General features: G+C 48.1%; 40 protein-coding genes (1 of these 40 running past the window's edge). 22 read left to right on the top strand and 18 right to left on the bottom strand.

Annotated elements, in window-relative coordinates; translation table 11 throughout:
* The 4 genes from QUB14_RS28740 to tilS form a co-directional block, all read left to right on the top strand.
* A protein-coding gene (locus QUB14_RS28740) for a CHAT domain-containing protein (RefSeq protein ID WP_445251830.1) crosses the window boundary here: on the top strand, positions 1 to 2,876 show its 3' portion. Its footprint begins 1,303 nt before the window's first position; only the last 2,876 of its 4,179 coding nucleotides appear in the window; the start codon falls outside the window, past its left edge; its stop codon occupies positions 2,874 to 2,876.
* Positions 2,877 to 3,020: 144 nt separating this feature from the next.
* Positions 3,021 to 4,091, top strand: coding sequence for a c-type cytochrome biogenesis protein CcsB (ccsB, locus tag QUB14_RS10335; protein ID WP_333216780.1), 1,071 nt, complete (start codon positions 3,021 to 3,023; stop codon positions 4,089 to 4,091).
* Positions 4,092 to 4,380: 289 nt separating this feature from the next.
* A complete protein-coding gene (locus QUB14_RS10330) occupies positions 4,381 to 4,806 on the top strand; it encodes a KGK domain-containing protein (protein WP_333216778.1) in 426 nt (141 codons plus the stop codon).
* 127 nt (positions 4,807 to 4,933) lie between these two features.
* Positions 4,934 to 6,079 (top strand): tRNA lysidine(34) synthetase TilS, encoded by a 1,146-nt coding sequence (gene tilS, locus QUB14_RS10325; RefSeq protein WP_333216776.1) that lies wholly within the window; start codon positions 4,934 to 4,936, stop codon positions 6,077 to 6,079.
* On the opposite strand, the gene hmpF is transcribed toward tilS, so the two are convergent.
* Entirely contained in the window at positions 6,076 to 7,821 is a 1,746-nt protein-coding gene (gene hmpF, locus QUB14_RS10320) for a pilus motility taxis protein HmpF (RefSeq protein ID WP_333216774.1), read from the bottom strand. The genes tilS and hmpF overlap by 4 nt on opposite strands.
* A 986-nt stretch (positions 7,822 to 8,807) precedes the next feature.
* Between hmpF and QUB14_RS10315 the strand changes: the two genes are divergently transcribed.
* From QUB14_RS10315 to QUB14_RS10280, 8 genes are all read left to right on the top strand, one after another.
* The gene (locus tag QUB14_RS10315) at positions 8,808 to 9,233 is read left to right on the top strand and encodes a hypothetical protein (protein ID WP_333216772.1); all 426 of its coding nucleotides are present in this window, start codon (positions 8,808 to 8,810) and stop codon (positions 9,231 to 9,233) included.
* Between the two features lie 220 nt (positions 9,234 to 9,453).
* Positions 9,454 to 10,692 (top strand): response regulator, encoded by a 1,239-nt coding sequence (locus QUB14_RS10310; RefSeq protein WP_190661814.1) that lies wholly within the window; start codon positions 9,454 to 9,456, stop codon positions 10,690 to 10,692.
* Between the two features lie 534 nt (positions 10,693 to 11,226).
* Positions 11,227 to 11,391, top strand: a complete 165-nt coding sequence (locus QUB14_RS10305) for a hypothetical protein (RefSeq protein ID WP_333216770.1) — start codon at positions 11,227 to 11,229, stop codon at positions 11,389 to 11,391.
* A complete protein-coding gene (locus QUB14_RS10300) occupies positions 11,391 to 11,924 on the top strand; it encodes a chemotaxis protein CheW (protein ID WP_190661936.1) in 534 nt (177 codons plus the stop codon). Before QUB14_RS10305 ends, QUB14_RS10300 begins: the two co-directional genes overlap by 1 nt.
* 150 nt (positions 11,925 to 12,074) lie before the next feature.
* Positions 12,075 to 15,167, top strand: coding sequence for a methyl-accepting chemotaxis protein (locus QUB14_RS10295; RefSeq protein WP_333216768.1), 3,093 nt, complete (start codon positions 12,075 to 12,077; stop codon positions 15,165 to 15,167).
* A 57-nt stretch (positions 15,168 to 15,224) separates the two neighbouring features.
* Positions 15,225 to 16,127, top strand: a complete 903-nt coding sequence (locus tag QUB14_RS10290; protein WP_333216766.1) for an HNH endonuclease — start codon at positions 15,225 to 15,227, stop codon at positions 16,125 to 16,127.
* 51 nt (positions 16,128 to 16,178) lie between these two features.
* Positions 16,179 to 21,485, top strand: coding sequence for a response regulator (locus QUB14_RS10285; protein WP_333216764.1), 5,307 nt, complete (start codon positions 16,179 to 16,181; stop codon positions 21,483 to 21,485).
* Between the two features lie 266 nt (positions 21,486 to 21,751).
* Positions 21,752 to 23,125 carry a Rid family detoxifying hydrolase gene (locus QUB14_RS10280; RefSeq protein ID WP_333216762.1) on the top strand — a complete coding sequence of 458 codons (1,374 nt, stop codon included), beginning with the start codon at positions 21,752 to 21,754 and terminating at the stop codon, positions 23,123 to 23,125.
* Between the two features lie 358 nt (positions 23,126 to 23,483).
* Here the strand turns inward: QUB14_RS10280 and QUB14_RS10275 are convergent, their stop codons facing one another.
* Positions 23,484 to 25,637 carry a polyribonucleotide nucleotidyltransferase gene (locus QUB14_RS10275; RefSeq protein WP_333216760.1) on the bottom strand — a complete coding sequence of 718 codons (2,154 nt, stop codon included), beginning with the start codon at positions 25,635 to 25,637 and terminating at the stop codon, positions 23,484 to 23,486.
* 448 nt (positions 25,638 to 26,085) lie between these two features.
* On the opposite strand from QUB14_RS10275, the gene QUB14_RS10270 reads away from it, so the two are divergent.
* Together QUB14_RS10270 and QUB14_RS10265 are read left to right on the top strand one after the other, a co-directional pair.
* Positions 26,086 to 29,466, top strand: a complete 3,381-nt coding sequence (locus QUB14_RS10270) for a DEAD/DEAH box helicase (RefSeq protein WP_333216758.1) — start codon at positions 26,086 to 26,088, stop codon at positions 29,464 to 29,466.
* A 300-nt stretch (positions 29,467 to 29,766) separates the two neighbouring features.
* Positions 29,767 to 30,594 carry an SWIM zinc finger family protein gene (locus tag QUB14_RS10265; RefSeq protein ID WP_333216756.1) on the top strand — a complete coding sequence of 276 codons (828 nt, stop codon included), beginning with the start codon at positions 29,767 to 29,769 and terminating at the stop codon, positions 30,592 to 30,594.
* Positions 30,595 to 30,745: 151 nt separating this feature from the next.
* On the opposite strand, the gene QUB14_RS10260 is transcribed toward QUB14_RS10265, so the two are convergent.
* Together QUB14_RS10260 and queG are read right to left on the bottom strand one after the other, a co-directional pair.
* Positions 30,746 to 31,384 carry an HAD-IA family hydrolase gene (locus tag QUB14_RS10260; RefSeq protein ID WP_333216754.1) on the bottom strand — a complete coding sequence of 213 codons (639 nt, stop codon included), beginning with the start codon at positions 31,382 to 31,384 and terminating at the stop codon, positions 30,746 to 30,748.
* A gap of 176 nt (positions 31,385 to 31,560) precedes the next feature.
* Entirely contained in the window at positions 31,561 to 32,526 is a 966-nt protein-coding gene (queG, locus tag QUB14_RS10255) for a tRNA epoxyqueuosine(34) reductase QueG (RefSeq protein ID WP_333216751.1), read from the bottom strand.
* 278 nt (positions 32,527 to 32,804) lie between these two features.
* Between queG and QUB14_RS10250 the strand changes: the two genes are divergently transcribed.
* Positions 32,805 to 33,767, top strand: coding sequence for an orange carotenoid protein N-terminal domain-containing protein (locus QUB14_RS10250; RefSeq protein ID WP_190661835.1), 963 nt, complete (start codon positions 32,805 to 32,807; stop codon positions 33,765 to 33,767).
* A 347-nt stretch (positions 33,768 to 34,114) separates the two neighbouring features.
* On the top strand, positions 34,115 to 34,540 hold the full coding sequence (locus QUB14_RS10245; RefSeq protein ID WP_333216749.1) for a nuclear transport factor 2 family protein: 426 nt from the start codon (positions 34,115 to 34,117) through the stop codon (positions 34,538 to 34,540).
* Positions 34,541 to 35,021: 481 nt separating this feature from the next.
* Here QUB14_RS10245 and QUB14_RS10240 read toward each other — a convergent pair whose 3' ends face one another.
* From QUB14_RS10240 to rsmH, 3 genes are all read right to left on the bottom strand, one after another.
* Positions 35,022 to 35,444, bottom strand: coding sequence for an ATP-binding protein (locus QUB14_RS10240; protein ID WP_006633914.1), 423 nt, complete (start codon positions 35,442 to 35,444; stop codon positions 35,022 to 35,024).
* 496 nt (positions 35,445 to 35,940) lie between these two features.
* Positions 35,941 to 37,614: a SpoIIE family protein phosphatase gene (locus tag QUB14_RS10235; protein WP_333216746.1), complete on the bottom strand. Its 1,674-nt coding sequence runs from the start codon at positions 37,612 to 37,614 to the stop codon at positions 35,941 to 35,943.
* A gap of 568 nt (positions 37,615 to 38,182) precedes the next feature.
* Complete coding sequence (gene rsmH, locus QUB14_RS10230) at positions 38,183 to 39,085, bottom strand: 16S rRNA (cytosine(1402)-N(4))-methyltransferase RsmH (RefSeq protein WP_333216744.1); 903 nt, start codon at positions 39,083 to 39,085, stop codon at positions 38,183 to 38,185.
* A gap of 58 nt (positions 39,086 to 39,143) precedes the next feature.
* Here rsmH and QUB14_RS10225 point away from each other — a divergent pair, with 58 nt between their 5' ends.
* On the top strand, positions 39,144 to 40,328 hold the full coding sequence (locus tag QUB14_RS10225) for an NAD(P)H-quinone oxidoreductase subunit H (RefSeq protein WP_006633911.1): 1,185 nt from the start codon (positions 39,144 to 39,146) through the stop codon (positions 40,326 to 40,328).
* Positions 40,329 to 40,561: 233 nt separating this feature from the next.
* Positions 40,562 to 41,773 (top strand): class I SAM-dependent methyltransferase, encoded by a 1,212-nt coding sequence (locus QUB14_RS10220; RefSeq protein ID WP_333216741.1) that lies wholly within the window; start codon positions 40,562 to 40,564, stop codon positions 41,771 to 41,773.
* Positions 41,774 to 41,824: 51 nt separating this feature from the next.
* Here QUB14_RS10220 and QUB14_RS10215 read toward each other — a convergent pair whose 3' ends face one another.
* The 6 genes from QUB14_RS10215 to QUB14_RS10190 all read right to left on the bottom strand — a co-directional run bounded on the left by QUB14_RS10215 (position 41,825) and on the right by QUB14_RS10190 (position 46,660).
* A complete protein-coding gene (locus tag QUB14_RS10215; RefSeq protein ID WP_333216739.1) occupies positions 41,825 to 42,472 on the bottom strand; it encodes a hypothetical protein in 648 nt (215 codons plus the stop codon).
* Between the two features lie 80 nt (positions 42,473 to 42,552).
* The gene (locus QUB14_RS10210; protein WP_333216737.1) at positions 42,553 to 43,686 is read right to left on the bottom strand and encodes a DNA cytosine methyltransferase; all 1,134 of its coding nucleotides are present in this window, start codon (positions 43,684 to 43,686) and stop codon (positions 42,553 to 42,555) included.
* A 96-nt stretch (positions 43,687 to 43,782) separates the two neighbouring features.
* Entirely contained in the window at positions 43,783 to 44,553 is a 771-nt protein-coding gene (locus QUB14_RS10205; protein ID WP_333216735.1) for a Uma2 family endonuclease, read from the bottom strand.
* 138 nt (positions 44,554 to 44,691) lie between these two features.
* Positions 44,692 to 45,966 (bottom strand): histidine--tRNA ligase, encoded by a 1,275-nt coding sequence (gene hisS, locus QUB14_RS10200; protein WP_333216733.1) that lies wholly within the window; start codon positions 45,964 to 45,966, stop codon positions 44,692 to 44,694.
* Positions 45,967 to 46,068: 102 nt separating this feature from the next.
* On the bottom strand, positions 46,069 to 46,350 hold the full coding sequence (locus tag QUB14_RS10195; protein ID WP_190661939.1) for a hypothetical protein: 282 nt from the start codon (positions 46,348 to 46,350) through the stop codon (positions 46,069 to 46,071).
* Between the two features lie 34 nt (positions 46,351 to 46,384).
* Positions 46,385 to 46,660, bottom strand: a complete 276-nt coding sequence (locus QUB14_RS10190) for a photosynthetic electron transport-dependent transcriptional regulator PedR (RefSeq protein ID WP_006633901.1) — start codon at positions 46,658 to 46,660, stop codon at positions 46,385 to 46,387.
* Positions 46,661 to 46,720: 60 nt separating this feature from the next.
* On the opposite strand from QUB14_RS10190, the gene QUB14_RS10185 reads away from it, so the two are divergent.
* Entirely contained in the window at positions 46,721 to 46,888 is a 168-nt protein-coding gene (locus QUB14_RS10185; protein ID WP_190661857.1) for a hypothetical protein, read from the top strand.
* Positions 46,889 to 47,103: 215 nt separating this feature from the next.
* Positions 47,104 to 48,081 carry a carbohydrate kinase family protein gene (locus tag QUB14_RS10180; RefSeq protein WP_190661858.1) on the top strand — a complete coding sequence of 326 codons (978 nt, stop codon included), beginning with the start codon at positions 47,104 to 47,106 and terminating at the stop codon, positions 48,079 to 48,081.
* A gap of 222 nt (positions 48,082 to 48,303) precedes the next feature.
* Here the strand turns inward: QUB14_RS10180 and QUB14_RS10175 are convergent, their stop codons facing one another.
* The 4 genes from QUB14_RS10175 to QUB14_RS10160 form a co-directional block, all read right to left on the bottom strand.
* A complete protein-coding gene (locus QUB14_RS10175; RefSeq protein ID WP_333216812.1) occupies positions 48,304 to 48,792 on the bottom strand; it encodes a gluconokinase in 489 nt (162 codons plus the stop codon).
* Positions 48,793 to 49,014: 222 nt separating this feature from the next.
* Complete coding sequence (locus QUB14_RS10170) at positions 49,015 to 49,773, bottom strand: DNA-binding protein (RefSeq protein WP_333216730.1); 759 nt, start codon at positions 49,771 to 49,773, stop codon at positions 49,015 to 49,017.
* A gap of 1,361 nt (positions 49,774 to 51,134) precedes the next feature.
* Positions 51,135 to 52,457, bottom strand: a complete 1,323-nt coding sequence (locus QUB14_RS10165) for a 3-isopropylmalate dehydratase large subunit (RefSeq protein WP_333077709.1) — start codon at positions 52,455 to 52,457, stop codon at positions 51,135 to 51,137.
* 588 nt (positions 52,458 to 53,045) lie between these two features.
* Complete coding sequence (locus QUB14_RS10160) at positions 53,046 to 55,190, bottom strand: peptidase domain-containing ABC transporter (protein ID WP_333216727.1); 2,145 nt, start codon at positions 55,188 to 55,190, stop codon at positions 53,046 to 53,048.
* 361 nt (positions 55,191 to 55,551) lie between these two features.
* Between QUB14_RS10160 and QUB14_RS10155 the strand changes: the two genes are divergently transcribed.
* Both QUB14_RS10155 and QUB14_RS10150 read left to right on the top strand, forming a co-directional pair.
* On the top strand, positions 55,552 to 56,445 hold the full coding sequence (locus QUB14_RS10155) for an AraC family transcriptional regulator (RefSeq protein WP_333216725.1): 894 nt from the start codon (positions 55,552 to 55,554) through the stop codon (positions 56,443 to 56,445).
* A 96-nt stretch (positions 56,446 to 56,541) separates the two neighbouring features.
* Positions 56,542 to 56,751 carry a hypothetical protein gene (locus tag QUB14_RS10150; RefSeq protein ID WP_333297177.1) on the top strand — a complete coding sequence of 70 codons (210 nt, stop codon included), beginning with the start codon at positions 56,542 to 56,544 and terminating at the stop codon, positions 56,749 to 56,751.
* 380 nt (positions 56,752 to 57,131) lie between these two features.
* On the opposite strand, the gene QUB14_RS10145 is transcribed toward QUB14_RS10150, so the two are convergent.
* Positions 57,132 to 57,671: IS630 family transposase (locus tag QUB14_RS10145; RefSeq protein ID WP_333297175.1), on the bottom strand; the 540-nt coding region annotated here is incomplete at its 5' end.

The following is a 57,671-nucleotide window of genomic DNA, read 5'->3' as shown; positions in this document are numbered from 1 at the left end:
GCAACGACATCGAAGTAACCCATATCAACACCGAAGGCCGAACAGGCGGAGGAGATATTGACATTACAGCCGGCGGTAATTTCCGAGCTACAGGCACTTTCACAAACGATAACCACTGCTTGTCGCAAGCTTGCAGCATTTCCGCCTCCACGACTGGTAGCGCTAATGGTGGAGATATCACCATTCGCCACGGTGGCAAAGCCTCGAACACTTCTTTCGGCGTCGGGCCAGACTATAACAGACTCAACGGTACTGCTGGCAGCATTGCCACTGGGGGTCCAAAGAAGGAAAATGTGATTACACAGGGAAGTTATTTCAGCCCCGACCCTCAGAGAGTACAGCCGACGCAAATTAGCATTACGGCTTCTTCAGTATCGCCAGCACCGACACCAGCACCAACACCAGCACCAGCACCAGCACCGACACCAGCACCGACACCAGCACCAACACCAGCACCGACACCAGCACCGACACCAGCACCAGCACCAGCACCCGCGCCAGCACCCGCACCAGCGCCAGCACCAGCGCCAGCACCAGCGCCAGCACCAGCACCAGCACCAGCCCCCGCACCCGCGCCAGCACCCGCACCAGCACCAGCACCAGTACCCGCACCCGCGCCAGCGCCAGCGCCAGCACCAGCGCCAGCACCCGCACCCGCACCAGTACCCGCACCAGCGCCAGCACCAGCGCCAGCACCCGCACCCGCACCAGCACCCGCACCAGCACCAGCACCAGTACCCGCACCAGCGCCAGCACCAGCGCCAGCACCTATATTTGCACCTGTACCCCCGCCGACACCAGCACCAGCACCAGCACCAGCACCAGCACCAGCACCAGCACCGGCACCCGCACCAGCACCAGCACCAGCACCCGCACCCGCACCAGCGCCAGCACCCGCACCAGCACCCGCACCTTTACAAACACTAACGCCAGCACCAGCGCCAGCACCAGCGCCAGCACCAGCACCAGCACCAGCGCCAGCACCAGCACCAGCGCCTGCACCAGCGCCAGCACCAGCACCAGCACCAGCACCGGCACCCGCACCAGCGCCAGCACCAGCACCAGCGCCAGCACCAGCGCCAGCACCAGCACCAGCACCAGCGCCGGCACCAGCACCAGCACCAGCGCCTTTACAAACACTAACGCCAGCACCAGCACCAGCACCAGCGCCAGCACCAGCGCCAGCGCCAGCACCAGCGCCTTTACAAACACTAACGCCGGCACCAGCACCAGCACCAGCGCCAGCACCAGCACCAGCGCCAGCACCAGCACCAGCGCCAGCACCAGCGCCAGCACCAGCACCAGCACCAGCGCCAGCACCAGCGCCGGCACCAGCACCAGCGCCAGCACCAGCGCCGGTATCAAATTTGCCGATCGCACCTACAATTTCTCAAAATCCAGCGGTTGCGCCTGCTGCTGCGCCAATAAATCTCGCACCGATACCGACACCGGAGATCGCAGCCAACCAGCCGCCCAGCACAAATCCTTTATTTTCCCCCAGCTTGCAGCAGCAAAACCAGATATCTAATTCCTTGCAACAGCGCATTTCACCTCCCGCGTCCCGGGATATTGAGGCTTCCAATTTGCCCACCAACGTCGGCGCCGTTATTTTTCCCGTCGAGGAGAGATTTACCAGTGAGTTTGTCGATTACCTAAATTTGCCATCAACAACTGCGCTCGCCACCCTAGAAGATGCCCAAGATACCCTTCGCAGTGTCCAACAAGCCACAGGCATCAAACCAGCTCTCATTTATATCAGCTTTGTACCCAGGGGTTCTACAGTCGCTCGGCCTTACAGCAGTTCGTCCATCTTGCGGGTAGAACCGCAAATTCAAGCCTCTGACGAACTGGAAATGATGGTTATTACCCCGGAAGGTGCGCCCGTTCGCCAGCGCATCCCTGGAACCTCTCGCGCCCAGGTAATGGAAGCTGTTCGGAAATTTCGCGATGAACTGACTAATCCGGTAAAGCGCAACACTAAAAGTTATTTGCCCTTGGCTCAGCAGCTCTATCAGTGGATGGTAGCGCCGCTCGAAGCAGAACTGCAAGCCAAAGGCATTGAGAATTTATCTTTTATCTCAGATACGGGGTTGCGATCGATACCGATGGGCGCCCTGCACGACGGCAAAGGCTTTCTGGTAGAGCGTTACAGTGTTGGCTCGATGCCGAGTCTGAGTTTGACAGATACCAGCCCCGCCAATTTCAAAAATACCCAAGTTCTGGCCATGGGGGCGTCGCAATTTCCAAATATGAGTCCTTTACCTGCGGTGGAAATAGAAGTATCGACAATCACGCCACAGCAGTGGCCGGGTAAGTCTTTCTTGAATGAAGCTTTCACCCTGGCCAATTTGAAATCGCAGCGCCAGCAGCAGCCTTTTGGGATGATTCACTTGGCTACTCACGCCGAATTTCGATCGGGAGATCCCAGCGAATCCTTTATTCAGTTGTGGGATACTAAATTGCGTTTGGATCAGTTGCGGCAAATGAATTGGCACAACCCGCAAGTTGAAATGTTAGTTTTGAGCGCTTGCAGAACTGCTGTGGGCGATCGAGAAGCCGAGTTGGGCTTTGGCGGGTTAGCCGTGCAAGCCGGGGTTAAATCGGCTATGGCGACTCTCTGGTATGTCAGCGACGAGGGCAGTTTGGGGTTGATGTCGGAGTTTTACGCGCAGTTAAAAACTGCTCCGATTAAAGCAGAAGCGCTGCGGCAAGCGCAATTAGCGATGTTGCGCCAAGAAGTGCGAATTGAAGGGGGGATGCTGCACACTTCTGGTGGCAATCTGCGGGTACCTCCGGAATTGGCAAACGTGCGGAGTCAGAATTTCTCTCATCCTTATTATTGGTCTGCTTTTAGAATGATTGGCAATCCTTGGTGAGTCGATCGCCCACTCGCACCTCAACAACCGCCAACCACTCATAATTGCCACAAAAATTCAAAATCCCAAACCCAAAACTGCCCAACCCCAGTACGATCGATCTAGTTAGCAAAAATAAGTAAAAACACTACCGGAGTAATTTTTATGGATCTGGTCGTACTCCAGAACTGGCTGGACAACATCTCCTTCGCCGTTTTGTTCTCCACAATGCTCATTTACTGGGTTGGCGCAGCTTTCCCCGGCATTCCCTACATGGGGGCCCTAGGCACCGCAGGAATGGCCGTCGCCAACCTATCCATCGCCGCTTTACTCGGTTCTCGATGGATAGAAGCCGGCTACTTCCCCTTAAGCAATCTCTACGAATCCCTATTTTTCCTCGTGTGGGGAATCACCGCCATCCACCTAGTTGCGGAAAACATGAGCCGTTCCCGCTTAGTTGGAGTAGCCACCTCCCCCGTAGCAATGGCAATATCCGCCTTTGCAGCCCTGACTCTGCCGGAAACCATGCAATCTGCAGAGCCCCTAGTACCCGCCCTCAAATCAAACTGGCTGATGATGCACGTTAGCGTCATGATGCTCAGTTACTCAACTTTAATGGTAGGAGCGCTACTGGCGATCGCCTTTTTAATCGTCACCCGCGGCCAAAAAATCGAACTCACCGGTAGTTCCTTCGGCACCAACAGCAACCGCAACAGCAACTACCGCCTCCAACGCCCTCAAAACCCCGAACCTCAAATTGCAGAAACCAGCGCCGACAGCGCATTAGTTTTCAGCGAACCGTCTTTCAACTCCAACAATAACGGTTTGGGCACCACCGCAGTGCTCGAATTAGCAACCGTTCAAACCCCATCAACCGCCCCAACTCAAACCGCAGAACTTCTCTCGCCCCAGCGATTGAATCTAGCAGAAACTCTTGATAACATTAGCTATCGCATCATCGGTTTAGGATTCCCCTTACTGACAGTTGGCATTATTGCCGGTGCGGTTTGGGCTAACGAAGCTTGGGGATCATACTGGAGTTGGGACCCGAAAGAAACTTGGGCGCTAATTACTTGGTTGGTATTTGCTGCCTACCTGCACGCCCGCATTACTCGTGGCTGGCAGGGAAGACGCCCAGCAATTTTAGCAGCCACAGGTTTTGTGGTAGTTTGGATTTGCTATTTAGGCGTTAATCTGTTAGGCAAAGGTTTACATTCTTACGGTTGGTTTTTCTAATTCCTGATCCACCAATGGGCCACAGAAGAACAGGATAAGTCAAAGAATCGGGATTAATATCATCTCCGGTTGTAGGGTGGGCAATTCCCACCTTACTCAACCAGCGAGATTCTAATAATTAACTCCCTCTTCCTTCTTCCCTTTTTTTACCCGATCGCGAAGTCGAAGGGTCTTATTCCTTCTTATAACTTCGGTCTTCCTCATATCCGTTACATCCGTTACATCCGTTACATCCGTTACAAAATCCGTTGCCGAACTTCCTTCATTCATTAAAATAAGGACAATTAATATGGACGAATCGAAAATATTTCCCCAAGAAAACGATGTTGTGTCTGCCCCTACCAGCGCTTTGATGTATCAATGTACATTCAAAGTCAGCGAATTTATGGCCATTATGCAGTCAAAATTGGTAGACGAAAAATTATTTTCAGACGGTCTGGATTGCGAGCTATTAAGTGCTGGCAAAGACTGGACTAAAGGAAAACTTAGAATGCGTCTGGAGTTTATTCCGCTGGAACCTGAAATCAAAGAACAAAAAGCCCTTCCTGCCGCTGCCGAAAGATCGGACACCGTGCAAAACTACGCCGTAGATAGCTCACCTCAAACCGATATAGATGAGTCATTAAATCAATGTGACTCAACAGAAATAAGTAATCAATTTCCTATTTCTAGGTATCCCGACCGCGACCCCCAAAGTATAGGAATGTGGAGCTAGGAAGGCAAAGACTGAGAGATGGGGAGAGGGGGATGCTTCCCCTTCTTTGCTCAAAATCCATCGGTTAAATCCCGTACACTGCTCGTGGTCTAACTTCCTTATTTTTGCTTAATGAAAAATTGCTCTCATGGCTGAATCTTCCAATTGGACGCACCTGCACGCTCAAGTTCACAGGACGCTGCTGTACAGACAAATATTGCCATCAACTCAGCGCTTGCTAGTAGCAGTATCCGGCGGACAAGATTCTCTGTGTTTAATTAAATTACTGCTAGATTTGCAGCCCAAATGGGGGTGGAACCTAGGGATTGTTCACTGCGATCATCGTTGGCGTTCTGACTCGCAAGCGTCGGCCAATCATGTAGAACAATTAGCTAAAAACTGGGGAATATCCTACTATTTGGAAACAGCCTCGGACATCCCCAAAACAGAAGCTGCCGCCAGAAAGTGGCGATATCAAGCTTTAACCGAAATTGCGATCGCCCACAACTACCCCTACATTGTTACAGGCCACACAGCCAGCGATCGCGCCGAAACACTCCTCTACAACCTGATTCGCGGCAGCGGCGCCGACGGACTTTCCGCCCTCACCTGGACACGGCCCCTTCTCGATTTTCGATTGCCGATTTTAGATTTTAGATTAGGGAATTCCGGCGAAAATCCCAACTCCCAAATATCTGCCGATTTTAGATTGGAAAATCAGGATGAAACTTCCCAATCGAAAATCCAAAATCTAAAATCTAAAATCTATTTAGTTCGTCCCTTGCTCGAAATAACTCGATTGCAAACAGGTCAATTTTGTCAAGAGCAAGAACTACCAATTTGGGAAGATTCTACAAATCAAGACTTACAATATACGCGCAACCGGATTCGATCGGAATTATTGCCTTATTTGGAAACTCATTTCAACCCAAAAGCCCAACAAGCGCTAGCTCAAACAGCCGAACTCCTGCGCGCCGACGTAGAATATCTCGAACTTGCAGCCAGCGACTTGCTACAGCGAGCAATGTCTCCAATTGCAGACAGCCCGCAGGTGAATTTTCAACTTCCCCTCAAGTTAAATCGCCCGATTTTGCGGGAAGCACCCCTGGCCTTGCAGCGACGGGCAATGCGCCAACTACTGCAACAAATATTGCCCTCGGCGCCCAGTTTTGAAAGCGTAGAAAAACTAACCAGCTTAATCGTAGCGCCCAACCGATCGCAAACCGATCCATTTCCTGGAGGAGCGATCGGTCGAGTCGAACACCCTTCGATAATTTTAGATCTTAAATTTTAACCTGTTATCAAACCCGAAAGGACTTGCCGCAAATCGGAAACTACCCGATCTTGCTCCTCTCCAGTCTGCTGCACCCGATCGAGTTCCCCCGCCACCGCTTCGAGCTTTTGGCGTAGCCCAGTCAAATTGTCCTGCACCGGCTGCAACATTTCTTGATAAACATTCACTCTGCCCCAGAGTTGCGCCACTGCACCTTTCTGGTTGAACAAATTCTGCTCTAACTGCTTGAGTTCGTAGCGTTTCGCCTCACTTTCCCCATTTTGGCGGTTGACATTTGCCTCAATTTGGGATACGGCTTCCCGCACCTGCTGAATTTCGTTTTCCAGTCTTTGCAATTCTTGGCTTTGCTGCTGCCGCTGAGTATTGAGCTGTGCGACAATCGGCCCCAAATCAATATCTCCTCGCTCTTGTTTTGGAGCATTAGCAGTACCCAGTCGTCGCCACAGAACCGCCTGATGCTGCTTTAAAACATCTTCCCGTTCCTGCAACCGGAGGCGCTGTCCCACCAGAGTTTCGTTTAACATCTGATAACTTTCGAGTTCATCTGCCATTTCATTTTCCAGAGCCATGCGATCGTACTCGCTAGCAGCTTGAATTTTCCCTTGCAGCTCCTCGATTGTCTCCCGCTGCAGAGTCAACTCCTCCTCTTGATCGTTAACAAACCGGAACACCTTTTCCAAATCCTCTTGCAGGTGTTGCACCAGCCCCTGTAACTCATCAACAGGCATCTTCTCCAAAGCTGACACATCTACTTTTTGCTGCGTACCCGCAGCACCCGAAGCAGATGCGAGCCTGGAAACTTGCTGGTAAAGCTCCTCAACAGCCCGCACCTGCAAAGACACGGACTGAGCCTGGTTCTGCTGAGCGCTGAGGGTACTTTGCTGGCCTTTAAGCTCCGCCCGAGCTTGCGCCAAAGCTTCTTGAGATTGGTACCACTCTTGCCAGCGGTTTTGGAGGGTCTGATTTTGTCGATCGACCTCTTCTTGTTGCTGTTGAGCTATGCTTTGTTTTTGCTCCAACTGCTGCCAGTGCTGATCCAGAATTGCCTGCTGAGCGCCCACCGCACCAAAAGACTGATTCAGTTGTTCCCGCACCCCTTGGGCCGAAGCAATTGCCCCTCCCAGCTTCTGCATCAACTCCTGAATCCTCTGGGTCTGCTGCTCATCAACTACTGCCCCCTGGGGAACCTCAGACTGCTGCTGGGCCACCCGTTGCTGCTCGCCCCGCAACTGTTCCCAAGCCGTCTCAATTTCCACACGACTGCGATCGGCTTCTTCTCGCAGTCGGTTAGCTTCATCTCGAGTATTTTCAATTTCCGAGCGCTGAGCCTCCAGCCGCTCCAACTCCTCTTCCATTTGAGCCAACTGCTCTTCGCGGGCTTGCATTTCCATTTCCCGGCGATTGAGTTCCTGACTCGAAAACGTCAGAGAAGCCTTCCACTGTTCAATTTCCTCTTCCTTATCCTTAAACTTGTCCTGCAATCGCGAGAAATTTTGCAGAATGCTCACCAACTGGCGGGCCGCCTCCTGAATTCGCTGCACTTGCTTGCTAGCGCTCAACTCAACCAGCACCAGCGTGCCGTCGTTAAACTTATTAGCTTCCTCAACTGGGATCGCGTCATCGCCTGGTACGGCGCTCCAGTTATGTTCGCCCCGCTGACAAGCTAGCAGTTTCAGCTCAGCCTTACCGCCACCGAGACCAAAGCCGCTTCTCTGTTTTTGTACTTCCGCTAGATACAGCACACTAATAGTCCTCTGCTTCGTAAAACCTATCCCAACTTACTTTAAGTTACTTAAAGGCCTAAAAGATAAGTGGTGTTTACTTCCTACGCTGTTGGGTAGACGGCTAATCCCAACATAAGTAGGCTATCCCCCTTAAGCCAAAGGTTCTTGACTAAACATAACACTGCGTGCGATCTTTAGTCAACTTAGCTAAAGTAAACAAGTATAGGCAAGTAAGGATAACTTTTTGCCACTTAAGTCTTACTTTTTGGTATCGTTTGCCAAATCGGGGGATAGCATTTTTTTCTAACTTTAGCAGCACTCAGGCATAGCAGATCCTCACGGGAGAACTTCCAGAAAGTACGGCCGTCGCCAGTTGTCTGGAGGAATGAGAGAGCAGTACCAATGCCGCTTGATTAAAGACTAGCTCTCACTGCGGAGACTGCCATAGCCCCAACCTGAAAAAGGTCAGTCCTTGAACTTCCCCACGTCTAAAGCCGGGGGATTCTTGCCCACCTTCAAGACGACAACGGGACATTCAAATATCCCTCTATTCACTCAAAGAACTTTACTTCTCCCGGAGCGCAGACTTGCTGAGTTCTTCATATTTTTAAGGTTGAACGTGACCTATGCTGCAATTATTTGCCCTTTAACTATTCCGAATTAATCAGATTAGTGCGTTGCCGGGGTTGCTCGCCGTCTAGGATATTTCAATGGGTTGAAAATTATTCTTACTCTGGCGAATCGCTCTGGGCCAATTATACCACTCTGGTTTTAGCAACACAATCGTTTCACGAGACTTAAAAGTCCCTAGCGACTGATCCCCAGGTCTAAATCCCCATGTCGTTAGCCCAGGGCTTGCCTCTGGGGTTTCCATCAAAAACTTTCTATTGATTTTACAACGCTTTAGTTATGGGTCGATCGTGAGAAAAGCCGTTGCAGCCCCCAAGCCTGCGCCCTGCTCCGGCGGACTAGGGATTTGAACCGCGCTGCCTTAGAATAAGGTAATGACGCGAGCCTATGACGCTCGCCGCGGGCGAGCAAAAAGGTCGATCGGCACTGAGGGTTTTCCTGACAATTGCCAACAAAGGTTCATTTTGACTGCACCTGATTTTAGGGCTGTGGCAAACCCAAAAAAAACCTCGATCGCAACTCATCCAACCCAACAGACTAGCCTCAAGTTCCCATCGGGCATCGATCGGCACTTGCTGCTGGTAGCAGCGGTAAAACCAGAGAATCCTCGGTATTTTGAAGTTGACCTACGCCAAGATGTGTTGGATAAACTGACGGCATACTCAGCCAAAAACTTCAAAACTTTAGCCATCGAAGACTTGAACCAGTCGGGAATGCCCGCGTTGCACACTCGAAGAACCCGTGCAATCGTGCGGTGTGGATTCTACGAGTTTAGGCAACGCCGTGGGAATACAAGGTGAAACTCTACACTTAGAGAATGCCGCGAGTTTCGCGGTTTCAGCTTGTGGACTGGTAGCGCGGCCGAGGAGCAGCAGCAAGTATCGCCCTTTCGTCAATTCCCAATTGTGAGATCGGCATCAGCGCGTAAATTATTGACGGAAACTAAAGTCAATCTTTTCGCCCGCACACAGTCTTTCCGAGCTCAGACGCCAACGGTTTTAAGGAGGACACTTTAGCTGCATGCAGGGAAATTTGAGTGAAATAGACATCCGCAGCATCCTGCAATTGATTGAGTTAGGTCAGCGAACCGGAGAACTGTTCGTAGAGGCCTACACCTCCACCGGCAGCAGCACGGGTACTCAACCTACCCAGCGCTCCCTTGCAGGACAATCCTGGTATGTCTTCTGCTTCAACGGTCAGATTATTTACGCTACCCAGAGTGCGGGCAGTTTGTTTCGGTTGCGCGACTACCTGCGCCGCTACAAAGCAGATACCGCCCTCGACAAAATCCAAGTTCCCTATATGGCATCTACCAATGCCCCAGAATACGGCTACCTATGGGCTCTGCTAGAAAACCACATCCTCACCCCAGCTCAAGGGCGCAACATCATCCAGAGCATGATCCACGAAACCCTATTTGACTTGCTGAGTCTCCACCAGGGTTCCTTCACTTTTGAAATGGGCCCAGCTTTGGCTCCTCAACTGACCAGCTTAGAAATTAGTTCGCTGCTGGCCAAGATTGTCAAACAGGTGCAGCAGTGGAAGCAGTTTCACCCTCACATTCAGTCGCCCAACCAATGCCCGGTGATTTCAGACCCCTCCGAGCTGCGAGTCGCGCTGCCTGTCAATACCTTTAATACTCTCAGACGCTGGGCCGACGGGCACACTTCGATCCGCCAAATGGCGCGCTACCTCAACCGAGACGTGCTCACTGTTGCTAAGGCGATTTACCCCTTTGTGCAGCAGGGATTGGTGCAAGTATTTTACGAACCCTCTGTTGCCCCCACCAACAACAAAAAAGAATGGTCGTCCCCAGAAACCAAGGCTCCCAGAGTTGTCTGTATTGACGACGACAATACTATTCGCAAAACAGTTGAGTCAATTTTAAATGAACACGGTTACGAAGCTACTACGATCGGCAATCCCCTCCAAGCATTGAGTTTGGTGTTTCCACTCAAACCCGATTTAATTCTGTGTGACATCGCCATGCCGGAACTCGACGGCTACGAAATTTGCGCTATGCTGCGTAGTTCTAGCGCTTTCCGGCAGACGCCGATCGTTATGCTGACGGGCATCGACGGATTTATCGACCGCGTTAAAGCCCGCATGGCAGGAGCTACAGACTTTTACACCAAACCTTTTGGTGAAAGCGAGTTATTGATGCTGGTAGAAAAATATGTGGGCCCGGGCTACCCTCGGGTCAATCTCTCGGAAAGATTATTAGACCGCTCTCTAGAAGACCAATTAGAAGAAAAATAAATTTCGCACCGATGGCATTATTGGAGCTTTCTTGTACCTGCAGTTAGATCGAGTCTTGGCCACCACAAGGAGAAAGCTTGGGGACACGATTGGCGATCGCACCATAAACTAGAATGTATAAATCCGGGCGCTGGCATGAGGGCGTCGGTAAAACTCTGTTCAATTTCTCGACCCAAGTGGGTCTAACACGCTCAAAGTGCAAATATAATATACTTGTTCTCCACTTGCAGCCGCTCCGAAAAACTGATGCACAGAGCTACTCATTGCTAGGTATTTCTGTACAAAGTCAGAGAGTGCATTCTCAGTCTTATAGTGACTCCGTTCAGGATTGTCGCGACACTAGCCATGTCAACAACTCCTCGCTAATCCGAGTATCGGTTTAGCATTGTATCGCAGAAATTACCCAGAGTTTTACCACTTGAGACGGCGGTGGGAGTACAAAGTGAAGTTTTAGGGGTTCCCAATTAATTGTTCGTAGTCGATGTGAGCTAATTTGTAAGCAAAGGTCGCGCGAATTATTGATTGCAGTCAATTATGGACGGAGCAAATGTATTGCCAAGCACCTCCGGCAGTCGCGCCATTCACCCCTTGGCTGTGTCAAGCTTGGCTGTGTCAAGTTTCGACCATCGAAGTTCGATCGGGTTCTTCTTGGCGGGAAACCTCAACAATTTGCTAGAAATGCAGGTGTCAGAATTATGATTAGCGGTAGCCCAGACTTTATATTACCAGGACTAGGGGTAGATCCGGCTCCGGAATTCCAAGAACTAGAAACTCCCGAAGGTGAGCTGCACCTGCGGTTCTACGTTCCTTCGGGGAACGAGTTCGCACTGCCAGCGACAGGGATTAGAGAGGTACTATCCCCGTCCCCAGACCGTATGACACCGATCCCCAACGTTTCCTCTCTGCTTTTAGGTACGCTAAATATGAGAGGACGAGTGATTTGGGTGGCAGACCTCGGCCAATTTCTGGGAGACCAAACACCTCTGAACACAGATAGACCCGAAATCCCGATCGTGGCTGTGGAAGACCAAGACACGATTTTGGGGCTGGCAGTCGATCGAATTGTGGGGATGGACTGGCTCGACGTAGAGCAACTGCACTCTCAGAACAATGCACCAGACGGCATGATTCCATTTCTGAGGGGAGAATGGATGTTAGGTGCACAAGCTCAGAAAGTGCTCCGACTGCTAGATCAAGTGAAAATTCTGCGCTCGGCGCGGTGGGCAGCGTGAAATCGATTTTAGATTTGCGATTTGCGATTTTCGATTGGGGTCTAACCATCAACAGTCACACGACTTGAGGCGCGCATCTAAACATTCAATTCAAGATAATAAAAATCAAAAATCTCAAATCTAAAATCTAAAATCCAAAGAGGGCGGCAAATGGCAACAAGTACCAACTTTCAGCAGGACTACCAACGGGCAGAAGCGGCCTACATGGATGGCAATTATTCAGAAGCCGCAGCCCTAGTTTATCAATTAGTAGAAGATTTTCCCGAAGACCCCAGCGCTCGCCTGCTGTGCGGACACATTTACTGCTACGGGCTGCAACAGTATGAGGTGGCGCGGGAACAGTACACGGTTGTGCTAGGCCTGAGTGACGACCCGAGTTTGGTGGAACACGCTCACAACGGAATTACCTACACAGACCAATTTTTATCTGGAGAGCTGCAAACGGAAAATTTCGAGGCTTTGTCTGCTGAAACAGAATTAGAATTCTACCCAGACTTATCTCTTGATGAAGGGTTAGAAGACCCGGATTTGGGACTTTTCCAAGGAAATTCCCCATCCCTTTCCTATAGAAGTCAATCCTCAGACGACATGGAAAACGAGGACTTGGCCGACTTGGGCATGAGTGGCTTGGGGTGGGAAGCAGAAGACGACGATCGCGCCGACCCTGTCTCAGATTTAACCTCACATTCTAACCCGTTTGCTGGCGACAGCGGCGGAATGGCAGCTTATGCTGAGACATCCGACTCGCTAGACATAGACGAGTTTGCCGACTCGGACTTTGGAGACCCTTTTGCCTTAGATGATGGAGGGTTTGATGCTGCTGACGTGTCTAGCAGCAAAGTGTCTGGGAAAAGCGCACCTTACTCAGGAGATTCGTTTTCAGAAGCTCCGACTCAGATGCTCAACGGTCAAAGTTTTGCCTCTTCAGACACCGGGAATTCCTTCGACTCAAACCAACTAGACTCCCCCATCGGGTCCTCGGACAATTTTGGCGAACCTTTTGCTGGGCTCGATTTGCCAGACGAATTCGACGATAACTCCGACTACGACTACCAAACCCCGCCCCAGAGCGGCCAAAATTACGGTCATAACGCACCTCTAGCCGAAGAGGAAGACCCGTTTGCCGAGGCGCTGCCCTCGTCGGGTTTCGGGTCTTCTCGACCTCAAAACAAGCAGCCGAATAACGGGTCGGACTACTCATCAAACTATTCCCTGGCGGAAGACGAAACGCTGTTGATGGGAGGTGCTGTCCCTAACTCTCAAAGTCAAAGGTCAAGCCGGGGACAATTTAATTCAGTCGATCGATCTTCCGCCAACAGCAACGGTTACAGCGACTCGGAACCCCCGGCATTTGGCTCTAGAGACAACTTCGAGTTAGATGCTTTTGATGATGATGCTTTTAGCGATTCTTTCTCTTTCGACGAAAACGAACAAGCGACAGCTTTTGGGGCGTCCGACAAGAACAACAGCGGCTGGTCGTCAAAAGCTGGGAACGTTCAACAACACAGCGACTTTTTAGACGAATTTGACGAATTTGACGATTTGGGCAATTTGCCGGACTTTGATATCTCAGAAGATGCCAGCAGTTCGATCTTGACTAGAGGTAACACCAATTTCGGCAACTCGACCAGCGGCATGATGGGAACGACTGGGAGCAGCCTGGACTTTGATAACAGCGATGGCTCAGCAATTCGGGATGACGAGATATTTAGCATAAACGGCCCGGCTGATGCGTCTGTGCCGAGTTTTGCTTCCACCGAAACAGAAGCGGTCGATACTTCGGTCACGGTAGAACAGGGGGGACTGGCTTTCTTGGAAAATGCCCCTTTGGTTACAAAACAGTTGTACACGGCAATCGGGGCGGGACTGGTTTCTCTGGTAGCTGTGGCTTTCGTCACGAACATTGCCTCCTATCAAGCTCTGCGGCAAGACAAACCCGAGGCGATCGTTTACCTGCGCCAAACAGGCTGGGTAATGACCGCAGCCGCAGGCTTTACGAGCTTTTTAACTTCTTGGGGCATCGGCCAGTTGATCGCCAAGCAGGTACGCAAGTCCTCGGATAATTTGCAAGCTCAGTTCGATGCCGTATCTCAAGGAACTTTGGATGCTCGCGCTACCGTTTACTCGGAAGATGAATTTGGTAAAATGGCTGCTAAATTCAACCACATGGCGAAGGTCATCCAAACCACGATTAGCGATACCAGGCGCAAGTCTGACGAGCAGGAACAGGCAAAAGAAGACTTGCAGCGCCAAGTGATTCGCTTGCTAGACGACGTGGAAGGAGCGGCCCGGGGTGACTTGACGGTGACTGCGGAAGTGACCGCAGACGTTTTGGGTGCTGTTGCTGACTCGTTTAACTTGACAATTCAAAATCTGCGCGAAATTGTCCATCAGGTGAAGCAGGCGGCTCGGGAGGTCAGCAAAGGCGCTACGGATAGTGCTAAGTTTGCGGGCGATTTGTCTTCCGACGCGCTGCGGCAAGCTGAGGAACTGGCGGCAACGCTGAATTCCGTGCAAGTCCTCACCGACGCGATTCAGCGGGTCGCAGAAAGCGCTAGAGAGGCGGAAGAAGTAGCCCGGGGCGCGGCGGCAACGGCTCTGAAAGGTGGCGAGGCTGTGGAGCGGACGGTGGCAGGGATTTTGGAAATTCGAGAAACAGTAGCAGAAACCACGAGAAAAGTCAAGCGCTTGGCGGAAGCTTCTCAAGAAATTTCTAAGATTGTGGCTTTAATTGCGACGATCGCCTCCCGGACGAATTTGTTGGCCCTCAACGCCAGTATTGAGGCGGCGAGAGCTGGGGAAGCGGGCAGGGGTTTCGCGATCGTGGCAGACGAGGTGCGACAATTGGCAGACCGATCGGCTAAGTCTTTGAAAGAAATCGAACAGATCGTGATGCAAATTCAAAGCGAAACCGGCGCGGTAATGACGGCCATGGAAGAAGGGACGCAGCAGGTTATTGAGGGGACAAGATTGGCAGAACAGGCGAAGCGATCGCTTGAAGATATCATTCAAGTAACTAACCGAATTGACGTGCTAGTGCGATCGATTACTGCAGACACTGTAGAGCAAAACGAAACCGCTCGCGCCGTAGCTTCTGTGATGCAAGCAGTGGAATTAACTGCTCAGGAAACCTCCCAAGAAGCGCAGCGAGTTTCGGGTGCTTTGCAAAACTTGGTGGGCGTTGCTCGCGACCTTTTGACATCGGTGGAAAGATTCCGAGTAGAAACAGCAGAAAGACAATAATCAATTGTCTAATGCTTTTTTTGCGGGCTGATTTACAATCCGATTAGTGTGGCAATAATGGGATACAAAAAGCACCCTCGCAGTCTTGAAACCGCTGCGGGGCTGCCAATTCAACACCTAAAGCAAGTAGGAGTTGCACAGATGGGCGACAACATAGTAGAAGTAATTCCTGGCATATTTGGTGAGATTCAGCCGACGGGGTGTATTATCTCTACCCTCTCCAAAAACAGCAGGGGCTATGCCAACAAAAGACTTCGCATTAACGGTGAATGGAAAACGCTGACAGTCCACCGTTTAGTATTAGAAAATATTTTAGGTCGTCCGATTAGACCGGAATACTTTGCTTGCCACACTTGCGATGTCCGCAACTGCATTAATTCCAACCATTTATGGGAAGGTTCTAGACGTGAAAATTCTCAAGATAGGTTTAAGAAAGGACGGATTAAAGATGTAGGAAGTACATCGGCTCCTCAACCTCAAAAACAAGTGCGAGGCATAGAAGTAATTCCAGGCATTCGCGCTGAAATACAGCCGAACGGCTGCATGATTTGTACGTTGGCTAAAAGAAGTGATGGTTACGCCATTAAAGGTACTAAAATTAATGGCCAAACAAAAAGTTTCTACGCTCACAGACTTGTACTGGAACACAAACTGGGACGGCCTGTCAAACCCGGTTATTTTGCGTGTCACAGTTGCGACGATCGCGGTTGTGTCAATCCAGACCATTTGTGGGAAGGAACCCCCGCCGATAACTCCCGCGATGCTATAGAAAAAAACCGCTTTCCTTTCGTTCCAGGCAATATCTGCCCTAACCGCAAACTAAAACCCGAACAGGTGCGGGAGATTCGCTATCTTTTAGGTGAGGGCATATCGAAAAGAAAAATAGCCAGGACATTTGCCATATCTCACAGTCAGATTATTCTCTTGGCAAGGGGCGAGATCTACAAAGAGCTTCTCTAGAACTACTAACATAGACCCAATACAATAACGCTTAAAATCAGGAATAAAACTATGCTGCCGGAGCAACAACAGAGGATAATGGGCTACTTTATTGAGGAGGCAAAAGACCACCTCAATACGATCGAACAAGGCTTGCTGAATCTGCAAACCACGATCGAAGACCCAGAACTGGTCAACGAAGTATTTAGGGCCGCTCACTCTGTCAAAGGAGGAGCAGCAATGCTGGGGCTGACCAGCATTCAACAAACAGCTCACCGACTAGAAGATAGTTTTAAAGTTTTAAAAGAGTGCAGCGTTAAAGTAGACCAACAGCTAGAGTCCCTTTTTCTGCGAATTTTTGACACATTGCAAGGACTCTTAGAGCAACTGTCGGGGCCTTTTGGACTGACAGAAGAATTGGGAGAACAGATGGTTCGAGAATTAGAACCAGTATTTGAAGAGCTCAACGGGCACTTGGGGGGACTCGTCGGACACGGAGAACACCATGCAGACGAGACCTACGCGATGCCAGTACCCGAACCAGTTATGGCGGGGATGGGAGTCGGGGCGTTAGCCTCATCAAGGAGTATTCCGGATTCGCGGTCAGTTTACGCACCTGATGCCAGATCAACAGAAGACAGCGCGCTGCAGCTAGTATTTGACTCAGACGTGCCGGCGAGGATGCGGGAACTCCTGCAAGAGTTCAAACAGCCCGAGGGGCCAGAAAGCAGGCGGCAACTCAAGAACATTTGTCGGAATTTGCTCAGGGCGGGGGAAGAATTTGGACTGCCTTGCTGGATAGAATTGATTCAAGCTGTATCCAAGGCGATCGCCAACCCAGAAAATACCTACCGCACCTTAGCCCCAACGGTGATCAAAGACATCAAACAAGCGCAAGAACTTGTAATTTCTGGTCTAGAATCGTCGATCGCACCAAGCGCAAAACTTCTGGCGCTGCAGCCGGCTGTTCTGGTTCCAGAAACGGATTTTGAAGATTTGCTGGCATTCGCTCAACCGAGTAAATCGGGGACAAATGGGGTTTCTGTTGAGGATGAGGCCTGGGATATGGTGGGATCGGGCGATGCCCCGGATGGATTGAACAAGTTGCTGCCAACTATTTCTGGGCTGAGTATAGACGAGCTGTTCGACCAACTCGACAGCGGCGACAGCAACGATGACAGTGGCCTTCGCTCCGCCCAGTTCGACGATTCCGCCTTCGCAGAATCGGATATGGAGACGGGTGCTTTTAGAGGCTCGACCCGCACGGGCCCGGAAGTGGGCGCGGCAGAACTCAACACTTTAGCTGACTTGTTTGACGGCGAGTCGCCGGATCTCGACGGCACTTGGGAAGAAGAAGAAGACCTCGACTATGCACAGTCTTCTGGGATATCGGCGGCGGGAATGCTGGGGTCAGACGATGACAATTCCGGCGATTTTACTGATTTGTTGTTTGACGAATACGATTCGGAAAGTTCCGAAACGAACACAAAGCCTCCGATTGATGACCTGACGAGTTTGTTTGGGGAGGATTTGCTGTTTGGAGAGGAGGCAGAGGGGTCGGCAGTAGCTGCCGGTCAGAAAAATGGGGGTTCGAGCCAGCGGTTAACTCGCAAACAGCTTAAAACGGGTAACGGTAAGGGCGGTTTGGAGCGGCGAGAGGAGACGGTAGCCCCAGCCAGGGGACAAGCGGACGAAGATGCTCTCGGTACGCTTTTGGACGAAGTGGCCGCCCAAACTTCTGCTGGTGTTACAGACAATGCTGATTTCGATAACTTGTTCGGCGATTTAGGCTTATCTGAGGCAACGGATGTGCCGGCAGTTTCTTCGGAGTATTCCCTGAAGTCGGAGGCTTTAGACGGAGAATCGAAGGAGCCTGCAGCAGGGGGGGGCAATAATGATTCAGCGGATGCCGAAGCGCTTGGTCTCCCTGAAATGGATGATTTCGAGTTGTTCTCTGAGCTTGGCGAGGACTCGGATTTGAGCGAGCTGTTAGGGATTACTTCTAATTTCCTTTCTTCAGAAGACGAAGGTACGGAGAACGGGGGCGATCGAGATCGAGCTGCTGGCATCCCACAAAATGAGGAAAGGGGCAACGTTCTTAACATGACATCAAATTCTGATTTAGATATCTCTGCGGATGAAAACTGGCTAGAAGATGCTTTCGGCCTGGAAGACGAGTCTGTGCAATCGCTCAACCTGGAGCTGGACGATACGGATTTAGATGCGCTGTTTGGGGATATGACCTCGGGTGCGATTTCTGAGGATGAACAGACTGTGCGCGATCGGCAAGGAGTGGCTACTTCCCGAGAAGCGGCAGATTTGGCTGAGCTGTTCGGTTCTGTACCTACGGGTACTGAGTATGACGGAGAAGCTTCGGGGCAAGCCCGTGGGGGTTGGCTGAATGATGGGGATTCACATTTGCTCGGTGCCGGTGTCGGAGTTGATGAGGGCGACTTGGGGAGTTTGTTCGACAACAATGGTGCTACTGTTTCCGAAAACGGCTTGACAAATTCGGCAGCGGTTGAACTTGGGGCTTTGTCCGATCGTCCTGAGTCGGAAATTTCAAATGTCGAATCTGATGAGGGCGCAGTTTTCGATTTGTTGGAGGATATGTTTGGGGAAGGCATGGTGCAGGACGGCGATGCTGGAGCGGCGCCAGATGACGGCGCGGCTCTTGATGTTGAGGAATTGTCGGCCCAACTTCCCGATGGTTTGTCCGACGAGGTGGGTGGGGATTTGTTCGATCGAGCCGAAACAGATGGCGCCGGGGAGTCTGAGGGCGAAGATGATTTGTTTGATGCCCTGGAAACAGATTTTTCGAGTGCGGATTTAGAGGCGCTGCCGACAGAATCTCTTGATGGTATGTTTGAGGGCGATGCTGACTTGCTCTCGGCGATGGAAACCGGGGCTACTCTCAACAACGCGATTTGGATGGGTTTTGACGATTTGTTGGATTCCATCGATGCTGAGGTTCTGGTGACTTCGGAACTGACGACGGGCTTTTGGGACGCTGAGGACGAGTCGGCCCAGGCCGATTCCTCAGAGTTGGAAGAGGGGTCGCTGGCAGACTTTTTTGGCGAGGACGAATCAGGCGCTGAGGATGACGAAGGCAATTTTGACGATTTAGAAGCACTGTTAATTGCAGGGGGTGCTGGAGCTGTCATAGCAGCTTCTGGGAGTACAAATCAGAGTCCGGTAAATACAGAAGTTTTCTCGGATCTCGAAGAGCTCCTCAGCGAGAGCGCAACTATGCCGGAAATTCCTGCACCGGCGACAACTGCCAGTAAAGCTTCGCGCGCTGCAGCCGAGGAGAGCGACGACGAATTTGGCGATTTGGAAAAACTGCTGGAAGATCCCAAGGAGAGCGGCCGCCAAGGGGAAGCCAATATGGGGCCGTCGGCGATCAACAGACCCAGGCGCAATATGCGCGCGGGCGGGTTCGGCGACCAAACGATGCGGGTGCCGATCAAGCAACTGGATAACCTCAGCAATTTGATGGGGGAACTGGTGGTGAACCGCAACAGTTTGGAGCAAGACCAAGAACGGATGCGGCAGTTTTTGGACAATTTGCTGCACCAGGTTGCGCTGCTGAGCGATGTGAGCCAGCGGACTCAGGATTTCTACGAGCGGAGTCTTTTGGAGATTGCTTTGCTGGCAAACCGCCAGGGACACCGATCGGCCTGGCGCTCTGAGGATTCGGCCCACACTCGGGAAAGTGCCTGGAGACCGGAGGAAATGGACAGGTTTACTCCTTTCCACAGTTTGGCTCAGGAGATTATTGAGCTGATCGTGCGGGTGCGGGAGTCGGCGGCGGACATTGAGTTTTTGGTGGATGAGGCGGATCAGGTGACTCGCCAACTGCGGCAAGTTACTACTCAACTGCAAGAAGGTTTGACTCGCGCCCGGATGAAGCCGTTTGCGGAGACGACGGACAGGCTGTTCCGGGCGGTGCGGGAAATTGCGATTAAGTGCGGGAAGCAGGCTCAGTTGCAGGTTGAGGGTAAGGATATTCAGATCGACAAGATGATTGTGGATCAGCTATATGACCCGATGACTCATTTGGTGAACAATGCCATTACTCACGGGATCGAACCGCCCGAAGTGCGTCTGGCGGCTGGGAAGCCAGCAGTCGGCAGAATTACCATTCGCGCTTTCCACCAAGGGAACCAAACCGTGGTTTCGGTTTCTGACGACGGGGCGGGAATTGACCCGCAACGGGTGAAGGCGAAGGCGATTAAGCAGGGTATGCTGACGGCGGCTCAGGCTCAGAGGATGTCTCGCTCGGAAGTTTACGATTTGCTGTTTATGCCGGGTTTCAGCACTCAGGAACAGGCTACAGAGTATGCCGGCCGGGGGGTCGGTATGAATGTGGTGCAGACTTCCTTGCAGGAGATTCGCGGTACTGTGTCGATCGATTCAACCATCGGCAAGGGGACTGTGTTTACCATCCGTTTACCTCTGGTGTTGAGCATTTCTAAGGCTCTGACTTGCATTAGCGATCGAGCTCGCATTGCTTTCCCGATGGATGGGGTCGAGGATATGATCGATGTGCCTCGCGATCAGGTGACGACGGGGGCGGACGGTTTGCCTTGCATTGAGTGGCGGGGTCAAAGCTTGCCGTTCAGGCCGCTGCGGGATTTGCTGGCTTACAACCGCCATTTGGGCCGGGGCAGTGTTTACGGGTTTAATACTGACGATGACATGATTTCGGTGATCGTGCTGCGGTCTGCTGGCAATTTCTTAGCGGTGCAGGTGGATCAGGTTTCGACGGAACAGGAAATTGTGATCAAGCCGTTGGAAGGGCCGGTGCCGAAGCCGATCGGGATTGCTGGGGCCACGGTGCTCGGGGACGGTCGGATCGTGGCAATTGCGGACGTTCTGGAACTGATCGATTTGGCTACCGGAAGGCTGCGTAAGGACACTGGCGGTACGCTTTGGGATGAGAGCGAGAAGGCTACTAAGGAGGCGGAAATCGAGAAGACTGAGCCGACTGTGCTGATTGTGGATGACTCGATTACGGTGCGATCGCTCTTGTCGATTACTTTCGAGAAGTCTGGCTATCGTGTGGAAGAAGCTCGCGACGGTAAGGAAGCTTGGGAAAAGATGAAATCTGGTCTGCCTTGCGATATCGTTTTCTGCGATATTGAAATGCCGAGAATGGACGGTTTGGAACTACTTTCTCGGATGCAGAAGGATGCGGTTTTGTGTGAATTGCCGATCGCGATGTTGACTTCTCGCGGTGCTGACAGACACCGCCAAATGGCTTACAGTTTGGGCGCGAAAGGTTATTTCACTAAGCCTTATTTGGAGGAGCAATTGCTTGATGCTGCTTCTCGGATGTTGAAAGGTGAGGTTGTTGGTGCTCCGGTTGCTGTGTAATGTGTAAATGTGCGTTTATCTGCGGTTGAAAAAGGCAATTTCTCCGACCGCAGATAAGAATTAATAAAGGCGGATTCACGCAGATAATCTCTAATTCATCTGCGTGAATCTGTGTTTATCTGCGTTTATCTGCGGTTAAAAAAGGGAATTTCTTAACCGCAGATAAAAATAGATAGACCGGGATTGACGCAGGTTTAGCTCGCGCTTTCGGTTTTGGTGGTAGGCTGGGAAAGTGGGGTTTAGCGGAAGGGCGATCGAGGTTATGAATGAACGCTGAAGAACTTTTAGAAAAATACGCAGCAGGACAGCGCAACTTTAGGGGAGCAGACTTAAGTGGGGTAGACCTTCAAGGTGCAGACTTGAGCGGGATAGATTTACAGGATGCCAATTTGTCCAGAGCAGAATTGAGTGAAGCAATCCTGAGTAAGGCAAGCCTTCACAGGACAAACCTCAGCAGGGCATCATTAAAAGGTGCGAATTTGAGTAAGGTAATGTATGGTTCACAAAATCTATCTTGGGCAGACCTTAGCGGTGCTGATTTAAGTGGAGCAAGCTTGAGTGGTGCCAACTTAACTAATGCCAATCTAGATAAAGCAAACTTGAGGGGAGCAAATCTAGCCTCTGCTAACATAACTTTAGCTTCTTTGATAGAGACAAACCTGAGTCTAGCCAATCTGACTGATGCAAATTTGACTGGGGCAAACTTGACTAAGGCAGACTTATGTCGCGCAGAGTTAGGTGGCGCAAAAATTATACAAACTAATTTTCAAGGAGCTAATTTACGAGAAGTAAATATGCCTAAATTGGGTCTATCTAGCGAAAATCTAGCTGATGCAAATTTGAGTCGATGCGACTTGGAAAAGGCATATCTCACCAAAGCTAATCTGCAAAGAGCAAACCTAGAGCAAGCCAATCTGCAAGGCGCACATTTGAGCAATGCAAATCTAGCTGATGCAAATTTGAGTCGATGCGACTTGGAAAAGGCATATTTCAACAACGCTAATCTGCAAAGAGCAAACCTAGAGCAAGCCAATCTGCACGAGGCAAATTTGAGCAATGCAAATCTGGAGGGAGCAAATTTGAAGAAGGCTAACTTGATGAATGCAAACAGCTATGGCTGGAATATCAGAAATGCAGACTTCACTGATGCGATAATGCCCGATGGAGAAATCTACCAATCAGAAATCTCCGAACCAGAAATCGATTACAAACCGGAAACCTCTCAACAAGAATCCCAAAAAGTGACATCTATGACGCGCAAAATTATTCGTACTGACAAAGCACCTGCACCCGTGGGCCCTTACAATCAAGCCATTGCCGCAACGGGCACTATGCTGTTTGTAGCAGGTCAAATTGCGATCGACATTAGACTAAACGATATTGTCTACACCGACGATGTGGCAAAACAAACCGAACAAGTCATGGCAAATCTCGAAGCGATTCTCACAGAAGCGGGCGCTACTTGGTTGGATGTGGTAAAAACTACGGTTTTCCTCAAAGATATGAATGATTTTGCCGCCGTGAATGCGGTTTATGCGAAATATTTTGATGCGGAAACAGCACCGGCGCGCGCTTGTGTGGAGGTTTCGCGTTTGCCGAAAGATGTGTTAGTTGAAATTGACTGTATTGCTGTGATTTGATTTCATCTTCTTTGAGAAACCAGGCTTTTTCCATAAGCCTGGTTTCTGGATATTTGGTTTTTTTTATGTTTCTGAGTGATTTAACCGCAGAGGGCGCTGAGGGCGCTGAGAAAGAGGGGAGAGAGATGAATAATTTGAAAGTTTATTTATAGCAACCGCCGAGGGTAAAGTGCGCGAGTGTATTAACTTCTACAGCCGATCGCACTTTTGTCGATCTGTCGCTGTCGCGCACCTACTCCCAAATCAATCTGAAACAATCAGATTTTATCTCAATTAGCAATTAGCAATTACTAATTACGAGTTAGCAATTAGCAATTAGCAATTACTCTACAAGTAATTACCAATTACCAACTGTAAACTATTTATTCAACGCTTCGCGGGCGGCTACCGCTTCGTCGGGATGAATATTCAAGCGGGTCAAATTAATTCGACCTTTATTGTCAATTTCTCGCACTTTGACAATCACTTCATCGTTTACAGCTAACTCGTCTTCCACTTTGCCAACGCGGTAGTCCGCTAACTGGGAAATGTGAATCATGCCTTCTTTTCCTGGCAAAATTTCCACGAAAGCGCCGATCGGAATAATTCGAGTTACGCGGCCGACATACACGTCTCCTGCATTCAACTTGCGCGTCATGCCTTGGACAATGTTGTAAGCCCGCTGAGCTTTTTCGCTGTCGTTGCCAGCAATTGTCACGGTTCCGTCGTCTTCGATGTCTATTTTGACACCGGTTTCTTCGGTGATGGCTTTGATCGTTTTGCCACCAGGCCCAATTACCAAACCGATAAATTCTGGATCGATTTTCAGGGTTAGCAAACGCGGTGCAAACGGCGACATTTCCTTGCGGGGAGTGTCGATGGTTGCCAGCATTCTTTCTAAAATTTGCAGTCTGGCCGGTTTGGCTTGACGGATGGCATTGGCAATCACATCTAAGGGCAAACCTTTGATTTTCATGTCCATCTGCAAAGCGGTAATACCGGTGTCGGTACCAGCTACTTTGAAGTCCATGTCGCCTAAAAAGTCTTCAATTGCCTGAATGTCAGTCAAAATTCGGACTTCATCGCCTTCTTTAATTAAGCCCATTGCCGCGCCGCTGACGGGTTGGGAAAGGGGAACGCCTGCATCCATTAATGCTAGCGTTGAGGCGCAAACTGAACCCATTGAGGTCGAACCGTCGGAAGAAAGGACTTCTGAAACTACGCGAATCACGTAGGGGAAATCTTCTTTGGATGGCAAAACCGGCAGCAAAGCGCGTTCTGCGAGGGCTCCGTGACCGATTTCTCGGCGTCCGGGCGATCGCATCGGCTTGGTTTCTGCTACCGAAAACGGCGGGAAATTGTAGTGGTGGAGGTAGCGTTTGTCTTGCTGCGGGTGCAAGTCGTCCCCTAAGTCTTGGGCGTCGCCTGGGGTTCCCAGGGTAGCTGCGGACAAGACTTGAGTCAACCCGCGATTAAACAACCCAGTGCCGTGTACTCGCGACGGCAGCACGCCTACGCGACAAGAAACGGGTCGCACCTCGTCTAGCTTGCGACCGTCTACACGGACGCCATCTTCGAGGATCTGCTTCCGCATCATTTTTTTGGTAACGTCTTTGAAAACGTTGCCGATCGCCTTGCTGTTGGCGGTGGCGGCTACTTTTACCGGGTCCTCTTCCGGGAGTTCGGCGATCGCAGCTTCGACTTCATTTGCCTTAACTTCGTCCAATGCTGCATTCCGTATTGTTTTGTCTTTTTCAAATCTTGACAAAATGATGCGGATGGGTTCTTGGGCGCGATCGCGAATAAAGTTTTCCAGGGCCGAGTCTAGGGATGGGCGTTCCTCTACCACCAAATCGATGCCCAATTCCGCCATAATTTCGCGCTGCGCTTGAATCAAGTCACAGGCTGCTTCATAGCCGAAGTCGATCGCCTCGATGATATCCTGTTCGGGCAACTGGTTGGCGCCGGCTTCTACCATGATTACTCCGTCAGGAGAACCAGCTACCACGAGATCCAACTCGCCTTCTTTGATTTCGCTGTAGGTGGGGTTGATGATGAAATCGTCCCCTACCAAACCGACTCGTACTGCGGCCATCGGCCCGTAAAACGGCATTTTCGCCAGCAGTATCGCCACCGAAGCCCCCGTCACTGCCAAAACGTCCGGTGGCACTTGTTCGTCCATCGAAACCGTTGTGGCTACAACTTGGATGTCATCTCGCAGCCAGCTTGGAAATAGCGGGCGCAGCGGTCGATCGATCAAACGGCCAGTCAAAGTCACTTTTTCGGGGGGACGCCCTTCCCTTCGCAAAAATCCACCGGGAATTTTACCGCCAGCGTAGAGTCTCTCTTCGTAATCCACCAACAGGGGCAGGAAATCAATTCCTTCTCTCCCCTGCGATCGAGTCGCTGTCACTAAAACCGCTGTGTCACCCGACTGAATCAAAACTGCACCGCCTGCTTGAGGCGCTAGTAAACCAATCTTCAGTCTAATATCCCGTCCATCGAAGGATATTGACTTGTCTATCTCTACCATGTAGCACTGCTTCCTTATCTACCACATTCTTTCTCTGTCGGGATCGTAACATTACCACAGGATGTTTGAGAGTCCGACGCCAAAAGACAGGGATAATCGCCTCGCGATCCACTGTCTGCGTCTGGCTTATAAGCATTTATACTCTCAAATTATTTTTTGCAGTCTGGGGTCGATTCTCCGGTCGATCGCCCGCTAAACGCCTTCCATAGATGGTACTATGAATTTTCATTTGGGAATTGGGACGTTGAAGGAAGAAGGAAGAAGGATTTAGTTATCTAGGACAGGGAATAAGCCGTAAGGTGGTTAGGGCGCACCCTACATATACAGGTTCTACCTAATTCCTGTCTGGCTCAAAATATCCTTTGTTTGTTTTAAAAAATATTCATAAATCCCATATAAATGCTGTAGTCAACCTCGCAAATAAATAAAAATATCAGGGTAAAAAAAGATGGCAATTTTACACGGCAGTTGGCTACTTGACAATGACAAAAGTTGCTTATTTATTTGGGGAGAAACGTGGCGAAAATTTGGGGCGATTGACACCACAGCGGGGATAAATCTACAGCATCCCTTAGCAATGACCGAAGCTGAATTTAAGACTTTCCTAAATTCATTGCAGCAGTCGGGAAAACTGGATTGGCAATTACCGGAAACCGCAGAAACTCCACCGGAAAAAAGCAAAAAAACTCGGCGGTCGCCCAAAAGTCAAAACGCAGAACTTACCGCCCCAAACTCCTCAATTAAAAGGGAAATTCTGGCGCTCGCACTTCCCACCCAAATCTCAGAATCGAACGCAAATCTGATGCCGCAGCACTCAGCAGCAGCACTTGAGGAACCGGCAAAAACCGAGGAAATTTACCTTTATCCCTGGCAAGTCGAGGGTTTTTGTCTCAACCCTCAAGCAGCTTTTGTTTTCTTGCAATCACTACCGCTTAACAGCACGGAACCCGACTCTTTTGTCGGCTCAGATTTGCGTTTTTGGTCTCATATTGCTAGGTGGAGTTTGGATTTGTTGGCAAGATGCAAATTTTTGCCTGGATTGGAGAAACAGTCCGACGGTTCTGCTATTGCCAAATGGCAACCCCTGTTAGATAGTTCTACAGATACACTCCGCCTCGCCACTTTTGTCAAGCAAATGCCGACGGCTTGCAGAACATATCAATCGAAGGAAGAAGGAAGTTCGGCAACGGATTCTGTAACGGATGTAACGGATGTAACGGATGTCAGTCCGATGTCCGTCGGAAGAAGGAAGAAGGAAGAAGGAAGAGGGGAAAAGGAAGAAGAATCCAGTCAATTGCCTTTAGCGGTGGATTTGCCGATGGGGGCGGAGGAATTGGTGTTAGGCTTTTTGAGTAGTATTGTAGATAGTCAAGTGCGATCCTCTTCGAGGGCTGCGCTAACGGCTGGTAGCTCTACTTTAGAGATCAAAACAGTTTCTCCTGTGCGCGACTGGCTGCAAGCTTTGCAGCAGGAATCTGGGATAGTTCAAGTAGAAACAACAGCATTGGAAAACTTAGCAACCAAGCTGAGTGCTTGGACTGCACCGCTGCAAAATCAATTATCTCAACAAAGTCAATTTCGCACTTGCTTTCAACTCATCCCACCAGCGCCCGGTAAAGCCAACTGGAATTTAAATTATTGCTTGCAAGCAGCAGATGAAACCGACTTTTTGGTGGACGCGACAACTGTTTGGAACAACTCTGTCGAGCGTTTGGCTTATGCGGGGCGGACAATAGAATTGCCTCAAGAAACTTTGCTTAGCGGCTTGGGTTTAGCCTCGAAACTTTATCCGTTAATTGAACCGAGTTTGCAAGCACAGCGGCCTCAATCTTGCCAATTAAATCCGCTGCAAGCATACGAGTTTATTAAGTCTGTAGCTTGGCGGTTTGCTGATAGCGGGTTGGGCGTAGTTTTGCCGCCTAGTTTGACAAAGACGGATGGTTGGGCGAGCCGTTTGGGTTTGAGCATTCAAGCGGAAACTCCGAAAGTGACTCCGGCGAAAGGCGGGTTGGGATTGCAAAGTCTGCTAAATTTTAAGTGGGAATTGACGATCGGCGGACAGCGCATTTCTAAGGCAGAATTTGACAGATTGACCGCGTTGAATTCGCCTTTGGTGGAAATTAACGGCGAGTGGGTGGAGTTGCGCGCGCCGGATGTGAAAGCGGCTCAAACTTTTTTTGCCAGTCGCAAAGAGCAAATGACTCTTTCTTTGGAGGATGCTTTGCGTTTGGCGTCGGGCGATACTCAGATGATCGAAAAATTGCCTGTGGTGAATTTTGAGGCTACGGGTCAACTTCAGGAATTGTTGAATACTTTGAGCGATAATCAAGCGGTAAGTGCGATCGCAACTCCGGCTAGTTTCCGAGGACAATTGCGACCTTATCAAGCCCTAGGAGCAGGCTGGTTAGCATTCTTAGAACGCTGGGGTTTGGGTGCTTGTCTCGCGGACGATATGGGGCTTGGTAAGACCATCGAGCTAATTGCTTTCCTCGTGCACTTACAAGAACAAGATTCTCTAGAAGCGCCAACATTACTGGTTTGTCCGACATCAGTATTGGGCAATTGGGAGCGCGAAGTCAAGAAATTTGGCCCGACGCTAAAAGTGTTAGTTCACCACGGAGACAAGCGCGCTAAAGGCAAAGCCTTTCCGGCTGAAATTAAAGGAAAGGATTTAATAATTACCAGTTACGCCTTGGTGTTTCGCGATGCGAAGGAATTTCAAGGCATTAAATGGCAAGGATTGGTTTTAGATGAAGCGCAAAATATTAAAAATTCCGAGGCTAAGCAGTCGCAAGCGGTGCGACAAATCGAGGCATCTTTTAGAATTGCGCTGACAGGAACTCCGGTGGAAAATAGACTGCAAGAATTGTGGTCAATTTTAGAATTTCTGAATCCTGGCTATTTGGGACCGCGCAATTTCTTTCAGCGCCGATTTGCAATTCCGATCGAGAAATACGGAGATAGGGAATCTTTGCAGACTTTGCGATCGCTCGTTCGGCCTTTCATCCTCCGCCGCCTGAAAACTGACAAAGAAATCATCCAAGATTTGCCCGAAAAACAGGAGATGACTGTATTTTGCGGGCTGGCGGCTCAACAGGCGGTATTATATCAGAAAATAGTCGAAGAGTCAATAGCGGAATTAGAATCAGCAGAAGGCATTCAGCGCCGGGGAATGATTCTGGCCTTGCTGGTAAAACTCAAGCAGCTTTGCAACCATCCGGCTCTTGTGAAAGCAGAAGCTAAGCCGAAAGAATTGGAGATTAAGAGTCAGGAATCGGGCAAATTGCAGCGGTTGGTGGAAATGTTAGAAGAGGTGCTCGCGGAGGGCGATCGGGCTTTAATTTTTACTCAATTTGCCGAATGGGGAAAACTCCTGAAACCGCATCTAGAACAACATTTAGGGCGAGAAGTTTTGTTCTTGTACGGAGGAATTCGGCAACAGCAGCGGGAAGAAATGATCGATCGCTTCCAGCACGACCCCCAAGGCCCGCCGATTATGATTTTATCCTTAAAAGCAGGCGGTACAGGCCTGAACTTAACCAGAGCCACCCACGTTTTTCACTATGACAGATGGTGGAATCCCGCAGTAGAAAATCAGGCAACTGACCGCGTATTTCGTATCGGTCAAACTCGCAACGTGCAAGTGCATAAATTTGTCTGCACTGGCACGTTAGAGGAGAAAATACACGATATGATCGAAAGCAAAAAAGCTCTAGCCGAACAAGTTGTCAGCGCCGGCGAAAACTGGCTCACCGAGCTAGATACAGACCAACTTCGGAATTTACTAATCCTCGATCGCAATGCTATCATAGAAACGGAAGAAGAATAATGTGCTTAATTTTCTTCGGTTTCGAGTGAGGACTTTAGTTCTCAACCATCAGAGGAATTACGCACTCTGACCACAGAAACCGGGTTTTCTACCAGGATTAAAGGTTATAGTCCTGTTTTTTCGTAAAAAACCCGGTTTCTGACTCTCGCGACGATAACTAAAGCTTTCTTCCTCCTTCCTTCTCTCGCGACTATAACTAAAGCTTTCTTCCTTCTTCCTCCTTCCTTCCCTCGCGACAATAACTAAAGCTTTCTTCCTTCTTCCTTCTTCCTTCTTCCTTCTTCCTTCTTCCTTCGGCTTATGATTGACAGAGAATGGTGGACACAACAGTGGTTAGATTTAATCAATACCTACCGCTTCAAAAAGCGCTTAGAACGTGGCTGGCAGTACGCGCGCGAAGGTAAAGTTCTTAGCATTAAATTTCCCAATCAAGAAGTAATTGCCATAGTTCAAGGAACCGATCCAAAACCCTATCAAGTTTCTTTAGGACTGGATACATTGACTGATGAAGATTGGGATTATGTGATTGAAAATATGTCGCAAAGAGCAGTTTTTTCAGCTAAACTCTTAGCAGGAGAAATGCCGCACAATATTGAAGATGTATTTGCAGCAGCAGGCAAAACGCTATTTCCGTTAAGCTTATCTGATATTCGATCGCGCTGTAGCTGTCCTGACCCCAAAAACCCTTGCAAACACATCAGTGCAGTATACTACTTATTGGGCGATCGCTTCAGCGAAGACCCCTTCGTACTCTTTCAATTGCGGGGGAGAACCAAAGAGCAAATATTGACAGCACTTCGTCAAAGACGAGGTACGCAAGGAGAGGAAAATTCCCAACTCAACTCCGGCGAAAATGCCCCCACTGCGAATTCTAAATTGCCGAAGGTCGATCGCTTTTGGGAATACAATCAGCAGCTAGAATCATCTTTAGTAGTTATTGTACCGCCGCCCAGCAGCGAGACAGTATTAGATATCTTAGGTCCAATTCCCCTCGCAACCGACGGAAAAGGAACCGCTAGCAAATCCTCGCCCGCATCTGACGCACTCAAGCAGCATTTTAGCAAAATCTACCAAGCAGTTAGCCAGCAAGCCGTTTTAGCAGCCCTGAAACGGGGCGAAGGAGATTAACCTAATTTACTCGCAGAGATGATACGAGGGACTCTGGCTGTTAACAAATCAGGCTTTCATACCCCTTTTATTCTTTAGTCCCTCTCTCCTGGAACGAGAGTTTGTGTTGGATAGATTTCAACCGACGAGTCTTACTTTTTGCAATTTCAGTTTACACTTCCCACAAATTACTTATAATCTCTATCAACTCCTGGGGGCGTTTAATCAAAAAATCGGGATTGTGTGCAGCCAAAGCCTCCTGAGAATTAAAACCCCAAGCTACAGCAATTACCTTAATCCCTGTTTTTCGAGCAGCTTCTATATCTCTAATCTCATCTCCCACATAAACAACTTGTTTAGAATTTATATGTTCTCTTGTTAGCCAGCTATTAATAACTTTATGTTTCCCAAAAGTTGAACCCGAGTAAATAAATGTGAAAGTGTCTTGCAAACCATTTGTTTCCAGCGATGCCAAGACATTTTCTCGGGAATTAGATGTGATAATGCCCAGTTGAAATCCCTGTTTTTTTAGATCAAGTAAAACTTCTTTAATTCCCGGAAATAATTGAATATTGGGAATTTCGCTGCGTAACTCTGCTTTCAACATTCTAATCAACAGCGGGAATTTGAAGATAGAAATGCCCGAATACTGAAGGAGTTGCCAAGAAGTTAAATTGCTCAGTTGAGCGATTTGCTCTTTGGTCGCCGATTTAAAACCTAATTCTACTGACAAACGGTTAGTGATGCTCAGAAGAATATCGATTGTATCTGCTAAAGTACCGTCAAAATCAAAAATAATTACTTTGGTCATTGGACAATAGCAAATAAGGAACGGGGGAGCATAAAATTTTAGATTTTAGATTTTAGATTTTAGATGGGAAATGATTTACTGCATAATGTATTCACTCTTGGCGAGCCGTACATAGCCTAAGGTTATTATCTATAGGGTAAGGTGCCCCCTAAGCACCCTGACGAACATCTCAACTTTTAAGGGTTAATTTGATTGGCTTTGGCATTTCGCCGCAGCATTTCGGGTTTAATGCGCCGCAGCGCCGAAGCGGTAAATCTGCGGTTCCATTCCTCGTCGGAAATGTCCGCTAATTCTGCAAGTGTCGGCGCTATATTTTCAGGATAAGGCTCAAACTCTGCAACATCAGTTGGTTTAGCAAATCGCTGATTCCAAGGACAAACATCCTGACAAATATCACAACCTGCTACCCAACCTTGTAAATTAGATGCAATTTCGTCGGGCAATTTTTCGGCTCGATTCTCGATCGTGTGATAAGCTATACATCGATCGGCATTCACCACAAAAGGCTCAGTAATTGCCCCCGTCGGACACGCCTCAATGCAGCGAGTACAAGTACCGCAATGTTCCGTATGGGGTTCATCGGGCGCTAACTCCAAATTAGTCAAGATTTCGCCCAAAAACACCCAAGAACCGTATTCGCGCGAAATTACATTACCATTTTTGGCAATCCAGCCAATCCCTGCACGCTGTGCCCACATTTTATCTTGAATAGGCCCGGTATCAGCATAATACCGCGCTTCAATTCCCTCGCCTTGCGATCGCACCCAATTTGCCAAAACCTTCAGTTTTTTGTGCAGGATTTTGTGATAATCCCTTCCCCAGCCGTAGCGAGAGATTTTAGCATATTCGACTCCGGGCTCGACCCTCCCCTCCAAAGGGGGATTCGGGGGGCGTTGGTGAGGCGTGTAGTAGTTGATGGCGACACATATTAAGGACTGCACCTCTGGCATCACCAATTGAATATCCTGCCGCTTTGGGTTGGCCATCCATGCCATATCCGCCTGATAACCCTTGTCCAGCCAAGCCTGCAATCGTTGTTTTTCTAGATCGAAATCCGCGTCTTTTGAGGCTATCCCGACTTTGTGAAATCCCAACTCAAGGGCTTTTTGCTTCACCAAAATGCTGCTACTTGCCGCTTTCATTTGATACCAGGTAAATATTTACCTTTTGTATTGACTATTTTGATTTTATATGATATGTAAAGCAATTTTTAACGATCGGTTTCCTAAATAAACTAATTCCGCGCACAATCTAGTGACGGCGATCGCAATTTACCAAACCATTCATCATAATTTTATAAGTCAGCTATATGTAATTTATATTTGCAATTTTTAACAAAACGTTACATAATTTAATCAAGGGAGCTTGACGTTTCCTAACTCCAGTAGCTCGCTACAACCACAAATCCCACAGCATACACATGGCAGTTAGTATTCAATCAGCTCAATCTATTTTCTCCAACATGGAGATTGCTAGCGCTGTTCCGGCTACCACCGAAGCATTTTACAAACTCAGCGTTGAAGACCAACTAGCCTTGCTCTGGTATGCCTACACCGAAATGGGTATTTCCATCACCCCAGCAGCTCCCGGAGTAGCCAGCATGGCGCTTGTTGAAGGCATACTGAGCGAAATCAAGCAAATGTCGCCGGCTGCTCAAAGCAAAACCATGTTTGACCTAGCCAGCAACGCCGACACAACGATCGGCCGGATTTACACTTCCTTGCGCGTCAACACCAAACTCGGTTTCTGGTACGAGTTGGGACAGTTGATGAAACAGGGCCTTGTCGCTCCGATCCCCGCTGGCTATCAAATGTCTCCCGAAGCCACCACAGTTCTAGAAACCATCAAGAAACTAGATCCCAGTCAGCAAATTACCGTACTTCGCAACACCGTAGTTAACATGGGCTATGACCCTGCTTTTAGCCAAGAGTACGGCAAACGCTCAGCCCCCCGCAGCACTCCCACCGCTCCAGAAGAGCGGGTGAAAACCAAAATTGAGGGTATCAGCGAGCAGACTGTCCTCAACTACATCGACTACATGAACGCCTTCGACTTCACCCCAGCCATCGGTTTATTTGCTGAAGAAGGCGCCCTGCAACCACCTTTCCAGAAGCCGATCGTCGGTCGCGAAGCTATCCTCAACTATATGCGGGAAGAGTGCATCGGACTGAAAATGATGCCCCAGCAAGGCGTATCGGAACCCGCAGAAGATGGCTACCGCCAAGTGAAAGTCACCGGCAAAGTCGAAACTCCCTGGTTCGGCGCGAATGTGGGAATGAACATCGCGTGGCGGTTTTTGTTAGATCCCCAAGGTCAAATTTTCTTTGTGGCGATCGACTTGTTGGCATCTCCTAAGGAATTGCTCAATTTGATCCGCCAATAGAATCTTCTTGTTGGCTCTGTTAAACAGGCTTGCCCAGAAACCCAGATGCCATTAGGTGTCTGGGTTTCTATCATTTTAGATTTTAGATTTTAAATTTTATCTTCAAGAATTGAAGGATGGAAAATGACTGATGGTATCAGGGTTTGCAGCTTGGCTACACTTGTATTTTTTGACAGTAGTATTGATTTTGGTCGATCGCTTTGAAAGCTGCGCTCGACGCTCTCCGGTTCCCGGTTCCTCCTTTTTTCGGAGAATTATTTTCCTACCCCTACTTATATCTTTTGAGGGATTTGCTGCGACAAAGAGAATGATTACAGTATACTCATTCATTTGAAATCACTTGTTTTATGACCGCAACAACTCGACCTATTTTAACTAGCTCTATAAAGATTCCAGGCATCACAATGCCAGGGATACTGCAATATTTTGAAACTTTAAACGCGGGCGATTTTGAAGCGACGGCTAATTTATTTGCCGATGATGGGGTTCTGCACGCGCCGTTTGAAGAGCCAATTATTGGCAGCATCTCGATCGCCACTTATCTCAAAAAAGAAGCACGAGGAATGCAGCTCGAACCCCAGCAAGGTGTCAGCCAAATTTTAGAAGATGGCAAGGTAGAAGTTCAGGTCAGCGGCCGGGTGCAAACTCCCGCATTTGGTGTTAATGTCGGATGGCTGTTCTTGCTCAATTCTGACCAAAAACTCCTTTCTGTCACCGTCAAACTGTTAGCTTCTCCCCAAGAGTTGCTAAATCTGCGGTCACATAAGAAATAAGATGTTTGATAAGGTGTTTCACATTTAAATTGCCTATAGCAATCCTAAATCAGTTGTAAAAATATGTAGGGGTAGTGCCCCCGTGCCTACCCCAGCCTGCATCGGGGCAACCACGGGGGGTTTGCCCCTACAAGAATTACACAAATCATTTAGGATTGCTATATTTGGGTTTGACCTGTCGATCGCACGTAATAGCTAAAATCGTGCGATCGACAGGTTAATCGGCTTTTTCTGGCAAGAATGAGGCAGAAACCGGGTTTTTATGCAAATCTTTGGTGAAGTGCCACTCACGGTATAAAAATCCCGTTTCTTCGGTATTTGTGCGATCGGGACTGTATTCCTACAATCTTACAGTCTCGCGTTGGGCCGACGATACGGAACGACAAAGTGGCTGTCACCGCAGCGTGCGACAGACAGCCAAAGCGAGTCAAAAAGTGCATTGCCAATCACTAATCACTCATGACTAATGACTAAGCACTAATTAAGATTTTTCCGGCAAACTCGCTTCCAACTTTAGACAGTTGCGACCGTCTATTTGCAAAGTGTAGTCCACCCGATCCATAAGTCTGCTCATAATCAGCCAGCCGTAGCCGCTTTCCTGTTTAGCTTCCGGCCTCGGGGGATTGTAAGTATCCATTTCGTAACCTTTACCGTAATCCCAAATTTCTAAACCAATATCCCTATTTTTTAAATTCAAACGAATTAACACGGGCAAATTGGGTTGATCTTTGTGAGCATGGCGGATCACGTTAGAATAGGCTTCTGCTAACACCAAGCGCAAACGATTCGACTGACGTGGCCAATCGACGTGCTCTCCTAGCTCTACTTCCAAACTGCTCAGCAACCAATTTTCAACAATTGTTAAAAATCGCAAGTCGCTTGGCACATGAAGCTCAGTATTCATAAAAAAATCCCGTAAGTTTGAAAACCCTGTGTCTTCACACCAGGTATGAAACACGACGCGCCGAATGGATTCGGCCTCAATACTTGTCGCTACTCGGGGGATAACAGCCTTTTCTGTTTAAAAATTAGGCATTCATGATTCGGTAGAAGGCAGAGGTTAAGAGTATATTTGAAAACTTTAGTTATGGGCCTAAAGCCCATTAACAATTGATAATTATACCGAGACTGCAAGCAGCGAGGTATAAAAAATCTGTGTTTCAATCCTTGGCTTTTAAGCGTTGGTTTTTTCTCACGAATGCCTTCTACGTTAACCTTTTACAGGTGTTTAATCCCCCAGGAAAGCGATTCAGGAAACTAGCTGCGCCATCGCCGGCTAGGTTTTTTACTGTTGACGATAACGCCGTCCTTTGCAGGACTACTCTGTGGGCCGTCAACCAGCAGGGCTTAAGTTTTTTCGGCTCTCACCCCCGACTATGCGCCGGGAGTCGCTGACAGATTCAAAGAACCTCCAGAGAGAGTATGGTTTGGTCGTCTTCCTGAACGGGATTGTCGGCTCGGATGTGAGCCAACAAATTGTCCAAGTTGAAAGAACCAGGTTCCTGAATCAAGAGTTGCCAAAGCCCTTCTTGTTGTAGCATAGAACGGGTTGGTACACCCCCTGCGACCGCTTCAGTGGTCACGCTTGCTTCAGTAATTCCGTCACTCGTCAGCAGAAATACATCTCCTGACTTTAATTCGATCGTACCTGCTTTGCCTCTCCAAACTGGTAGTATCCCCAAAGGAATGCCACGAGCTTTCAGGAAATTCGGCTCGGCTGGCGTTTTACCGCTAGCTGCTTGAGCTTTCACCTCCGAGTGAGACCAAACAATCGGGTAAATGTGACCGGCATTAGCAAACGCGAGGTGTCCCGTTGACGGAGTGTAACGAGCTACAACCATTGTAATAAAATGGTTGTTCCCGATCAGGTCGTCAGACATACTGCTATTCATGTTCTGCATAACTTGAGCGGGCTCTGGAGAAACTTCTTGGGAAAGTTCCCGCCGCATCACCGAAATCGCGCTCGCCATAAATAGAGCAGCCGGAACTCCCTTACCCGAAACATCTCCCACCGCTATCCAAATATCCCCTTGGGAGTGGACGTAAACTTCAAAAAAGTCGCCCCCAACTTCCCGCGCGGGATAACAGCAAGCTTGCACCCTGACAGTTTCAAAATCCGGCCAACTTTGGCGCAACAAGTTTGTTTGGATTTGGCGAGCCACTTCCAACTCGTTTTGCATCTGCTTGGCTAAATCCAGAGTGCGCTGGTAGAGCTTAGCTTGAGACAGGGCGAGAGCAGCTTGAGCTGCTACACCTTCTATTAACTCTATATCTTCTGCCGACCAAGGGTTAGTGCCGCCAATCTGGGACAAAGCCAGTACCGCCAGCAATTCTTGCTGGTAAGTCAGGGGCACGGCAATCTCAACCGAGCTACCATGCCCCCCACTGTTAGAGTTCACTTGAGTTTGGCGGGTGGCTACAGCTTGAACCAGCAAATTTTCATCAAAAGAAAAGGTACTGGCATCGTCGGTGTGGGCTTGGTAGGGGAAGGTACTCGGCAATAGTCGATCGCTCTCTACCGGCCGCAGCATACAATAGTTGGCTTCAAAAGTTTGACCTACGGTTTGAACAATAGTTTGTACCATACTAGAGTAATCTAGCGACCCGCGAATGACGCTCATTACCTCATTGAAAAGAGATTCCTTGCGTAAAGCGCGGCGCAATGCAACGCTGCGCTGCTTGTAGTATTTGTAAGTTTCTGAGGCTTGATTGATCACCAATTTGAGTTCTTCTGGATTCCACGGTTTGGTGATGTATTTGAAAACTTGACCTGAGTTGATGGCCTCAACCAAATCTTCAACATCGGTGTATCCCGTTAGCAGAATCCGAATCGTATCGGGAAATCGCTCGACTGTTTTCCCCAAAAACTCGGTGCCATTCATTTCTGGCATCCGCTGGTCAGATATAATCACCGCCATCTCGCCCTGTTCGTCTAGAACTTCCAGGGCGCTGAGCGCGCTATCTGCTTTGTAAACCTGAAAGTCGCGTCGAAACGTCCGGTACAATAAATCCAAGTTGTCGGGTTCGTCATCGACTACCATCAGTTTCAGCTTGCTTCCATCTCCCCGACTCATCTTTCTTCCCCCTTGAAAACCCCCACCATAGCTGTAATCAGCAAGGTGGCGGGAGGAAAAGGGGGGCTGGATATATGCAACATATCAGTTACGTCAAGTTGAGTTAAAGAAACCCGTTTTACCTCAAGGTGAGCATTCCTTTCGCACCATCTGTTCGCACAACAGATGAGAGGCTTTCGATACTGTAACCCGCCTCGGTAGGCCGCTTCAATAGGGAAAATTCCCGAGTCAGCTTTCACGCTGTGATACGAGCAATGACCTTGTTAGCAGTCGGTACTTTTCTAAACACACCAGCATTCAAAACGGCTAATTAATGCTCTGATTGCAGAGTTCTTAACTAGCTGGGCACTGTCCTCGGTGTGAATTTTAACACTTACTACTAACGCAGGTATGGCTACCTAAGTCTGGTCAACACCGGCTGTATTTCAGACCGCACTGTACCCGGAGGGTTAGTGGTGGGTTGTTGGCGCTATTCCCTACATCTTTGCCGAATCGCACTTGATTGCTGCATTCAAGTCCCCCTAATCTCTGAACTTTTTGCAGCAAGCATATTACTACGACTGCGGAATCAAGTTAATCTTTCTGCCAGTCTGAGCTTAGCAGAACGAGAGCGGGGATTTCTAGCTACTTCTTCGGATTGTGGCCCGATCGGCTTTTTTGTCAGTACCTGCAAATTGGGTGTTCCTCTGAGTTGGTGCTTGACTGGTCGGTCTTCCAGACTGTGAAATGTAATGATTCCGATTCTCCCACCTGGTTTTAACCACCCAGGCGCTTGGTGGAGGAAAGTTTCTAAAGAAGCGAGTTCAGAGTTGACAGCTATCCTTAAAGCTTGGAAGGTGCGGGTGGCCGGATGAATTCTGCCGTTGCGCTGCTTGGGGGGGAAGCTGGAGGCGATCGCCCCTGCAAGTTCTGTTGTAGTTTGAAAAGGACGCCCTTGCACAATCCGCCTCGCGATGCGCCGCGACAGCCGCTCCTCGCCGTACTTGTAAATAATATCTGCTAGTTTAACTTCTTCCCAGTGGTTGATAATCTCTTCTGCCGTCAAAGATTGCTGCTGGTTCATACGCATATCTAGTTGAGCTGGGTGGCGAAAACTAAATCCTCGTTCCGGTGTATCGAACTGAGCAGAGCTGACGCCCAAGTCTGCTATGATACCATCAAATTCGGCTTCTGAGGACTGATATTCAGCAAAGTTGCCGTGCCAAAACTCAACGGGCGAGTTGGCAAATCTGGCTTGGCAAAAACGGATGGCTTGTTCATCGCGGTCGATCGCCACCACTGTAACATCTGGCGCCGCAGCTAAAATCAAACTCGTGTGTCCGCCGCCCCCAAGCGTCGCGTCCAAATAGCGGCCGCCTGGACGCACAGCCAAACCCGCAATTAATTCTTGACCCAAAACAGGAACGTGATAGGTGTCAATACTGACATCCGATCCAGGGGTATCCTTCTCACAGAGCTCGATATCCTTCATAATCTATAACAGCCAAACAAAAATCAACAATAGCCAGTAATCATTAATTCATTTAATTATGTCAAGAATTGAGACTAGAACCGAACCGATGGTGCTCAACATGGGGCCGCACCACCCTTCCATGCACGGGGTACTCCGGTTAATTGTCACCCTGGACGGGGAAGATGTGGTGGACTGCGAGCCAGTTTTGGGCTATCTGCACCGGGGGATGGAAAAAATTGCCGAAAATCGCACCAACGTGATGTACGTGCCCTACGTGAGCCGCTGGGACTATGCCGAGGGGATGTTTAACGAAGCGGTGACAGTCAATGCACCGGAAAAGTTGGCGAATATTGCTGTCCCCAGACGGGCGAGTTACATTCGCGTAATCATGCTGGAGTTGAACCGGATTGCTAACCATTTGTTGTGGTTGGGGCCGTTTTTGGCGGACGTGGGGGCGCAAACTCCTTTTTTCTATACTATGCGCGATCGCGAGATGATTTTAGACTTGTGGGAAGCAGCCACAGGTTATCGCATGGTGAACAATAACTATTTCCGCATCGGCGGAGTTGCGGCAGATTTGCCCTACGGTTGGGTAGATAAGTGCCAAGATTACTGCGATTATTTCGTTCCCAAAATTGACGAGTACGAACGTTTAATTACCAACAACCCAATCTTCCGCCGCCGGATTGAAGGCCTGGGTACTATTTCTCGCGAAGAAGCGATTAACTGGGGACTTTCCGGCCCGATGTTGCGCGCTTCCGGCGTTAAGTGGGATTTGCGGAAAGTTGACCATTACGAATGTTACGACGACTTCGACTGGGAAGTTTGTACCGAAGCTGCTGGCGATTGTTTGGCCCGGTATGTGGTGCGGATTCGGGAGATGCGCGAGTCGGTTAAGATTATCTATCAAGCCTTGAAAGGACTCCCCGGTGGCTCTTACGAGAATTTGGAAGCCAAGCGCTTAGAAAGCGGGCCAAAATCTGAATGGAATGGTTTTGACTATCAGTTTATTGGCAAAAAAGTTGCGCCGACTTTTAAGATTCCCAAGGGCGAACATTATGTCCGCGTTGAAAGCGGCAAGGGTGAGTTGGGGATTTATATTATCGGGGATGATACTGTGTTTCCCTGGCGCTGGAAGATTCGGACTGCGGATTTTAATAATTTGCAGATTTTGCCTCACATTGTGCGCGGTGTGAAGATTGCGGATTTGGTGGCAATTTTGGGTAGTATCGACATTATTATGGGCTCGGTTGACAGGTAGATTTTGTCGGTTTTTATTTGAGAATTTAACCCGGTTTTTTTCTGGAACCGGGTTGATTTTTTTTGAACCGCAGATAAACGCGGATAGATATCGATTAATTTTGCTGTTAACGTCGCTACCATGTACCTTATTTCTCTCTTCTCTCTTCCTCTGTGCCCTCTGCGCCCTCTGCGGTTAATAAAAAAAATCTATTCTTCACAAATGAAATAACATCAACTTTGATTCGATAAATTATGAAAGTTCAGCAATCAGATATCAATGACAGCAACTGGGAACTCTGCGCTTTAATCTGCGAAAGAATTGCCGCCAGTCCCCAGCAGCGTATTACTTTTGCTGAATATATGGATTTGGCATTATATCATCCGCAGCACGGATATTATAATAGCGATCGCCCGTCGATCGGCAAACAAGGCGATTTTATCACGTCGCCTCATTGGAGTGCTGATTTTGCGGAGGTTTTGGCAGAGCAGTTTGTGGAAATGTGGCAAATTCTCGATCGCCCTCAAAACTTCGCGATCGTAGAAATGGGCGCTGGGCGGGGAACTTTTGCAGCTAATGTACTGCAATATCTGCAACGGCAACATCCCGACTTATTTAAAAATTTAACATACATAATTGTTGAAATTTCGCCAAGACTTCAAGCGGAACAACGCCAAAGCTTAAGTGATATCAAGTGCGTTAAGTGGTGCAAGTGGGATGAGATAGTTAATAATTCAATAATCGGTTGTTTCTTTTCTAACGAGTTAGTGGATGCTTTTCCCGTGCATCAATTCATTCTGGAATCAGGGCAACTTAGGGAGATTTACGTTGCCGCAGACACCCCCCAAAATGAACAAAAAGAGATAAACTTTGTTGAAGTAATTGGCGAAGTTTCCACACCTAAAATTGTCCAATATTTGGATTTTGTAAGCATCGATTTGTCGGCGAGTGTGTACGGGGATGGTTATCGCAGTGAGGTGAATTTGGCGGCTTTGGACTGGATGAGTACAGTTGCTCAAAAGTTGCAGCGGGGATATTTGTTAACTATTGATTACGGTTATCCGGCGCACCGCTATTACAATCCGAGGCGCAGGGAGGGGACGCTACAGTGTTATTATCTGCACCGATATCACAATAATCCTTATATTAATGTGGGGCGGCAGGATTTAACGGCTCATGTTAATTTTACGGCGCTGGAAAGGCAGGGTGAATTGTGCGGTTTGGATGTGGTAGGGTTTACTCAGCAGGCTTTGTTTTTGATGGCGTTGGGTTTGGGCGATCGTATTGCTTCTCTGTCTACAAATGATGCCGAAGTATTGGATTTGGCAACGTTTTTGCGGCGACGGGAGGCTTTGCATCAATTGATCGATCCGATGGGTTTGGGGGGTTTTGGGGTTTTGGTGCAGTCGAAGGGGTTGAGGGAGGAGGAAAAGGGGAGAATTCTGAAGGGTTTGATGGTGCCTTAAGTTAACTACAATCAGCAACACGCACTCTTTTCCAATTACTTTTGTCATCACTTAAACGCACTGACTCAGTGGCGGAAATTCCCATTTTCCCGAATATAAAGTAGATGGCAGCTTTAAACAATAAGCAGCCGGAATCACCTCAATTAGCCACCAATTAAACATATCTCGTTGAGCCGCAGCAAAACCAGAAATTGCATCCCCGGTAATGGCATCATACAAAATATCCAAAATTGCCTTATAGGCTGTTTTGGTGTTGAGTGTTTGCAGCAAGCCGTAGAAGATATTATAAGCTTCGTTACTAGCTTGATATTTTCCTATTTTGTTAATATTAGGAAACAACGTATCAGCCCAAGTTTCTGGGATTTTACAACCATCCTTCAGCCAACAAGATACAATTGCTTCAACGATATCAGCTTTGTGTTCTTCAGGAAAGTAATGTTTAATAGTCGGTTTAGCTGCTAATGCAATTCCATAAGCCATATAGACGTATCGCTGATGGGATATTTCATCATTAGGCATTCCAAAGGCTGTCATTACTTCTACAAAAGCTTCTTCTACATTGCACTTTCCACCTCGTTCGTATAAATCGTCATATTTTCTGTCCCAAACCCTCTGAAGTGTTTGCTGTAATTGCTCGGGAATAGTTGAGTTGCTGGGCAATTTAAAATCGGTGTAATGACCTCTGTCAAACTTGATCATTGACTTTCCATCCTGATGTATTTTATTTAATCATAAACCAATAAAAAGCTAATCTTAAGCTTCCTATCTACCGCCCCATTTCAAATTAACTGCAAACTCTGCTCGAATCCCTCGGATTCAGCCCATTTTAATCGTTCTTGAATAGACATCCCCTGCAACTTTTTACTCATTTCATATAAATTAACTTGGGGATAATCCCCCTTAAATAACGGAATCAAAGACTCCACAACAGCAGCGATTCCCTGCGGCGGCACTGCATTGCCAATCTGCCGCCGCACTTCAGTAGTAGAACCTTCAAAAACAAAATCATCGGGAAATGTTTGCAATCTTGCCCTTTCACGATTTGTCAAAGAACGCGGTTCTAAATAATGATAACCCCAAGTTCCGCCACCTCCACCAGCAATGATTGTTGATGATGGTTTATCTGGATGAATTCGCCGATAAACGTGACTGATCATGCCTTTGACATAGTATGGACTATCCTTGGGAATATCAGAGAAATTGCCTCCCGGTTTAATTCGATTTAAAATTTCAACGGTGCGGGCTTGAATTTTATGATGTTTGTTATTGTCAAGAACTGCTTCCACATTTTTGAGTGCTTCGCCCGCAGTTCGATAAGGATTTTTGCGCTCTTGACCGTATTCTGGCTGAGGATGCACAAAGTTAAATCCTGTATCCATCCGAATGCCAACTAATAACACTCTTTGGCGAAATTGCGGAACTCCGTAATCAGCAAAGTTGTAAAGTTTAGGTTTAACTAAGTAGCCTGGAGCGATACTTTCAAAGTCAGAAATTATTTGTTTTATTGCTTGATAATTATTGGCACTTAATAAGCCTTTAACATTTTCTGCTACAAAAGCTTTGGGCTTTTTTTTATTGACAAAATCGAGAAAATATGTATATAAATTACCTCTGGTTCCTTCAAGTCCGGGACGTTTCCAAATTAGGGAGAAATCTTGACAGGGGAACCCTCCTATACATATTTCCGCTTCGGGAACTTGTCCAATGTCTATATTTTCTATGCTGTCGTTGAGGATGACATCGGCGATGTTTCTCCTGAATGTTTTGCAGGCGTATTGATTGGAGTCGATCGCCCAAACTACCTCAAATCCGGCTTGGTGGAATGGCAAATCCATGCCGCCGCAACCAGAAAATAAGGATATGAGTCGCGGTTTTTTTGTCCAGGCGATCGGCTGGAGACGTTCGATTAACATAGGAGTGTAAAGTTAGCCAAGGGCGGGCTGGATGCCCGCACCACAAGAGTGTCATCATACCAAAACCCGATCGAACTCGACTCATCAATTGATATTTCACTCTTCATCATCTAACTCGATCCCAGCTTGACGCAGTTTTTCGGCCAATTTTTCAGCGCGGAGTCTTTCGCGATCGCCCCGCTGGCGTTCTTGTTCTACTCGTTCTTCCGACCACAGCAACAACTCGCCTTCTGCATCCCACCATCTCAACCAACAGCCTGTTCTCCCTTCGTGGGTTCCTTCCCAAACTCCTAAAAATAAGTCTAATCCCGGTATCCAATAACGTCCGTTTTCATCGGGTTTTTGCAAGTTGTAGTGATCTGATTCTAAAGCGTAAACTTCTAAATGAGCTGTTTTTGCTCGGAATATGACGTATCTGGGGACTTTGATTACTTGCTCGTAAAAATACCACTTTCCCACCCGCGAGGTAAATTCAACGGAGTATTCTTCTCCATAGGTTTCTGAAAGAAATTCCATCACAATTTGGGGGATGGTTCCTTCTGTGTGTGGCGTGTAACTGCGGCGAACTTGCGAGACATTTTTTGGATTGACGGGTTTCACGTACATCCAATCGGGTGCTTTGCAGATAATACGCTGTTCGTCGCTGGTTGAACCGGGGAAACTAATTCCGGCACACAAGGCAAAGTTGGAAACAATTAAGGCATCCTGCATTAATTCAGGAAATGCTGTTAGCGGCTGGCGCAAAGCGGCGGCTAATAATGGTTGGCTTTTGTCTTCTACGGGGTCGTCTGGTAGTTGAAAATCTTCTGGTAGTAGCGGCCAGGTGATTGTGAGTTTTGTTTCTAGGTTTTTAGCTGCTACAGACATAGTTTATCAGAGGTTAAATGTTTTAATGCTTAAATTATATCTCTTGGTTTTTGGGATTAATGTTAATGGCTTAATGACGAGGCAGAGCCTCTGGATATGCGTTACCGGGCAGAGCCTGGTAACGAGGAACCGAGAGTTTTAAGGGTTGTTAATTTTCTGCTGTAGTTCGGTGGTCATTGCTAGTAGTTCTGATTGCGCGATCGCACTTTGTTCACCACTCGCCAACCACTTCAATTGTACCGTCTCGTTTTCAGCTTCCGCATCTCCCAAAACTAAACACCCAACTGCACCGCTTCTGTCAGCTCTTTTAAACTGTTTCCCGAAAGCACTAGCACTCAAATCTATCTCTACACTAAACCCCGCACTTCGCAATTTTTGAGCTAACAATACCGATTGCTGTTCAGCTTTCTCGCCCCTGGAGACTAAATAAAAATCCAACTTCGGCACGGGCAAAGGTTGCAACTTTTGCAGCAGGATAATCAATCGTTCTATACCCATTGCCCAACCGACTGCCGCCGTATCTGGGCCGCCCAGTTCCTTGACTAAACCGTCGTAGCGACCGCCTCCGCAAACAGTTGCTTGCGCTCCCAAATCGTCGGATATAATTTCAAAAGCGGTATAGGTATAGTAATCTAAACCGCGCACTAATCTGGGATTTAACTGATAGCTAATTCCTAAATTTGTGAGCATAAGCTGCACTTGCTCGAAGTGATCTCGCGATTCCTCTCCCAAATATTCTAAAATGCTAGGCGCACCAGCTACAATTTCTTGAGTACGCTGATTTTTGCTGTCCAATATCCGCAGCGGATTGCGAGTCAAGCGGTCTTGAGAATCCGCATCTAATTCGTCTTTGTGCGGTGTAAAATAATCGATCAAAGCTTGCCGATAATTTTGTCTGTCTTGCTTATTTCCGACAGAATTAATATCGAGGCGCAAATTTTTTAAACCGAGGGTTTGCAGGATGTCGCAGGCGATCGCAATTACTTCGACATCCGCACGAGGATTCGCACTCCCCAAGACTTCCACGCCAATTTGATTGAACTGCCGCTGTCTTCCTTCTTGCGCGCGTTCGTAGCGAAACATCGGCCCAGCATACCACAGACGCTGCACGTCTCCTGCTGCGTACAAACTGTTTTGAATAAAAGCTCGGACTACTCCGGCGGTGCCTTCTGGACGCAAAGTAGTCGAGCGATCGCCCTTATCCTTAAAAGTGTACATTTCTTTGCCCACAACATCGGTAGCTTCGCCGATGCCGCGTTCAAATAAAGATGTCTGTTCAAAAATTGGCGTCCGAATTTCTCGATAAGCCGCTTTTTTTAAAATGGTTCTAGCGACTTCTTCTATATTTTGCCAATATTGAATTTCAGCGGGCAAAATATCCCGCGTTCCCGGTAAAGTTTTAATTGCACTCATTTTGTTAGTCAGTTGTCAGTTGGCAGTTGTCATTAGTAATTAGTCATTAGTTCTTAGTTATTAGTTAACAGTCAACAGTTAACAGTTAACAATTCCCAATAACTAATGACTTAATAATTCCCACGCTCCGTAACGATCGCCATAATAAGCCAAAATGCGATCGACCCGCTGGCGACCTGCCAAATCGAACCCTTCAGGATACTGTATCCACAAACCCCCAATTTGGCTGTCGCCGTAATCAAACCGCTGCGACTGCTGCGGAATTAAACCGGTTTGCACCCCTTCAACTTGACGCAAATGGACCGCCACTTCGCGATACACCGCCAGCGGCAATCCAGGGCTTTGAATTTGATAGCGGAGTTGTTTTTCTTGTGCCGTTTGCATCATTTCTTTGCCTGTCCCCAACCTGATCCCCTAATTAAGATACTTCTTTATCGATCGGCCGCGGTAAAGGGCAGCAGTTAATATTGTCCAAACATACCTTTCCCCACTGCAACGCCCAGCGTACAAGCGTAACTCGATTGTCAGCGCGCGTCTTGTTCAAGATATTGCTAATGTGGTTGTCAACAGTACGCTTGCTAATCTCTAACTTTTCGGCGATTTTCTCATTAGTCAATCCCGCCGCTACTAACTCTACCACTTGCAATTCTCTGTCCGACAGGGTGACAGGGGTCCCAGAGACAATCCCACTCATAAACTTTTCCTATGTCTGCATATTTACCTATCTACAATTCTAAAGGATGAGGGATCGAGTATGAAGAGAAAATTAAATTTGCTGTGCTACTATTTCGGGCCCGAAGCACCAACTCGCTTCCAGAATCGCCAGGAGTGTCAACCTCGCGCTGACACAGCCAAGACGCACAGCCACTTGCACTGCTTGTGCGTCGGGTGGCGGATGCTGCCTTTACCTACGCCCATCTGACATCCGGGTCAAACCCGCAGATGTTTTCAGGTAAAACAACTGATACGCCCGCACTGCACTTGTGCGTTGAGCGAGTAACTGCCAGTATCAATAAGTCTGATATTATAGGATCAGCCATAAAAAAATAGCTTGCAATTTTTCTGGGATGGGTTAAAAATCATTATTGACCTGTCTACTGCTGCTCTAAAATCTCACATCTCAAATCTAAAATTTCTATGACTTATCCTCGCGTTCTGTGTCTGGGTGAAGTTTTATTTGATTGTTTAGCAGACCAACCAGGAGTATCTCTCGAAGAGGTAGAATCTTGGACGGCATATCCCGGTGGTGCTCCTGCTAATGTTGCCTGTGCTTTGGTTAAATTGGGGACGGCGGCGGGATTTATCGGTGCTGTAGGTGAGGATGAATTGGGGGATTCCCTAGTGGAGGTATTGCAAGAAGTAGGGGTAGATATCGCTGGAGTGCAGCGCCATCCGAGTGCGCCGACGCGGCAAGTTTATGTCTTGCGGAATCAAGCGGGCGATCGATCTTTTGCCGGTTTTGGCGAATTCGATACTGCGGATTTTGCCGACACCCACCTCCTCGCGGCACAACTACCCCAGGTGCTGTTTGAAAATGCGGATTTTTTAGTGCTAGGCACTTTAGAATTAGCTTATCCTGAGAGTCGAGAGGCGATCGCCCGAGCGATCGAACTAGCAGAACAGTACGACGTTAAAATTATACTTGACATCAATTGGCGTCCGGTGTTTTGGTCAAATCCAGACGAAGCAAAAGCGCACATTAGAAAACTATTAAAAAAAGTTGATTTTGTCAAGTTATCTGAGGAAGAAGCCGAATGGTTGTTTGACACTAGCGACGCTGGAGCTATTACCTACCGCCTCGATTCCGTAGAAGGCGTTTTGGTGACTGCGGGCGAGAAAGGTTGCGCCTATTGTATGTCGGAAAATGAAGGAAAAATCCCCGCATTTAAAGTAGATGTTGAGGATACAAATGGTGCCGGCGACGCATTTTTGGCGGGTTTTGTCAGCCAATTGTGCAAGGTGGGAATTAAGAGTTTAGCCGATCCAGAAATAACAAAAAAAGTTGTAACTTATGCGAATGCGGTAGGTTCGATGACAGCGATGAAACCCGGGGCAATTAAAGCTCAACCAACCGCTGCTGAAGTAGAAGCTTTCTTGTATTTGTACAAACATTAGCACGCCACACCTCTCCCCCGGAAACGGAGAGGGGACTAAATTTGTTTCAGAAACCCGGGAGCTGAAAAAAAATAATTCTTATACTAAACCTCCGTTAAAAAGCGTCGATAAGACTCGGCGTTTGGAATCCCTACTATACCAACTCTCGTCCTAGCTGACAGGGACTAAAAAATAAACAGGTATTTAAGCCAGATTTGGTATTAGAGGTTTTATTGTGAGCCATTAACCGCACTTCAGATGATTTCTAATTTGGCGCAAGATTACCTCTAGCGGTTGCGAAGCATCTATGATAATTGCATCTTCTGGTTCTTCGAGAGTGTCTAACTGACTTAACAACAAGTCTGCTTTCATGTAGTGATTTTCGCGACTTGTTAACCGGGCTGCCAATATCTGAAAAGAACATTTGAGATAAACAATTTTCACCCCCTGTTGGTCGCGGCAGAGCATTTCGCGGTAAGATGCTTTTAAAGCAGAACAAGCCAAAACCACATTTTGATTTTCTAACAACCACCTGTCTATTGCCGCTTGCAATTGTAATAGCCAAGGAAGGCGATCCGCATCTTCTAAAGGAATGCCGCGACTCATTTTCTCGATATTAGCTGATGGGTGAAAATCGTCGGCATCGCGGAAATCCCAGTTGAGAGATTGCGCCAGCAACTTGCCAACAGTAGTTTTGCCAGAACCTGAGACTCCCATCACGATTGTAATCATCACGTTTATTTACCGAATACTTGCAATTTTATCGAGTTGTGCGATCGAGAAACCGGGTTTCGTAAGTGGTTCGATGAATCATACAATTATAAACAATTCAACAAACCCAGTCTATTTCTAATTCTAGAGCAATTTTATTCCCGAGTGGGTCTAAGGAATTCACAATAATTAACTTGGGTTCTTCCCTAACTTTGTGATGATAATTGTACTTATTGTGGCTGATTATCCGATCGCACTTGCAGCTAAAACATCACTGCTAACCGGCTGGTACATCCGACCTTGGAAGGGGCGAAAGTCTCGCCACTCGGCAGTCATCTTGCACAGCAAGCGGAACTGTAGCGGCGTTGGGGGTTGATTGAGGCGATCGACTTCTACGCGAACCAATTCTGGATGCTGCGAGATAATTTCAAAAATATCCTCCACAAGATAGCGCTGACAATAGCCGACTATCCAGTGATCTTTACTACACAGAAGCAGACGGGAAGCGCGCGGATTTTGAAATTCGTGGGCTAAATACAAAAGTTCGCCCACTTGAAGCCGATTAATCCGTTCAATTGCCGACTTTGAAAGGTATCGCAGTCCATCTGCAAAAAAATGGATACAGTAACGTCCATTTTCATCTGGTTCGGGACAGGGGAATACCTCAAATTTATCAGTTGCCCGTTTCCCTCCGCTGCGCGCCAATAAAGCAATTGGGTCATGTTCGTGTTCAGGGATATTCAACCACTGTACAAATTCAGGGTAGTCAGGGCGCGATCGCGACATCACTCGATTAGAAAACAACGAAAACACTTTCTCTGAAGTGTAAACATTATTGAAATTTGGGAAAGATGGCAAGGGCTGAAACCCGCACTTAAGTTTAGCTTCTAGAACACCCTTTGTATAATTGAACTGATATTCTTTACCGTTAAATGTCAATCGACCAATCGGAAACCAAGAACCGCTGCGCGGGCTTTGCCAAGCCAAAAATAGTGTCTTCAAAGCAAATCTCCTGTCAATTCAAGCAGTGCACACCTTACACAATGATAGGGTTGCGCTCTGCGGCGCACCTTACCGCTATAAGTAGCCTGTCAAACCAATTTTTACGTAAGCCCTGTGAATGTATTCTCTTAGTCTATAGGAAATGGCATCAAAATTTGGTATTTTTGGATTTCTGCCAGAACGACAGCAGCACCAACCAACTGAATAAACATCTTTTTTAACCAGAAGCTAAAGCTAAAATAATACCACAAATGCGGACAATAAATTAAATTGTACTTAACAGGATTGTAGTGAATATCGTTTCAATGCCGTTCACAATCATCTTGTTGGCAAATAGGATATCCCCAAAAGCGCCGATATCAAACATCACTTTCTAGACTCTGGAAACCAGAAAATGACATATTTTGAACCCAAGTTCCTTGACCTCGCAAAGATTGTGTAAATATAACTTTTATCTCTCCAATATGCTTGGGATAGGGAGTATGATTAGGAGGTAATTTTCACAAAAAATGAATGTAGTCTGGCATTACAACGGCCCAATAATTTCAAAAGGTTATTCTGATTTAACCGCCCATACAGCATTGCTGAGTCGCAAGACATTTTCTAACTCGGAAAATAGCGGTGTACGATTGTAGGTAACAAGCGTTAGGAATAAACTTACACCAGGAAGCTAAAATCGGCGATAGTTTGGCATTAATATCGTCCTCCTACTTTTTTATAGGTCATTTTACACTCATTTTTGCGGGTGCGCCGAAGCACACGTTACATTCATCTCGTAGGGTACTCTGCGGCGCACCTTCCAGGGGCCTCCGGGGGCGCCGCAGAGCACCTTACCAAGATAATTGGGTCTAAAGCCCCTTCTTAATAGGACGGCTTTAATTGATTGCCGATTTTTGTTTTAATCGTTTAGTTGCGTTAGTATCTATTTTTCAAATTTCCTTCCATTCTATTTAAAGTAGAGTACAATGATACTTATACCACAGGTAGAATAACCGCCGATACACATGAGACACCAAGCTCAAACGACTGGTCGGAAAATAATAATGGTTAGTGGGTGGCGAAAACCACGAAAAACATAGCTAGGCTGACTATAGCTAGGCTGACTAACGTAAGCCAAAACCAGAAAACTAAATTTTTGGAAGTTAAAACGTACCGTAGGGCATCCGGTAACAGGAGAAGTAATTCTCGAACGCTTGGGGAGATAAAACCCTCTGGGACTAACTAAATTAGGCTCGATATTTGGTTCCTTTGAACGGATATTTGGTTTAAGTATTGCCACAAGGATAGATAGTTTTAAGGTATGTCGCCAGAACCAAGAATCCCCAGGCTTTTAGGCTGGGGAGTGTCAAATCAGCTACTTTCTAACACAGGAATTCGCGCGGATCGGTGACGTACCCAGTCAGCGCAGAAGCCGCCGCCGTGTAAGGCGAAGCTAGATAAACTTGCGCTTCTTTATTCCCCATGCGGCCGGGGAAATTGCGGTTAGTTGTAGATACACAAATTTCTGGTTCGTTCATCCGCCCAAAAGTGTCTTTCGGCCCGCCCAAACAAGCGGCGCAAGAAGGCGCTGCGGGTTCGATGCAGCCTGCTGCTAAGAAGATTTCCGAAAGCGTTTGACCTTCGTATTTTGTGACAAACAAATCTTCGTAAACTTTCTGAGTTGCTGGTACTAAATAAGTCGGAACTTTGACTTGATTTCCTTTCAGAATGCGGGCGGCATTCAGAAAGTCGGAGGTTTTGCCACCGGTGCAAGAACCGATGTACACTCGATCGATCTTGACATCGCGGCAGTTGCGGGCTAAGTCGCGGTTGTCAGGAGAGTGCGGTTTGGCGACGACTGGTTCTAATTTGCTGACATCGTAGGTGCGATCGCTATAAAATTTAGCATCCCCATCGCTGTAAAATGAATCGAAGGGTTTGTCAGTCCGCGAAGTAACGTAATCAAACGTAGTTTTGTCGGGCGCAACCGTGCCGTTTTTACCGCCAGCTTCAATCACCATATTGCACAGCGTCATCCGTTCTTCCATCGTCAAACGCTCAACTGTATCGCCGGCAAATTCCATTGTCCGGTAGTTAGCACCGGCAACGCTAATATCACCAATAATCTGCAAAATCAGGTCTTTTGCTAACAAATAATCCGGCAGTTCACCGTTGAACACAAAGCGCATGGTTGCGGGAACTTTGATTAACAGTTTGCCGGTTCCCATGATAAAAGCCGCGTCTGTATTGCCGATACCGGTGGCGAATTGTCCGAAAGCGCCGGCATTGCAGGTGTGGGAATCTGTGCCGAAGAGCACTTCGCCCGGCCTGGTGTGACCTTCTTGTGCTAAGGCGATGTGGCAAACTCCTTTGTAGTCGGGATTTGCTTTGAAGTCCGATCGATCCGTGATGTCGTAAAAGTATTTTATCCCTTGTTCTTTGGCAAAATCGCGGAGAATATCGACGTTGCGGTTAGCGCGTTCGTCGTTGGTGAAAATGTAGTGGTCGGGAATGAGGACGATTTTGTCTGGGTTCCAGACTTTAGCATTCTCACCGAATTCGCGTTTGAAAACGCCGATGGTGCCGGGCCCGCAAACATCGTGGGTCATCAACACATCTGTTTCTACCCAGATATTTTCTCCGGGCTCGACTTTAGTGCGCCCTGATGCTTTGGCTAATATTTTTTCGGTCAGAGTCATTCCCATAGTGCGATCGCTCTTTTTTATTAGATGCTACATAGTGTATTGTAAGCGAAACATTCCCTGTTACCCAAGATACTGAGGCAGGAAAATGTCTCGGATGTACTTCCAACTTTAGGGAACTGTCCAGCTTTATAGCAGTTTTCAATTGCATTGAATATCAATTGTAGGGCGGGAAATCCCCACCTTACGCAATTATGCGTAATGCTATGTGTTGTTAAATAATTAGAGTGAATTATCAAAATGTAAAGTATATTGGACGGTAACTTAATTTAAACATTCAGTTTGGATCTGAGCAAAATTTTGTAATAATTTATCGAAAAGTCGAAGGGAAAAATTACTATGATTGGCGAAAGCAGCCTGCCCATCCGGTAGTCCGCTAGGAAATGAATTCCCTGTCTAATAGCTAAAGTCCACAGCGAGGAGGACTAATCAGTTTAAAATTTTTTCTTCTCAGGCCTATGCAAGAGGACTTTAGCTTTGAGGTAGGGGTTTCAACCCCTGTCGGACTATCCGTTTAACGTTAAGTTGACACCTATGAACACTGCTGTGTCCCTACAGTTATCAGGTGCAATTAACCGAATTTGAGATACTTTATGGATGCAAAAAATCTAAATGTTCCCCCGGAATTTGGCTCAAATCTTGAGGACTTCCAGTTAGTTTGAGTTCGCCCCGATCGAGCAGTACAATCAAATCGGCGCGCTGAATGACTCGGGGACGGTGGCTGATTAAAATAGTCGTTTTGCCCAGACGATAAGCCAGCAGTCGATCGAGCACTTCGGTTTCAGTTGCGGGATCGAGGGCTCCAGTAGATTCATCTAAAATCAATACAGGCGGGTCGGTGACAAGGGCGCGGGCGATCGCCAATCTTTGCCTTTGTCCGCCAGAAAGATTCGCGCCAAACTCGCCCAAAACAGTCTGATACGTGTCGGGAAGTCCGCTGACAAAATCGTCGGCACCGGCAATTTGGCAAGCTTTTACTATTTGTTCTAAAGTCGCGCTAGGGTAACAAAAGCGGAAATTCTCGACAATCGATCGGCTCCAAAAGTGAGCTTCCTGCGGCACGAGCACGACTTGTTCGCGCAGGCATTCTAGGGACAAATCGGATTGATTGTACTGCCCGAAGCGGATATTGCCGGATTGCAGCGCATACAAACCGGCAAGCAGTTTTGCCAGCGTACTTTTGCCGCAGCCGGATTTGCCAATCAAAGCTGTCACCTTACCGCCGGGAATCGTCAGAGAAAAGTCTTTCAGCAAATCCACGCGGCCGATGTGATGGAAGTTGAGGTTTTTGCAAGTAATATCGGCATCAGCGGGAATGTCGGCACGATCGCGCGGGGCGTTCTCCCCCATTTCTGGCGCGGTGTCGATGATGTCGCCGAGACGCTGGGTAGCAGTTTGAGCGCGGGCGAACTCGTCCGTCAAGTTGATGGCGGTGCCAATTAGGGCGGTAAAGTTGCGGTTCATGCCGTTGAATGCCAGCAGTTGACCGACGGTGAGTTCTTGGCGAATTACTAGAATGCTGCCAAAACAGAGGACGGCAAGGGAACCGACGCCGGATGCCAGAGTAGAGAAGACGCTGTTGAGGATGCTGATTTGTAACAAGCCGAAGGTGGCATTTGCCAGATGACCGAAGCGACTTTGCACTTCTTCCCAAGCTTGAGGCGCGGCATTGTTGGTTTTTAAAGTCAGGGCGCCTTTGAAATTCTCAACTAACAGGCCTTGGTTTTCCGCATCTGTGACCAAAACGTCGCGGGTTTTCTGTTGCAGGGCGGGCAGGAAGATTAGGGCTGACAGAGTTGTGAGGAACGAAACGCCGACGGCAGCGACAGTCAGTTGCCAGCTATAGACCAGCATAAATCCCAGGGATACTAGGGCGATGAAGAATTGGCTAGGCAGGGTGGTTACTACCTGGGAGACTAGCAGATTGATTTCCCGGATGTCCCGCAGGCGGCTGACAATTTCGCCGCTGCGGTGCGATTCGTAGTAGCTGAGGGGAAGTCGCAGGATTTGGCGACCGAATTCGAGTGCGAGTCCTAGTTCCAAACGTTGAGCTAAGTGAGCCACTAGATTGGCCTGAACTAGGCTTAGCAGGCTGCTGAAGAGGAGTGTGGCGGCGGTGGCGATCGCGATCGTGATTAGCAGTTCGGTGTCTCTCCGCACCAATACGTCGTCGGTGAGTACCTGAATCAGCAGCGGGAATGCCAGAGAAAGCAGGCCGATCGCCATGTTCAGCGGCAAAACTTCGGCAACTAAGCCGCGGTAGTGCCAGACGCGCTGCAAAAAGCGCCCAAATCCCCCTATTCGGTCATTTGGCAGTGCGTAAAAACGGTTCTCGTCCGGCACCAGCAGCAGCATCACTCCATTGTTCCAAGACTCTGTGAGTGCCTCGCGGGTGAGGTAGCGCAGGCCTGCACCGGGATCGGCAACCACGTACTTTTTGCCCCGGCGGCCGTAGAGGACAACCCAGTGATAGCCTTTCCAGTGAATGATCGCCGGAAGCGGGGCTTCGTTGAGGCGATCGATCAATTCGGGTGTCGCTTTGACGGAACGGGCGTTAAATCCCAAAGCTTCTGCCCCGCGGCGCAATCCCAGCAGCGTTGTGCCCAATTGTCCCGTACCGACGGCTTCGCGGACGCGGTTGATGGCCAACGTGCGCCCGCAGGATTTGGCAACCGTGGCGAGACAGGCGGCACCGCAGTCTTCTTCGCTGTGTTGGAGAACGATCGGGTATTTCATAACAAGTTTGAAGCTTACAGGCTTATTTCCTTTGTTGATTTTTCGTTTCTCTGGGTCTTTTGCGCCTAGAACGCTTGATGATTAGACATCTCCAAAAACTCTTGTGGGGAGTAGGGGTTAGTCATCCTGCAGGCCCTTGACTTCCTTTGGATATTGAGAAATTGATTTTAGTCGCCGATCGCCCTATTAAACGTAAAATTCAATAAACCGTAAAGTTGCAATATTATGACTTACCCATGAACTCTATCTGTAGGGTGAAACACACCGCACCTTACCGCTACCAATAGTCTTGAAAGGCTGTTTTTGCGTAAATCCTAACTTCTCAAGAGAAAGATAGTTTTGTAGCGGGGGACACAAAATCATGTCAGAAGGTAAAGTTCTTTTTGTCGATTCAAGTCAAGAAAACCACTTCCCCGAGATATTTCCTCAGTTGCCGATCGCGAAGATCGATCGCACAATTTGGACTGGCATCAGTTTAGAATACCACCGCCAGCCTCCGTTTGAAACTCCCGAATATGCGATCGCCTCCTACCAGATCGGCATCAACCTCGGACAGAATCTCCTTTTGGAACGAAAAATTGACGGCAAGTGGGAAACCAAGCAAGTATTGCCAGGTGCGATCGGTCTTTGTCCGTTCAATCAATCTCACGAACTTCGCTGGCATAGTGAAATGAATTTACTCTCTCTCAATCTAGAACACGAATTCTTAGCTCGCAGCGCACTGGAGTTATTCAATACCGAGCAAGTTGAGTTATTGTGTCCGATGGCATTTCAAGATCCGTTAATCCAGCAAATTGGACTGGCACTCAAGGCAGAAGCGCAATCAGATGGCGGGGGCAGCCAGCTTTATGCAGAGACGATGGCGAATGCACTTGCCGTACATTTATTGCGGCATTATTCGACGCAAGGGACTCGAAGTTTCGAGTGTAAAGGGGGAATGTGTCCACACAAATTGAGGTGGGTTAAAGACTATATCAACGATTATTTAGAACGGCAATTCAGTTTAGACCAACTGGCGGCGATCGCGCAACTCAGTCCCTACCACTTTTCCCGCGCTTTCAAACAATCTGTTGGTATCAGTCCGCACCAATACGTGATTCAACAGCGGGTTGAACGGGCCAAACAATTGCTGTTGCAGGGAAAGATGAGTTTGTCTGAAATTGCGATCGCCTGCGGCTTTTCTCATCAAAGTCACCTCAACCGCCACTTCAAACGCTTGACTGGAGTGACTCCCAAGACTTTACTCAAGTCATAGCAAGAATGTGCAAAAACAGCAAGATCGTGCAATACAGGTAAGGCGCCCTTTGCCATCATGGTAGTAATTCATAATTTCCACAAAGGAGACAAATCGATGATTGCCAAAGATAGAGTAATTCAAAAAAACGATTCTCAAAAGCTAGCCGACATTTCCTTAAACAAGGATAAGTCAAACCAATTGTGGAGCGAACTTAGCGAAACTTCTGAAGCAGCAGTAAGCGGTGGTTCTACTCCGTATTATTACGCGGGGAAGAACCTATGGTACGAGCCCGCATTCACTTCCACCCCGCCCAGAAAGGACTAGAGTTGAGTCTAAGCAGACCTGAAAGCGCGAGTAAGTCTCAACTTATGAATGTCCATCAACAACGGCAACGGTCGCTGGCGACCAACCTATGAGGCTCAACCAGCGGATAGATGCCAGCGACCGTTGACGTTCTCTTTGACGGCTAACTCTCGCTGCCTTCTGATGTTGATACTCCTAACAGGAGTTCAGACGATCCAGGAGGCTCGCGATCGTCCATGACCACAGTTTCCTGTCCTTACTGAGATAGAGACAACTCTAAAGTCGATAGCCCTATTTCACACGCTCGGACTTGTAGTATGCCCAAAAGCTTCTTCAAGTTATAGCAAGCAAGAACGTGCAATACAGGTAATGCGCCTGCCATAATGGCGCTATAGCGTTTCTCAGATAGATGAGGTACAATAACAGCAGTGAGTAAACCAATTCCTCATATCGGATAATGTAACTTGATTGAAGGCAAACTCTATCGCTTTTGCTAATTCTCGATAATTAGTCGTCTTGATAGAACGGAGAATGTTTTTGAGTTTTGACCATAAATGTTCAATTGGTGAGAAGTCGGGAGAATAGGGGGACAAGTATATTAATTTTGCCCCTTTCTTTTTGATGGCTTTTTCTATTTCTTCTCCGGTATGAATAGTACAATTATCCATCACTACACAAGCACCTTTCCAGAGTTTGGGTACTAGCTTTCGTATAATAAAAGCCTCAAATGTAATTGTATCAGTTGTACCTGTTAAATTGACGGATGTTAGGATTTCGTTGACCGATATAGCTCCAATTATTGAGACATTTCTGCCCCGTTTATTCGGTTTTGGCCCCTTGGCTCTTGAACCTTTTAGAGACCTAGCATATAACCTAACCATTGCCAAGTTTACTCCAGATTCATCAATGAATATTAAGTCTTTCAAACAAATTTGTCGAAT

The organism is Microcoleus sp. B3-D2 (genome assembly GCF_036705345.1).
Classification (GTDB): Bacteria; Cyanobacteriota; Cyanobacteriia; order Cyanobacteriales; family Microcoleaceae; genus Microcoleus.
This window is presented reverse-complemented; position numbering and strand designations above follow the sequence as displayed.

Bases quoted from the DNA above. Each gene is read 5' to 3' on its own strand.
- ccsB (WP_333216780.1), top strand. From the start codon at position 3,021: ATGGATCTGGTCGTACTCCAGAACTGGCTGGACAACATCTCCTTCGCC.
- QUB14_RS10330 (WP_333216778.1), top strand. From the start codon at position 4,381: ATGGACGAATCGAAAATATTTCCCCAAGAAAACGATGTTGTGTCTGCC.
- tilS (WP_333216776.1), top strand. From the start codon at position 4,934: ATGGCTGAATCTTCCAATTGGACGCACCTGCACGCTCAAGTTCACAGG.
- QUB14_RS10315 (WP_333216772.1), top strand. From the start codon at position 8,808: ATGACGCGAGCCTATGACGCTCGCCGCGGGCGAGCAAAAAGGTCGATC.
- QUB14_RS10310 (WP_190661814.1), top strand. From the start codon at position 9,454: ATGCAGGGAAATTTGAGTGAAATAGACATCCGCAGCATCCTGCAATTG.
- QUB14_RS10305 (WP_333216770.1), top strand. From the start codon at position 11,227: ATGGACGGAGCAAATGTATTGCCAAGCACCTCCGGCAGTCGCGCCATT.
- QUB14_RS10295 (WP_333216768.1), top strand. From the start codon at position 12,075: ATGGCAACAAGTACCAACTTTCAGCAGGACTACCAACGGGCAGAAGCG.
- QUB14_RS10290 (WP_333216766.1), top strand. From the start codon at position 15,225: ATGGGATACAAAAAGCACCCTCGCAGTCTTGAAACCGCTGCGGGGCTG.
- QUB14_RS10285 (WP_333216764.1), top strand. From the start codon at position 16,179: ATGCTGCCGGAGCAACAACAGAGGATAATGGGCTACTTTATTGAGGAG.
- QUB14_RS10280 (WP_333216762.1), top strand. From the start codon at position 21,752: ATGAACGCTGAAGAACTTTTAGAAAAATACGCAGCAGGACAGCGCAAC.
- QUB14_RS10275 (WP_333216760.1), bottom strand. From the start codon at position 25,637: ATGGTAGAGATAGACAAGTCAATATCCTTCGATGGACGGGATATTAGA.
- QUB14_RS10270 (WP_333216758.1), top strand. From the start codon at position 26,086: ATGGCAATTTTACACGGCAGTTGGCTACTTGACAATGACAAAAGTTGC.
- QUB14_RS10265 (WP_333216756.1), top strand. From the start codon at position 29,767: ATGATTGACAGAGAATGGTGGACACAACAGTGGTTAGATTTAATCAAT.
- QUB14_RS10260 (WP_333216754.1), bottom strand. From the start codon at position 31,384: ATGACCAAAGTAATTATTTTTGATTTTGACGGTACTTTAGCAGATACA.
- queG (WP_333216751.1), bottom strand. From the start codon at position 32,526: ATGAAAGCGGCAAGTAGCAGCATTTTGGTGAAGCAAAAAGCCCTTGAG.
- QUB14_RS10250 (WP_190661835.1), top strand. From the start codon at position 32,805: ATGGCAGTTAGTATTCAATCAGCTCAATCTATTTTCTCCAACATGGAG.
- QUB14_RS10245 (WP_333216749.1), top strand. From the start codon at position 34,115: ATGACCGCAACAACTCGACCTATTTTAACTAGCTCTATAAAGATTCCA.
- QUB14_RS10240 (WP_006633914.1), bottom strand. From the start codon at position 35,444: ATGAATACTGAGCTTCATGTGCCAAGCGACTTGCGATTTTTAACAATT.
- QUB14_RS10235 (WP_333216746.1), bottom strand. From the start codon at position 37,614: ATGAGTCGGGGAGATGGAAGCAAGCTGAAACTGATGGTAGTCGATGAC.
- rsmH (WP_333216744.1), bottom strand. From the start codon at position 39,085: ATGAAGGATATCGAGCTCTGTGAGAAGGATACCCCTGGATCGGATGTC.
- QUB14_RS10225 (WP_006633911.1), top strand. From the start codon at position 39,144: ATGTCAAGAATTGAGACTAGAACCGAACCGATGGTGCTCAACATGGGG.
- QUB14_RS10220 (WP_333216741.1), top strand. From the start codon at position 40,562: ATGAAAGTTCAGCAATCAGATATCAATGACAGCAACTGGGAACTCTGC.
- QUB14_RS10215 (WP_333216739.1), bottom strand. From the start codon at position 42,472: ATGATCAAGTTTGACAGAGGTCATTACACCGATTTTAAATTGCCCAGC.
- QUB14_RS10210 (WP_333216737.1), bottom strand. From the start codon at position 43,686: ATGTTAATCGAACGTCTCCAGCCGATCGCCTGGACAAAAAAACCGCGA.
- QUB14_RS10205 (WP_333216735.1), bottom strand. From the start codon at position 44,553: ATGTCTGTAGCAGCTAAAAACCTAGAAACAAAACTCACAATCACCTGG.
- hisS (WP_333216733.1), bottom strand. From the start codon at position 45,966: ATGAGTGCAATTAAAACTTTACCGGGAACGCGGGATATTTTGCCCGCT.
- QUB14_RS10195 (WP_190661939.1), bottom strand. From the start codon at position 46,350: ATGCAAACGGCACAAGAAAAACAACTCCGCTATCAAATTCAAAGCCCT.
- QUB14_RS10190 (WP_006633901.1), bottom strand. From the start codon at position 46,660: ATGAGTGGGATTGTCTCTGGGACCCCTGTCACCCTGTCGGACAGAGAA.
- QUB14_RS10185 (WP_190661857.1), top strand. From the start codon at position 46,721: ATGAAGAGAAAATTAAATTTGCTGTGCTACTATTTCGGGCCCGAAGCA.
- QUB14_RS10180 (WP_190661858.1), top strand. From the start codon at position 47,104: ATGACTTATCCTCGCGTTCTGTGTCTGGGTGAAGTTTTATTTGATTGT.
- QUB14_RS10175 (WP_333216812.1), bottom strand. From the start codon at position 48,792: ATGATTACAATCGTGATGGGAGTCTCAGGTTCTGGCAAAACTACTGTT.
- QUB14_RS10165 (WP_333077709.1), bottom strand. From the start codon at position 52,457: ATGGGAATGACTCTGACCGAAAAAATATTAGCCAAAGCATCAGGGCGC.
- QUB14_RS10160 (WP_333216727.1), bottom strand. From the start codon at position 55,190: ATGAAATACCCGATCGTTCTCCAACACAGCGAAGAAGACTGCGGTGCC.
- QUB14_RS10155 (WP_333216725.1), top strand. From the start codon at position 55,552: ATGTCAGAAGGTAAAGTTCTTTTTGTCGATTCAAGTCAAGAAAACCAC.
- QUB14_RS10150 (WP_333297177.1), top strand. From the start codon at position 56,542: ATGATTGCCAAAGATAGAGTAATTCAAAAAAACGATTCTCAAAAGCTA.